46 protein-coding genes (2 of these 46 cut by a window edge) are annotated in these 56,821 nt (G+C 72.3%); 22 read left to right on the plus strand and 24 right to left on the minus strand.

The features are described 5' to 3' along the window. Positions 1-319, minus strand: partial view of a serine hydroxymethyltransferase gene (gene glyA / locus AC0VX4_RS08845; RefSeq protein WP_010079361.1) — the beginning only. It extends 962 nt beyond the left edge of the window; the window shows 319 of its 1,281 coding nt (coding positions 1-319); it begins with the start codon at positions 317-319; its stop codon lies beyond the left edge, outside the window. A gap of 227 nt (positions 320-546) precedes the next feature. Here glyA and AC0VX4_RS08850 point away from each other — a divergent pair, with 227 nt between their 5' ends. After that, a complete protein-coding gene (locus tag AC0VX4_RS08850; protein WP_475464268.1) occupies positions 547-2,061 on the plus strand; it encodes a catalase in 1,515 nt (504 codons plus the stop codon). Between the two features lie 105 nt (positions 2,062-2,166). On the opposite strand, the gene AC0VX4_RS08855 is transcribed toward AC0VX4_RS08850, so the two are convergent. Continuing rightward, positions 2,167-3,723: a DNA polymerase III subunit gamma/tau domain-containing protein gene (locus tag AC0VX4_RS08855; RefSeq protein ID WP_475464269.1), complete on the minus strand. Its 1,557-nt coding sequence runs from the start codon at positions 3,721-3,723 to the stop codon at positions 2,167-2,169. Between the two features lie 178 nt (positions 3,724-3,901). Between AC0VX4_RS08855 and AC0VX4_RS08860 the strand changes: the two genes are divergently transcribed. The 3 genes from AC0VX4_RS08860 to AC0VX4_RS08870 are packed head-to-tail and all read left to right on the plus strand — an operon-like array spanning position 3,902 to position 6,413. Then, positions 3,902-4,807 carry a formyltetrahydrofolate deformylase gene (locus tag AC0VX4_RS08860; protein ID WP_145032089.1) on the plus strand — a complete coding sequence of 302 codons (906 nt, stop codon included), beginning with the start codon at positions 3,902-3,904 and terminating at the stop codon, positions 4,805-4,807. A gap of 55 nt (positions 4,808-4,862) precedes the next feature. Continuing rightward, positions 4,863-5,384, plus strand: a complete 522-nt coding sequence (locus AC0VX4_RS08865) for a gamma carbonic anhydrase family protein (RefSeq protein ID WP_475464270.1) — start codon at positions 4,863-4,865, stop codon at positions 5,382-5,384. A 33-nt stretch (positions 5,385-5,417) separates the two neighbouring features. Further along, positions 5,418-6,413: a D-isomer specific 2-hydroxyacid dehydrogenase family protein gene (locus AC0VX4_RS08870; RefSeq protein ID WP_475464271.1), complete on the plus strand. Its 996-nt coding sequence runs from the start codon at positions 5,418-5,420 to the stop codon at positions 6,411-6,413. A 27-nt stretch (positions 6,414-6,440) separates the two neighbouring features. On the opposite strand, the gene AC0VX4_RS08875 is transcribed toward AC0VX4_RS08870, so the two are convergent. From AC0VX4_RS08875 to AC0VX4_RS08895, 5 genes are all read right to left on the minus strand, one after another. Beyond that, positions 6,441-7,733, minus strand: coding sequence for an ABC transporter ATP-binding protein (locus AC0VX4_RS08875; RefSeq protein ID WP_002856613.1), 1,293 nt, complete (start codon positions 7,731-7,733; stop codon positions 6,441-6,443). 35 nt (positions 7,734-7,768) lie between these two features. Next, the gene (locus tag AC0VX4_RS08880) at positions 7,769-8,671 is read right to left on the minus strand and encodes a carbohydrate ABC transporter permease (protein ID WP_126860495.1); all 903 of its coding nucleotides are present in this window, start codon (positions 8,669-8,671) and stop codon (positions 7,769-7,771) included. Beyond that, positions 8,668-9,639 (minus strand): carbohydrate ABC transporter permease, encoded by a 972-nt coding sequence (locus AC0VX4_RS08885; protein ID WP_475464272.1) that lies wholly within the window; start codon positions 9,637-9,639, stop codon positions 8,668-8,670. Before AC0VX4_RS08885 ends, AC0VX4_RS08880 begins: the two co-directional genes overlap by 4 nt. After that, positions 9,636-10,940, minus strand: a complete 1,305-nt coding sequence (locus AC0VX4_RS08890) for an extracellular solute-binding protein (protein WP_475464273.1) — start codon at positions 10,938-10,940, stop codon at positions 9,636-9,638. The genes AC0VX4_RS08885 and AC0VX4_RS08890 overlap by 4 nt, the downstream gene beginning before the upstream one ends. Positions 10,941-11,026: 86 nt before the next feature. Further along, positions 11,027-13,723, minus strand: a complete 2,697-nt coding sequence (locus AC0VX4_RS08895; protein WP_475464274.1) for an ATP-dependent helicase C-terminal domain-containing protein — start codon at positions 13,721-13,723, stop codon at positions 11,027-11,029. A gap of 90 nt (positions 13,724-13,813) precedes the next feature. Between AC0VX4_RS08895 and AC0VX4_RS08900 the strand changes: the two genes are divergently transcribed. Together AC0VX4_RS08900 and AC0VX4_RS08905 are read left to right on the plus strand one after the other, a co-directional pair. Continuing rightward, the gene (locus AC0VX4_RS08900; protein WP_002853708.1) at positions 13,814-14,956 is read left to right on the plus strand and encodes a hypothetical protein; all 1,143 of its coding nucleotides are present in this window, start codon (positions 13,814-13,816) and stop codon (positions 14,954-14,956) included. A gap of 62 nt (positions 14,957-15,018) precedes the next feature. Then, positions 15,019-16,866 carry a glutaminase gene (locus tag AC0VX4_RS08905; RefSeq protein ID WP_464466245.1) on the plus strand — a complete coding sequence of 616 codons (1,848 nt, stop codon included), beginning with the start codon at positions 15,019-15,021 and terminating at the stop codon, positions 16,864-16,866. A gap of 55 nt (positions 16,867-16,921) precedes the next feature. On the opposite strand, the gene AC0VX4_RS08910 is transcribed toward AC0VX4_RS08905, so the two are convergent. Next, on the minus strand, positions 16,922-18,994 hold the full coding sequence (locus AC0VX4_RS08910; protein WP_464466246.1) for a hypothetical protein: 2,073 nt from the start codon (positions 18,992-18,994) through the stop codon (positions 16,922-16,924). Positions 18,995-19,073: 79 nt separating this feature from the next. On the opposite strand from AC0VX4_RS08910, the gene AC0VX4_RS08915 reads away from it, so the two are divergent. From AC0VX4_RS08915 to AC0VX4_RS08925, 3 genes are read left to right on the plus strand one after another with little or no spacing between them, the layout of a single operon-like run. Beyond that, a complete protein-coding gene (locus tag AC0VX4_RS08915; RefSeq protein WP_475464275.1) occupies positions 19,074-20,894 on the plus strand; it encodes a glycosyltransferase family protein in 1,821 nt (606 codons plus the stop codon). A gap of 38 nt (positions 20,895-20,932) precedes the next feature. Then, the gene (locus tag AC0VX4_RS08920) at positions 20,933-21,475 is read left to right on the plus strand and encodes a hypothetical protein (protein ID WP_363738904.1); all 543 of its coding nucleotides are present in this window, start codon (positions 20,933-20,935) and stop codon (positions 21,473-21,475) included. Then, the gene (locus tag AC0VX4_RS08925; RefSeq protein WP_464466248.1) at positions 21,476-24,892 is read left to right on the plus strand and encodes a glycosyltransferase family protein; all 3,417 of its coding nucleotides are present in this window, start codon (positions 21,476-21,478) and stop codon (positions 24,890-24,892) included. A gap of 40 nt (positions 24,893-24,932) precedes the next feature. Here the strand turns inward: AC0VX4_RS08925 and AC0VX4_RS08930 are convergent, their stop codons facing one another. Then, entirely contained in the window at positions 24,933-26,531 is a 1,599-nt protein-coding gene (locus AC0VX4_RS08930; protein WP_475464276.1) for a TIGR01777 family oxidoreductase, read from the minus strand. A gap of 72 nt (positions 26,532-26,603) precedes the next feature. On the opposite strand from AC0VX4_RS08930, the gene AC0VX4_RS08935 reads away from it, so the two are divergent. Beyond that, on the plus strand, positions 26,604-27,197 hold the full coding sequence (locus AC0VX4_RS08935) for a methylated-DNA--[protein]-cysteine S-methyltransferase (protein ID WP_049158687.1): 594 nt from the start codon (positions 26,604-26,606) through the stop codon (positions 27,195-27,197). Between the two features lie 156 nt (positions 27,198-27,353). On the opposite strand, the gene AC0VX4_RS08940 is transcribed toward AC0VX4_RS08935, so the two are convergent. Together AC0VX4_RS08940 and purH are read right to left on the minus strand one after the other, a co-directional pair. Continuing rightward, positions 27,354-29,576: an NADP-dependent isocitrate dehydrogenase gene (locus tag AC0VX4_RS08940; protein ID WP_475464277.1), complete on the minus strand. Its 2,223-nt coding sequence runs from the start codon at positions 29,574-29,576 to the stop codon at positions 27,354-27,356. A 469-nt stretch (positions 29,577-30,045) separates the two neighbouring features. Continuing rightward, entirely contained in the window at positions 30,046-31,737 is a 1,692-nt protein-coding gene (purH, locus tag AC0VX4_RS08945) for a bifunctional phosphoribosylaminoimidazolecarboxamide formyltransferase/IMP cyclohydrolase (RefSeq protein WP_475464278.1), read from the minus strand. Positions 31,738-31,856: 119 nt separating this feature from the next. On the opposite strand from purH, the gene AC0VX4_RS08950 reads away from it, so the two are divergent. Then, positions 31,857-33,278 (plus strand): MFS transporter, encoded by a 1,422-nt coding sequence (locus AC0VX4_RS08950; RefSeq protein ID WP_119217526.1) that lies wholly within the window; start codon positions 31,857-31,859, stop codon positions 33,276-33,278. On the opposite strand, the gene purN is transcribed toward AC0VX4_RS08950, so the two are convergent. Further along, entirely contained in the window at positions 33,265-33,828 is a 564-nt protein-coding gene (purN, locus tag AC0VX4_RS08955) for a phosphoribosylglycinamide formyltransferase (protein WP_475464279.1), read from the minus strand. The genes AC0VX4_RS08950 and purN overlap by 14 nt on opposite strands. A gap of 22 nt (positions 33,829-33,850) precedes the next feature. Here purN and AC0VX4_RS08960 point away from each other — a divergent pair, with 22 nt between their 5' ends. Next, positions 33,851-34,288: a hypothetical protein gene (locus AC0VX4_RS08960; protein WP_036382019.1), complete on the plus strand. Its 438-nt coding sequence runs from the start codon at positions 33,851-33,853 to the stop codon at positions 34,286-34,288. A 10-nt stretch (positions 34,289-34,298) separates the two neighbouring features. On the opposite strand, the gene AC0VX4_RS08965 is transcribed toward AC0VX4_RS08960, so the two are convergent. Further along, positions 34,299-35,663 (minus strand): cell division protein PerM, encoded by a 1,365-nt coding sequence (locus AC0VX4_RS08965; RefSeq protein WP_475464280.1) that lies wholly within the window; start codon positions 35,661-35,663, stop codon positions 34,299-34,301. Positions 35,664-35,823: 160 nt separating this feature from the next. Here AC0VX4_RS08965 and AC0VX4_RS08970 point away from each other — a divergent pair, with 160 nt between their 5' ends. The 4 genes from AC0VX4_RS08970 to AC0VX4_RS08985 all read left to right on the plus strand — a co-directional run bounded on the left by AC0VX4_RS08970 (position 35,824) and on the right by AC0VX4_RS08985 (position 40,931). Next, the gene (locus AC0VX4_RS08970; RefSeq protein ID WP_475464281.1) at positions 35,824-37,041 is read left to right on the plus strand and encodes a glycosyltransferase family 4 protein; all 1,218 of its coding nucleotides are present in this window, start codon (positions 35,824-35,826) and stop codon (positions 37,039-37,041) included. Positions 37,042-37,116: 75 nt separating this feature from the next. Beyond that, on the plus strand, positions 37,117-38,175 hold the full coding sequence (locus tag AC0VX4_RS08975) for an aldo/keto reductase (RefSeq protein WP_475464282.1): 1,059 nt from the start codon (positions 37,117-37,119) through the stop codon (positions 38,173-38,175). Positions 38,176-38,332: 157 nt separating this feature from the next. After that, entirely contained in the window at positions 38,333-39,673 is a 1,341-nt protein-coding gene (gene gdhA / locus AC0VX4_RS08980; RefSeq protein WP_049158701.1) for an NADP-specific glutamate dehydrogenase, read from the plus strand. A 199-nt stretch (positions 39,674-39,872) separates the two neighbouring features. Then, entirely contained in the window at positions 39,873-40,931 is a 1,059-nt protein-coding gene (locus AC0VX4_RS08985) for a hypothetical protein (RefSeq protein WP_475464283.1), read from the plus strand. A gap of 140 nt (positions 40,932-41,071) precedes the next feature. On the opposite strand, the gene AC0VX4_RS08990 is transcribed toward AC0VX4_RS08985, so the two are convergent. The 3 genes from AC0VX4_RS08990 to AC0VX4_RS09000 are packed head-to-tail and all read right to left on the minus strand — an operon-like array spanning position 41,072 to position 43,209. After that, complete coding sequence (locus AC0VX4_RS08990) at positions 41,072-41,518, minus strand: acyl-CoA thioesterase (RefSeq protein ID WP_002853740.1); 447 nt, start codon at positions 41,516-41,518, stop codon at positions 41,072-41,074. Further along, complete coding sequence (locus AC0VX4_RS08995) at positions 41,515-42,735, minus strand: App1 family protein (RefSeq protein ID WP_206480426.1); 1,221 nt, start codon at positions 42,733-42,735, stop codon at positions 41,515-41,517. The genes AC0VX4_RS08990 and AC0VX4_RS08995 overlap by 4 nt, the downstream gene beginning before the upstream one ends. Positions 42,736-42,762: 27 nt before the next feature. Beyond that, the gene (locus AC0VX4_RS09000) at positions 42,763-43,209 is read right to left on the minus strand and encodes a DUF6508 domain-containing protein (protein WP_144824719.1); all 447 of its coding nucleotides are present in this window, start codon (positions 43,207-43,209) and stop codon (positions 42,763-42,765) included. Between the two features lie 81 nt (positions 43,210-43,290). Between AC0VX4_RS09000 and AC0VX4_RS09005 the strand changes: the two genes are divergently transcribed. Both AC0VX4_RS09005 and AC0VX4_RS09010 read left to right on the plus strand, forming a co-directional pair. Continuing rightward, on the plus strand, positions 43,291-44,196 hold the full coding sequence (locus AC0VX4_RS09005; protein WP_475464284.1) for an inositol monophosphatase family protein: 906 nt from the start codon (positions 43,291-43,293) through the stop codon (positions 44,194-44,196). 67 nt (positions 44,197-44,263) lie between these two features. Next, positions 44,264-44,788 (plus strand): pyridoxamine 5'-phosphate oxidase family protein, encoded by a 525-nt coding sequence (locus AC0VX4_RS09010; RefSeq protein WP_144824721.1) that lies wholly within the window; start codon positions 44,264-44,266, stop codon positions 44,786-44,788. A 23-nt stretch (positions 44,789-44,811) separates the two neighbouring features. Here the strand turns inward: AC0VX4_RS09010 and AC0VX4_RS09015 are convergent, their stop codons facing one another. From AC0VX4_RS09015 to AC0VX4_RS09030, 4 genes are all read right to left on the minus strand, one after another. Further along, positions 44,812-45,861: an intradiol ring-cleavage dioxygenase gene (locus AC0VX4_RS09015; protein ID WP_475464285.1), complete on the minus strand. Its 1,050-nt coding sequence runs from the start codon at positions 45,859-45,861 to the stop codon at positions 44,812-44,814. A gap of 258 nt (positions 45,862-46,119) precedes the next feature. Further along, complete coding sequence (locus tag AC0VX4_RS09020) at positions 46,120-47,838, minus strand: thiamine pyrophosphate-binding protein (RefSeq protein ID WP_144824723.1); 1,719 nt, start codon at positions 47,836-47,838, stop codon at positions 46,120-46,122. Next, positions 47,835-48,851, minus strand: coding sequence for an agmatinase (speB, locus tag AC0VX4_RS09025; RefSeq protein WP_475464286.1), 1,017 nt, complete (start codon positions 48,849-48,851; stop codon positions 47,835-47,837). Before speB ends, AC0VX4_RS09020 begins: the two co-directional genes overlap by 4 nt. A gap of 78 nt (positions 48,852-48,929) precedes the next feature. After that, positions 48,930-49,499: an XRE family transcriptional regulator gene (locus AC0VX4_RS09030; protein WP_363738870.1), complete on the minus strand. Its 570-nt coding sequence runs from the start codon at positions 49,497-49,499 to the stop codon at positions 48,930-48,932. A 186-nt stretch (positions 49,500-49,685) separates the two neighbouring features. Here AC0VX4_RS09030 and AC0VX4_RS09035 point away from each other — a divergent pair, with 186 nt between their 5' ends. Further along, a complete protein-coding gene (locus AC0VX4_RS09035; protein ID WP_475464287.1) occupies positions 49,686-51,182 on the plus strand; it encodes a sodium:solute symporter family protein in 1,497 nt (498 codons plus the stop codon). A gap of 210 nt (positions 51,183-51,392) precedes the next feature. Then, positions 51,393-52,586: an alcohol dehydrogenase catalytic domain-containing protein gene (locus tag AC0VX4_RS09040; RefSeq protein WP_475464288.1), complete on the plus strand. Its 1,194-nt coding sequence runs from the start codon at positions 51,393-51,395 to the stop codon at positions 52,584-52,586. Positions 52,587-52,659: 73 nt separating this feature from the next. Here AC0VX4_RS09040 and AC0VX4_RS09045 read toward each other — a convergent pair whose 3' ends face one another. Together AC0VX4_RS09045 and AC0VX4_RS09050 are read right to left on the minus strand one after the other, a co-directional pair. Then, positions 52,660-52,983 (minus strand): DUF202 domain-containing protein, encoded by a 324-nt coding sequence (locus AC0VX4_RS09045; protein WP_036317009.1) that lies wholly within the window; start codon positions 52,981-52,983, stop codon positions 52,660-52,662. A 4-nt stretch (positions 52,984-52,987) separates the two neighbouring features. Continuing rightward, positions 52,988-53,407 (minus strand): YidH family protein, encoded by a 420-nt coding sequence (locus AC0VX4_RS09050; RefSeq protein WP_036317007.1) that lies wholly within the window; start codon positions 53,405-53,407, stop codon positions 52,988-52,990. Between the two features lie 105 nt (positions 53,408-53,512). On the opposite strand from AC0VX4_RS09050, the gene AC0VX4_RS09055 reads away from it, so the two are divergent. Beyond that, positions 53,513-54,643, plus strand: coding sequence for a VIT1/CCC1 transporter family protein (locus AC0VX4_RS09055; RefSeq protein WP_475464289.1), 1,131 nt, complete (start codon positions 53,513-53,515; stop codon positions 54,641-54,643). Positions 54,644-54,822: 179 nt separating this feature from the next. Here the strand turns inward: AC0VX4_RS09055 and AC0VX4_RS09060 are convergent, their stop codons facing one another. Together AC0VX4_RS09060 and AC0VX4_RS09065 are read right to left on the minus strand one after the other, a co-directional pair. Continuing rightward, the gene (locus AC0VX4_RS09060) at positions 54,823-55,530 is read right to left on the minus strand and encodes an ABC transporter permease (protein ID WP_101962399.1); all 708 of its coding nucleotides are present in this window, start codon (positions 55,528-55,530) and stop codon (positions 54,823-54,825) included. Positions 55,531-55,576: 46 nt separating this feature from the next. Next, entirely contained in the window at positions 55,577-56,506 is a 930-nt protein-coding gene (locus tag AC0VX4_RS09065) for an ABC transporter ATP-binding protein (RefSeq protein ID WP_475464290.1), read from the minus strand. Between the two features lie 213 nt (positions 56,507-56,719). Between AC0VX4_RS09065 and AC0VX4_RS09070 the strand changes: the two genes are divergently transcribed. Then, positions 56,720-56,821: the start of a hypothetical protein gene (locus AC0VX4_RS09070; protein WP_002853770.1), read on the plus strand. The gene runs 147 nt beyond the window's last position; only the first 102 of its 249 coding nucleotides appear in the window; the start codon lies at positions 56,720-56,722; its stop codon lies off the right edge, out of view.

Raw genomic sequence — 56,821 nt, forward strand, 5'->3', positions numbered from 1 at the left:
CGTTGGCCTGGGCGCCGGCGTGCGGCTGGACGTTGGCGTGCTCGGCGCCGAACAGGTCCTTGGCGCGCTGGATGGCCAGGTTCTCGGCCACGTCCACGAACTCGCAGCCGCCGTAGTAGCGGCGGCCCGGGTAACCCTCCGCGTACTTGTTGGTCAGCACCGAGCCCTGCGTCTCGAGGATGGCGCGCGGCACGAAGTTCTCCGAGGCGATCATCTCGAGCGTGCCCCGCTGGCGGCCGAGCTCGTCCGCGAGCGCCGCGGCGATCTCCGGGTCCACCTCGGCGAGGGGCTGGGTGTTGATGTCGGGCGTCTGCGTCACGGGGGTTCCCTTCGAACGGGGGTCTGTGCGGCCGGAAGGCTCCGGTGCCCTCCATCCTAGTGACCGGGCGCCGTCGTCGGGCCTGCGCGACGGCGACCCGCGGCCCCGTCGGCCGACCCCGGCACCCGGTTCTTTTGACTGATTCAGAAATATGCCAAGATCGGGGATGACGCCGCCCACCGCGCCGATCGGTGCGCGGCCGACGTCGATCGACGAAGGAGAGTTCCATGACGGAGTACCAGAAGACGACCCCGCACGCGACCGGTTCCACCCGCCAGAACGGCGCCCCGGCCGTCAGCGACCGCCAGTCCCTGACCGTGGGCAGCGAGGGGCCCATCGTCCTGCACGACACCCACCTGCTGGAGACCCACCAGCACTTCAACCGCATGAACATCCCGGAGCGCCGCCCGCACGCCAAGGGCTCCGGCGCCTTCGGCGAGTTCGAGGTGACCGAGGACGTGTCGAAGTACACCAAGGCCCTCGTGTTCCAGCCCGGCACGAAGACCGAGACCCTCCTGCGCTTCTCCACCGTGGCCGGCGAGCTCGGCTCCCCGGACACCTGGCGCGACGTGCGCGGCTTCGCACTGCGCTTCTACAGCGAGGAGGGCAACTACGACATCGTCGGCAACAACACCCCGATCTTCTTCCTGCGCGACCCGATGAAGTTCACCCACTTCATCCGCTCGCAGAAGCGTCTGCCGGACTCCGGCCTGCGCGATGCCACCATGCAGTGGGACTTCTGGACCAACAACCCCGAGTCGGCGCACCAGGTGACCTACCTGATGGGCCCGCGCGGCCTGCCCCGCACCTGGCGTGAGATGAACGGCTACGGCTCCCACACCTACCTGTGGGTCAACGCCCAGGGCGAGAAGCACTGGGTGAAGTACCACTTCATCTCCCAGCAGGGCGTGCACGGCCTCTCGAACGACGAGGCCACCAAGATCGCCGGCGAGAACGCCGACTTCCACCGCCAGGACCTGTTCGAGTCCATCGCCAAGGGCGACCACCCCAAGTGGGACCTCTACATCCAGGCGATCCCCTACGAGGAGGGCAAGACCTACCGGTTCAACCCCTTCGACCTGACGAAGACGATCTCCCAGAAGGACTACCCGCGCATCAAGGTCGGCACGCTGACCCTGAACCGCAACCCGGAGAACCACTTCGCGCAGATCGAGTCCGCCGCGTTCAGCCCGAGCAACACCGTGCCGGGCATCGGCCTCTCCCCGGACCGCATGCTCCTGGGCCGCGCCTTCGCGTACCACGACGCCCAGCTGTACCGCGTGGGCGCCCACGTGAACCAGCTGCCGGTGAACCGTCCCAAGAACGCGGTGCACAACTACGCCTTCGACGGCCAGATGTGGTACGACCACACCGGCGACCGCTCCACCTACGCGCCGAACTCCAACGGCGACTCCTGGTCGGACGAGACCGGCCCGGTGGACGACGGCTGGGAGGCCGACGGCACCCTGACCCGCGAGGCCCAGGCCCTGCGCGCGGACGACGACGACTTCGGTCAGGCCGGCACCCTCGTCCGCGAGGTCTTCTCGGCCCAGGAGCGCGAGGACCTCGTGGAGACCGTGGCCGGCGCGCTGAAGGGCGTCCGCCAGGACGTCCAGGCCCGCGCCTTCGAGTACTGGAAGAACGTGGACGCCACGATCGGCCAGCGCATCGAGGACGAGGTCAAGCGCCACGAGGGCGACGGCATCCCGGGCGTCGAGGCCGGCGGCGAGGCCCGCATCTGACGGCTCCTTCCCCCGGCGGGCGCCCGCGCGGGCTCCGCTGAACGCGCGGCGGCCGCTCCCTCACACGAGGGGGCGGCCGCCGTCGTCGTGGGGCGAATGCCCAGGTCAGCGCTTGCCCCAGCGGCGCTCCTGCGCCTGGGCCAGCTTGTCCTTGATCACCTTCACGGCCTTGTCCTTGGCGGGCACGGCCACGTTGTCCCGCAGCGGGACGGCGACCTTGTCACGCACGGTCTCGAACGCGGAGGCCGCCACGGCGCCGGCCTGGGCCAGCTTCGACTCGCCCTCGGCGTCCGAGCCTCGGGTCTCGTCGCGGTCCGCCCGCAGGTCCGGGAGGGCGGCGCCCTCGGTGTCGTCCTCGGCGGGCTCCTCATCCGTGGGGGCGGAGGAGGTGGAGGTGTCCGGGGCCACGGTCGTGGGCGTCGACGACGTCGGCGCGGCGGTCCCGGCAGTCCCAGCAGTCCCGGCGGTCCCAGCGGCTGCCGCCGACTGGGCGGCGCGGGCCTCACGGCGGGTCGCCGGGGTGGCGTCCTCCGCACGTCCGGACGGGGCCGCGGTCGGATCCAGCTCCGGGGCGCCGCCCAGGGGCGTGGCCGGCGTGGTGCCGGCGTGGGTCTCCGGGGCCTCGGCCCGTCGGGTGGCCGGGGCGGTCTCGAGGGCCGGGCGCTCGGCCGCGGGCTCGACCGCCGCCGGCTGCGCGGCGTCCGCGCGGTGGTCCTCGGTGCGCGCCGGCTCGCGGCCCGCCTCGGCCACGCGCCCGGGCACGCCGGGCGTGCCGTCGATGCGCAGGGATCCGGCGGCCGAGCGCTCAGCGCCGTCGGCGTCATTCTGCTGGGCCTGGTCCGACTCGGCGGCCACGACGGTGACCGAGCCGTGCGCCGTGGTGGCGACCGTGTGCGTCTCGAGGTGCTCGCCCTGCGGGACGGGGATGGCGTCCGTGGCGAACTCCTTGGTGGGGGTGTGCTCGGCGGCGACTTCGTCGGCGGGGACGGTCCCGTGCACGTGCTCGGGAGCCGGGGTGAGGTGGCTCCTGTGCTGCGGGGCCGCGGCGGCCGGTGCCGCCGGGGCGGTCGTCTCGGTCACCGGGGACGGGGAGGCCGGGGTCGCCGGGACGTCGGCCGCGGGCGTCTGCTCGTCCAGGGTGACGCCGGAGCCGCCGGCCACACCGGCCGCGCCCAGGCCCACGGTGTCCGCCTCGCGCGCCGTGCTCGGCGCCGCCGCGGCGGGGCGCAGCGTTCCCCGGGTGGTCGGAGCCGCGGCATCGCGACGGTGGGTCTCAGCGGTGGCCTCGGTGCTCGGGGCGCCCTGCTGGTCCACGCTCACCCCCGCACCGCCGGCCACGCCGGCGACGGACTCGTCGGTCTCGCGGTCCGCCGCTGCGGTGTCGAACGCAGCCAGACCCCCGGCGGGCTTCACCGCGGCTGCGGGGCGCGCGTCCTCCTCGGCCGCCACCTCGTCCAGGCGGGAGAGGCGGGTCGGGGCCGCGGGGGCGGCCGCCTGCTCACCCGCGGTGTCCGCGGTGACGCCCCGGCGCTCGAGCCGGGTCTCGGCGGCCTCGGCCTCGGCCTCACGACGACGGCGGGAGGCGATCACCGAGAGGATGATCAGGATCAGCAGCACGACGATGATCGCCGCGATGATCCAGTAGAGGGTGAACTGTGCCATGGGGTGCTCCTCGGTCGTCTGGGGCGACCGGCCGGGCCGGGCGCCGCGTCTTGCTTCCCGCGCCGCCGCGCGGCGGGGAACCTGATCTTGAGGATGACACGGGGCCCGGCCCCCCGACCAGGGATCAGCCCCGTCATCCCGCGGTTCCGTGCGGCCGGCACCGCCTACCATCGACGCCATGGACACGGCAGCCCTCTCCCCCAGCCCCTCCCCCGCCTCCGGCGCGGAGCACGCCCACGTGCTCACGCTGGCCTGCACGAACCGCAAGGGCATCGTGCACGCCGTGACGGGCGCCCTGCTGGGCGTGGAGGCGGACATCACCGAGTCGCAGCAGTACGGCTCCCCGGACACCGGCGACTTCTTCATGCGCGTGGAGTTCGTGACCCCGGCCGTGCGGGAGGACATCGAGCAGGCGCTCGCGCCGGTGCGCGAGGAGTTCGGCATGCGCATGGGCCTGTGGGACGCGGCGCACCGCATGCGCACCCTCGTGATGTGCTCCAAGGACGGGCACACCCTCAACGACCTGCTCTTCCAGCAGCGCGCCGGCACCCTGCCCATCGAGATCCCCGTGGTGGTCTCGAACCACCTGGACCTGCAGCCGCTCGCCTCCTTCTACGGCGTGCCCTTCATCCACGTGCCCGTCTCCAAGGACCCCTCGAGCCGGGACTCCAAGGAGGCCGCGGAGGACCGGCTGCGCGACCTGATCGCCCAGTTCGACATCGAGCTGGTGGTGCTGGCCCGCTACATGCAGATCCTCTCGGACGAGCTGTGCCGGGACCTGGCCGGGATGGCCATCAACATCCACCACTCGTTCCTGCCCTCCTTCAAGGGCGCCCGCCCCTACCACCAGGCGCACGAACGCGGCGTGAAGCTCATCGGCGCCACCGCCCACTACGTGACCGCCGACCTGGACGAGGGCCCGATCATCGCGCAGTCCGTGCAGCCGGTGACCCACGCCCAGACCGCCGCCGACTTCGTGGCCCGCGGCCGCGACGTCGAGGGCTCCACGCTCGCGCAGGCCGTGCGCTGGCACGCCCAGCACCGCGTCCTCGCGGACGGCCGGCGGACCGTCGTCTTCAGCTGAGCCCGGGACGACGGCGCCACGCGGCGCCGTCGTCCTCCACACCTAGGCTGGTGGCATGGCCCACATCGTCACCGTCGCGGGTGCCACCCCGCGCATCCACGAGTCCGTCTTCCTCGCCCCGACCGCCGCGATCACCGGCGACGTCGAGATGGCCGAGCGCTCCTCCGCCTTCTACGGCGCCTCCGCCCGCGGCGACTCCGCCCCCATCCGCGTCGGGGCGGGCACCAACCTGCAGGACAACGTGGTGCTGCACGCGGACGAGGGCTTCCCGTGCACCCTCGGCGCCGGCGTCTCCGTGGGCCACTCGGCCGTGGTGCACGGGGCCACCGTGGAGGACGACTGCCTGATCGGCATGTCCGCCACGGTGATGAACGGCGCGGTCATCGGCGCCGGTTCGCTCGTGGCCGCCGGCGCCCTGGTGCTCGAGGGCACGAAGGTCCCGGCCGGCTCGCTCGTGGCGGGCGTCCCGGCGAAGGTCCGCCGCCCCCTCACGGACGAGGAGCGGGAGGGCCTGAAGAAGAACGCGGCCACCTACCTGCGGCTCTCCGCCGCGCACCGGGACGCCGTCGCCGGCTGAACTCGGCCCGGAGGATGTGGGACGGTGGGCACCATGCCCACCACTTCCACTCTCCCCCGCACCCGACCCGACGACGTCCCCGAGCGCCTGCTCATCCTCCCCGCGGCGCAGGACGTCGCCGACACCCCCTACGCCCACGCCCGGCGGCTGGCCGAGCAGGCCGTGGCCGACGTCGGCGGCACCGCCGTGGCCGAGGGCGACCCCTCCGCCACGGCCCTGCTGATGGTCCGCCCGATCCCGGTCGACACGCTCGCCGCGGCCCTGGCCGCCCACCCCCACGTGAGCTGGGTGCAGCTCCCGTTCGCCGGGATCGAGCCGTTCGTCCCCCTCGTGCGCAGCCACCCGGACATCGTGTGGACGTCCGCCAAGGGGACGTACGCGCCGCCGGTGGCCGAACACGCGCTGCTGCTCACCCTGGCCCTGCTGCGGGACCTGCCCGCGCGCGTCCGCGCCACCACGTGGGGCCCCTCCTCCGGCCGCACCCTGAACGGCCTGAACGCCGTGGTCGTGGGCGGCGGCGGGATCGCACAGGAGTACATCCGCCTGCTCAAGACCTGGGACGTGCACGTCACCGCGGTCCGCCGACGCGCGGGCGACGTACCCGGCGCGGACCGCACCGTCACGACCGACCGCCTCGACGAGGTCCTGCCCGGTGCGCAGGTCGTGATGATCGCCGCGGCCGCCACGGACGAGACCCGCGGCCTGTTCGACGCCGACCGCCTCGCCCTCCTGGACGAGGACGCCGTGCTCGTGAACATCGCCCGCGGGACGCTGGTGGACACGGACGCCGTCGTCGAGGCCCTCGCGGCGGGCCGGCTGCACGGCTACGGCACGGACGTCACCGACCCCGAGCCGCTGCCGGAGGGCCACCCGCTCTGGACGGAGGAGCGTGCGCTCATCACGCCGCACACGGCGGACACCCCGGAGATGTGCGTCCCGCTGCTCCACGCGCGGGTCGAGCGGAACCTGCGGGCCCGCGCGGCCGGGACGGAGCTGGAGGGCCTGGTGGACGCCGAGGGCGGGTACTGACCCGCCCCCGGCGTCCGCGGTGCCGGCTCAGCGGCGCGGCGCGTCCGCCTCGCGTTCGGCGGCATCGCGCTCGGTGGCCATCTCGATCTGGCGGCGGCGCTCCTCGGCGGCCCGGCGGGTCAGCTCCGCGCCGACCTCGGGGTCGCGGGTGAGGTTCTCACCGGTGGTCGGGTCGAACAGGTGCACGCGGGTGGTGTCCACCCACAGGCGGGTCGGCGTGCCCGGCCGGGCGCGGGACTCGCCGGAGAGGGTGGCCACGACGACGGGGCGCAGCTCGTCCGCGTCCAGGTCCTTGGCCAGCGAGGAGAGCATCTCGGCCACGGCCGGGTCCGGATCGAACTCGATGTAGCCGTACTGCTCGTGGCCGAGCCACTCCAGGTGCGTGAGCGTCGCGTCGAAGGTGGAGCCCTGGTCGCGGCGGCTGTCCTCCACCAGCTCGGCGTCCTCGAAGAACTCCGGCCGCAGGCCGAGGAACACGATGTCCCGCCCCTCGGCGGCGCGGGCCTTCTCGGGCGGCACCGGGATGTCACCGATCGGCGAGGACAGCACGTGGCCGCCCTCCTTCTGCTTCAGCGAGGCGGGCAGGAAGTTCATCGACGGCGAGCCGATGAAGCCGGCCACGAACAGGTTGAGCGGCTGCTCGTAGAGCTCGCGCGGGCTGGCCACCTGCTGCAGCTCGCCCTTCTTGAGCACGGCCACCCGGTCGCCCAGGGTCATGGCCTCGGTCTGGTCGTGCGTCACGTAGACGGAGGTGGTGGCCAGGCGGCGCTGCAGCTGCGAGATCTCCGCGCGCATCTGCCCACGCAGCTTGGCGTCCAGGTTGGACAGCGGCTCGTCGAAGAGGAACGCGTCCGCCTCGCGCACGATCGCCCGGCCCATGGCCACGCGCTGACGCTGGCCGCCGGAGAGGTTGCCGGGCTTGCGCTCGAGGTGGTCCTCGAGCTCGAGCACGCGGGCGGCGTCGCGCACCTTGCGGTCGATCTCCTCCTCGGAGGGCTTGTTCTCCTTGATCAGCCGCAGCGGGAAGGCGATGTTCTCGTACACCGTCAGGTGCGGGTACAGCGCGTAGTTCTGGAACACCATCGCGAGGTTGCGGTCCTTGGGGGCCGCCTCGTTGACGCGGCGGCCGTCGATCAGCATCTCGCCGTCCGTGATGTCCTCGAGGCCCACGATCATGCGCAGCAGGGTGGACTTGCCGGAGCCGGAGGGGCCCACGAGGATGACGAACTCGCCGTCCTCGATCTCCAGGTTCACGTCCTTGATGGCGTGGAAGCCGTCGTCGTAGGTCTTGTCGATGTGGTTCAGGGTGATGGAGGCCATCGGGGGGTCCTTTCGGGAGGTCTCGTGCGCGGGCCTCAGCCCTTCACCGCGCCGTTGGTCAGGCCGGCCACGATCTGCCGCTGGAACGCCAGCACCAGGATCACGATCGGGATGGTCACGATGATCGCGGCCGCCGAGATGGCCCCGGTCGGCGACTCGAACTGCGAGGCGCCGGTGAAGAAGGCCAGGGCGGCGGGCACGGTGCGCGCGGTCTCGGTGGAGGTCAGGGAGATGCCGAACACGAAGTCGTTCCAGGCGATGAAGAAGGCGATGATCGCCGTCGTGAAGACGCCGGGGGCGGCCAGCGGGACGATCACCTTGCGGAACGCCTCGAGCGGCGTCGCGCCGTCCACCTGCGCGGCCTGGTCGAGCTCCCACGGGATCTGGCGGAAGAACGCGGCCAGGGTCCAGATGGAGATCGGCAGGGTCAGGGACAGGTAGGGGATGATCAGGCCGATCCACGTGTCGTACAGCCCGAGGGTGCGCCACATGTTGAACAGCGGCGTCACCAGGGAGATGACGGGGAACATCGAGACCATCAGGGACACCGTGAGCACGAGCCGCTTGCCCGGGAAGTCCAGGCGGGCGATCGCGTAGGCGCACAGCGTGGCCAGGATGACGGCGATGATCGTGGCGATCACGGTGATGCCGATCGAGTTGCGCAGCGCGGTGAGGAACAGCTCGCGCGAGCCGCCCACGAAGATCTCCTCGTAGTTCACCGTGGACCACTGGGTGGGCAGCAGCTTGCCGTTGGCGAGGTCGGCGGGCGTCTTGAAGCTGGTCGCGAAGATCGAGAACAGCGGGAAGAGGCACCACACGCCGATCACGACGGTGAGGATCCACCACAGCGCGGTGGCCTTCCCGGTGCCGCGACGGTGGGGCGCGCGGGCCTCGGGCCCGCGGCCCTCGGGGGCGGGAGCGGATGCGGCGGTGCTCACTTGGAACCTCCTCGGTCGGCCAGGTCCACCTTGAAGCCCTTGACGGCGATGACCGCCATGAGGGCCACGCACAGGAACAGGATCACGGAGACCGCCGAACCCATGCCGATCTCGAGCCGGCCGATGGACGTGCGGTAGGCAAGCAGCGAGAGGACCTCGGTGCCGTAGGCGCCGTTGGTCATGATGTAGATGGAGTCGAAGATGCGGAACGCGTCCATCGCGCGGAACAGGACGGCCACCATGATCGAGGCCTTCATGTTCGGCAGGATGACCAGCTTCATCCGCTGCCACCACGAGGCGCCGTCGACGGCGGCGGCCTCCGTGAGGTCGCCCGGCACCTGGGCCAGACCGGCCAGCAGGAGCAGGGAGATGAACGGGGTGGTCTTCCAGATCTCGGAGAGCATGATCACGAACAGCGCGGTGCTGCTCTGCGCGAACCAGTTCAGGTCCGCGTCGACGCCCGGCAGCCACTCTAACCAGGCGTTGATGTAGCCCGAGTCGATCGAGAACATGTAGAACCACGCGAACGCGGACACCACGGTGATGATGCCGTACGGCACCAGGATGATCGTGCGGATCAGGCCGCGGGTCTGCTTGATGGCGTGGTGCATGGCCAGGGCCAGCAGGAAGCCGAGGATGAGCTCGACCACCACGGTCACCGCGGTGATCAGCAGGGTCACCCCGAGGTCCTTCCAGAACACGGGGTCCGTGAGGATCACGCCGTAGTTGCCCAGGCCCACGAACTCGCGGTCGCCCGGGGCGGTGAGCCGGTACTTGAACAGCGAGTCGTAGAGGGCCTGCAGGATCGGGTACAGGACCACGAACAGCATCACGAAGAACGCGGGGCCGGCCAGGAGCCAGCCGAGACGCGCCTCGGACTTCGCGCGCTGGGACTTCACCCGGCGGGGGCGGCGCCCCTCGGCGGCGCGCGGGGTGGATGCGGCGGGTGCGGTGTCGACGTGGCTCACAGCAGACGCTCCCCTCTCAGGACTTCCTGGATGAAGTCGTCGGTCTCGGCGGGGGTGGACTCGGAGACGCCCGACGGCGGCGCGTAGCGCTGCTGGATCGCGGTGGAGACCTCGTTGTAGTACGGGGTCTGCGGACGCGGGGCGCCGAGCTCGAGGGACTCCCGGATGGTGTCCGCCATGGGGAACTTCTCGGCGACCTCGGGGGCGTCGTAGGCCGCCGGGTCGGCGGGCGGGTTGCCGTTCTCGACGAAGTACTGGCTCTGGTGCTCGGTGGTGGTGATGCAGGAGATCGCGTCCCACGCGAGGTCCTGGTGCTCGGACTTCGCGCCCACGCCCAGGTTGATGCCGCCCACGGGCGGCGCGGCGTCCTGGTCCTCGACGGTGCGGGGGTAGACGGCCCAGCCGATGTCCTCGGGCAGGTCCGTCGGCAGCGAGCCCTCCTCCACGGAGCCGAGGGTGGCCGGCCAGACGAACGGCCAGTTGACCATGAACGAGCCGTTCTTGCCCTGGAAGAGCAGCATGGAGGCGTTCTCGTCCTGGGTCGGCAGGCCGGCGCTTCCGAGGCCCTCCTTGCCGATCGTGGAGATGATCCGCGCGGCCGTGCGGCCGGCCTCGGAGTCGAGGTTCGTGGTGACCTCGTCCGTGGGCGCCTCGGCGTTGGGGATGATCTGCTCCCCGCCGCCCTCGATGAGCGCGTTGAGCCACACGGTCATGGACTCGGCCCGGGCGCCCTGGACGGCCAGGTCCTTGTCCTGGCTGCGGGCGGCCTCGATCAGCTGGTCCCACGTGACGGGCTGGGACATGTCCAGCCCCGCGGCCTCGGCGACCGACTTGCGGTACCAGAGCAGCTGCGTGTTGGCCCAGAACGGGACCGTGACGAGCTCGTCCTTCCAGCTGGCGGCCGCGAGGGCGCCCTCCAGGGCGTTGTCCTCCGCGTACGCCTGCATCTCCTCCGGCACGGGGGCCAGGAAGCCGGGCTCGGCGAGCTCGGGGACGAACGGCGGGTCGAGGGACATGATGTCCATCGACGTGTCGCCCGCGGCGAGGCGGCGGGTCAGCTGCTCGCGCTGGGAGCCGGCGTCCGTCGGGAGCATGGAGGTCTCGATCCGGTATCGGCCGTTCGCGGCGTCGGTGCACTGGGCGGCGATCTTCGCCTGCCCGCCGTCGTCGGGGTTGGTGTACCAGGTCAGGGTGGGCGTCTGCTCGGCCGGGGCACACCCGGCCAGGATGAGCGCGCCCGCAGCGACGGCGCCGGCCAGCGTGGCCCGGCGTCGTTGACGTGCCCGCGTGTCGTGTCTCACAAGTGGAACCTCATTCGATGCGAGTCGGATGTGACGGCCATCATCACGCATCGGAGCGATTCCTGCACGTTTCGCGGGCCCCTTCCTCAGCGGGCGCGGCGGTTCGTCCGGGCGGTCGGCTCCGCGGCGGCGGGATCCTCGGGCCACGGGTGCTTGGGGTATCGCCCGCGGTTCTCGGCGCGGACCTGCGCGTAGGGGCCGGCCCAGAAGGACGGCAGGTCGGCGGTCACGGCGAGTGGGCGGCCTGCCGGGGAGAGCAGGTGCAGGACCACCGGCTCACGACCGTCCGCCACGGCGGGGGTGACACGCGCCCCGAAGAACTCCTGCAGCTTGGCGGCGACCACGGGCGGGGTGTCCTCGTGGACGGCCGGGTAGTCCACGACGACGCCGCGCCCGCTCGGCACGGGCAGGCGCTCGGGGGCGAGCTCGTCCAGCCGGCCCGCCTCCGGCCAGGGCAGGGCGCCGCGCAGCAGCGCCTCGGCGTCCAGGCGCGTGAGGGGCCGCCCGGCGGCCAGGTCGGCCGCGAGCCCGTCGACCAGCGCGTCCAGGCCGGGCAGCGCCGCGTCCGAGAGGTCCGGCCACGGGGCGCCGAGGACGCGGTGGAGCAGGTGCACCCGGCGGCGCAGGCGTTCGGCCCGGCCGCTCGGGTCGAACCGGACGAGGCCGTCGGCGGCGAGGGCGGCGCGCACGGCCTGCGCGGCGGCGTCGGGGGCGACGGGGGTGGGCGTCTCCGCCAGCACGAGCGCGCCCAGCCGGTCCACGCGGCGGCCGGTGAGCCGGTCCCCGCGCCAGTCGGCGGTGTCCTCGGTGCGCCGCAGGCCCGCTCCGGCCCGTTCGGCGAGGGGCCGGTCGATCGGCGCGGCCGCGCGGATCGCGGCACCCGTGCCGGCCGCGTCCCCGGCCACGCGGGCGACCTCGGCCACGGCCAGCCACTCCTGCCCCGCCAGGCCGCCGCCGGCGGCGTCGCGGGGCAGGGCCGCGCGGGTGCCGGAGGCGAGCAGGTACGCGCCCGCCTCCCCCGCGCGTCGGGCGATCCACGCGGGGAAGGCCAGGGCGGCCACGAGGCCGGCGGGGTGCCGCCGCGCGGTCGCCGTCGCCTCGGGCCCGGGCCCGTCCGGCGCCCGCGTCTCCGGGGCGTGGTGCGCGTGCCGACGGGCGAGTCGTTCCAGTCGGTCCGCCTCCCGACGCCAGCGCCCGGCCTCCGGGTGCCGGCCGTCCCGCACGGCCGCGACCAGCGCCTCGAGGTCGGCCCCGGGGGCGCGCAGGTCCAGGGCGAGGGCCGCCGTCGCCTCGGCCGCGGGGCGGGGCCCCGTCCACGGTGCCGCGCGCAGGAGGGCGTGGCCGAGGGGCGGGTCCAGGGGCAGCTCGGCCAGGACGGCGCCGTGCGGGGTGATGCGCCCGTCCGTGTCCACCGCGCCGAGGGAGGCGAGCGTCCGCTCGGCGGCGGCCATCGCGTCGGCCGGCGGGTCCTCGGGCAGGGTCAGCCCGCGGCCGCCCGGGGCGCCCCACGCCGCGAACGCCAGGGCCACCGGCGCGAGGTCGACGACGGCGAGGGCTGGCGTCGGGGCTGCGGGCGCGGTGCCCAGGGCCGCAGCGGTGTGGCAGCGGACCACGGTGCCGGGGCCGAGGCGGGCGGCGCGGCCCGCACGCTGGCCGGCGGCGGCACGCGAGGCCTGGACGGTGACGAGCCCGGCCATGCCCCGCCCCCGGTCCCGGCGCGGCTCGCGGGCCAGGCCCGAGTCGATGACGAGGCGCACCCCCGGCACGGTCAACGAGGACTCGGCGACCGCCGTCGCGACGACGACGCGCGGCACGGCGGGGTCGGCGCGGCCGGCGAGCGCGGCGTCCTGGTCGGCGGGCTCCTGGCGGCCGTGCAGGACGCGGACCTCGGTGTCCGGGGCGAGCGCGGCGACGCGGCCCGCGACGGCCTCGACCTCGGCCACGCCGGGCAGGAAGACGAGGGCGTCCACGGTCGGGTCGGCGTCGAGCGCCTCGGCGTGGGCGCGCGCGGCCGTGGCCGCGACGTGGTCGAGGAAGGCCCGGTCCACACGGCCCTCGGCGGTGAGGCGGTGGCCACGGAAGGGGACGTGCTCCTCGCGCAGCGGGTGCAGCACGGCCGGGGTGGAGACCACGGGCAGGGGCGCCTCCTCCCCCATGCCGCGGGCCCAGCGGGCGGCCAGAGCCGCCGCGTCCACGGTGGCGGACATGGCCACGAGCGCGAGCTCGGGACGCAGCTGCCGCAGATCCGCGAGCAGGGCGAAGAGCACGTCCGTGTCCAGGTCCCGCTCGTGGACCTCGTCCAGGACCACCCCGCCCACGCCGTCGAGCCCGGGGTCGGCCAGGAGGCGGCGCAGCAGCAGGCCCGGGGTCACGAACTCGACGGCCGAGGCCCCGCCGCCCGCCGCATCACCCCGCACGGCGTACCCGACGGCGGCGTCCGCGAGCCGAGCCCGCGCGTCGGGGTCGGCGCCGGGCTGGGCGTCGGCCGCGGCGGTCAGGACCGCCGTGCGCAGCCGCCGCCAGGCCGCGCGCACAGCGACCCGCCGCGGCTGCGTGACCAGGACCCGCCCACCGCCGTGGTCCGCGAGCCGGACCGCGAGCGCGGGCGGGACCACGGTGGTCTTGCCCGTGCCCGGGGGCGCCTCGACGACGGCCGCCCCGCGCGCGTCCAGCGCCGCCTCGAGGTCGGGCAGGGCGGCGGCGAACGTCAGCCCGGCACCGAGGCGGTCGAGGGCGGCGGCGAGGGAGGTGGGGACGGAGACGGGATCGGCGGGGGTGGGCATCGGGTCCATTGTGCCCGCGCGGTCGAGTCGGCCGGTGGCTGAGCCGTGACCCGGGGTAGGGTCAGATTCCTACGGCGACAGGAGCGAAACATGGGCCGCAGGATCGCATTCACGGACGTGGACGTCTCGAACGACGGTGTCGTCACCTGCGCCGTCCATCGCGACGGAGAGGCTCAGGAGCTCTGGTTCCGTCTGCCCTACGCCTTCACCCCGGCCCCAGATCTCATCGCCGCGGTGTACGCCGGTCTGTGCGGTGAGGTGTTCGACGAGGTCCAGATCGACCTGCCGATCGGTCCGCGGCTGAGCGCCGCCATCGAGGAGATGACGGGCGCCCGCGTGGAGCACGCTCCGGGCACGGACCGCAGCCGCGAGCCTGGCACGGCGCAGGCGTTGAACTTCTCCGGCGGTTTCGACTCGCTGGCGGCCCGGCTCATCATGCCGGAGGCCCATCTCGTCTCCCTGGACTTCGGCGGACGGTTCGCCCGGGAGCGCCCCGTGTACTCACGGTTCCCCACGCACATCGTGGAGACCAACCTGGTGGATCTCGGCCTGAACCTGCACGGCACCGAGGCGTTCATGTCCTCGGCCGGCATCCTGCTGCGGGACGAACTGGACCTGGCCGTGCTGGGCTCCGGCGACATTCAGGCCTCGTCCCTGCCCGCGGCGTTCACCGGGCCGGTCCCACAGCGGACGACTCCGGTGGCCGAGGTCCTGGGGCTCGGGCCGGCCTCCCCCGTGGCCGGCGTCTCGGAGGCGGGCACGATGCTTGTCTGCGCGCGCCGTCGGCCGGAACTGCTCTTGGACGTGCTGGCCTCCGTGGCCCACCGCGGAGAGGTGAAATACCACCGCAAGCGGCTCCTCCTTGAGGCAGTGGCGCAGCGTGCGGGACTCGATCTCGCCCTGCCGGACCTGCCCGTGCTGGGGCAGCCGCGAAGGTGGGGTGCCGTGTTCGCCGACGACCTCGCGGCCCTGTATGTGCTGCGCGTCCTCGGGCCGGAGGCCGCATCCCTCCTCTACAACGAGGAAGGCATCCCCGGTCCCGTGCTGGAACGCATCCCGGCCACGTCTCTGGCCTTCATGGAGCGGTTCAATCCGCAGGCCTACGCGGGACTGCCCCCGGAGCTGCTCGGCGAGTGGTACGCGCGGCTGCTCCGCCTCGGCGTGCCGCCCTACGAGCGTCAGGACTGGTTCGACGCGGCCACGGCCATGAAGGCCGTGCGCAACCAGCTCTGAGGCCGCCGTCGACGCCTCCGCCACGCTGTCCCGGACCTGCCCCACTGACTAGGCTGTGACCCATGACCACACCCGTCCAGGAGCACCTCGATCGCCTCACGTCGGCCCACGCGGGTGAGGGGGAGGTCCCGGACGGGCTGGGCGTCGCGATGCTCATGGTGGACGGGCACCGCTACGTCTCCGGATCCATGACGCCCGTGCCCCTGGCCACGCTCGCCTCTCCCCTGTTCCACGCGCAGGCCCTCGAGGACCTCGGCGCGGTGCGGGTGGGCGAGCGCGTCGGCGCCGCTCCCGTGCGTGACCTGGACCACCGGGTCGAGGTGGACGCCGTCACGGGCCTGCCGCACAACCCGCTGCAGAATGCGGGCGCGGTGGCCACCGCCTCCCTGGTGAAGGGCCGCGGCGGCCGCGACCGCACCGCACGCATGATGCAGCTGCTCTCCGCCCTGTTCGACCGCGAGGTCACCGTCACGGAGACGGCCGCCCGCGCGGAGAACCGCGCCCAGCACCACACCCGGTCCGCTGCGTGGCTGATGAAGTCCCTCGACACCCTGGACGCCGACCCCGAGACGTTGCTCGAGGACATCGCCACGGTACGTGCCGCCGCCGTGAACGTGGAGGACCTCGCCCTGCTCGCCGGCACCCTCGCGCACGGCGGCGTCCACCCCGTCACCGGGGACCGCGTGCTGAGCGAGGAGACGGTCCGCGGTGTGCTGTCCGTGATGGACTCCTGCGGCATGGACACCCGGGATTCCCGGTGGGCGTACGACGTCGGCCAGCCCGGCTGGGCGTCCACGCGCGGCGGCACGGTGCTCGTGGTGGTGCCGGGCCACCTCGGTCTGGCGCTGCAGTCGGACACGACGGATGAGAACGGGCTCGGTACCGCGGCAATGGCCGCCCTGCGGACCATCGTCGAGGACTTCGAGCTGCACCCGTCGGTGGTCACCGGCTCCCCACGCGCGGCCCTGCGCACCCACTATCGGATCGATCAGGCGCCCTCGGGCACGGTGCGCAGCGCCGTCGTCCTGGAGGCGCTCGGGCGGTTCGCGGACACCGTGCACGTGATGGAGCTGGGCGGTCACCTCGGCTTCAGCCAGGTGGACGCGATCGCCCGCGTCAGCCGCGGTCTGCCGGAGGTCCTCGAGACGCTCGTGGTGGACATGCGCTCGGTCAGCTCCGTCTCTCGACCGGCCCGGCTGCTGGTGGCCCAGTGGTTCGCCCGCGCGCTGGGCGACGGGCTCGACGTCGTCGTCGTGGACCGGGACGCCGCGGAGATGAAGGAGCTGATGGCGGCCGTCGAGGAGTCCGTGGAGGTCGACCTGCCCGAGCCGCTGCAGGATGAGGCCGAGGGGGTGGATCCCGCCGCCGAGGGCGCCCAGTTCGTGTTCTTCGACTCCCGCTCGCGTGCCGCCCAGTGGGCCGAGCAGCGGCTGCTCTCCCGGCACGCCCCCCACCTGCTGCCGCGGGACGCCCAGGAGGCGGCCGTGGCACCCCTGCTGCAGCACCTCTCCGCGGACGACGCGCGTCTGCTCGAGTCCATGATGGACGAACGGGTCTACTCGGACGGCCAGATCATCCGCCGCGCCGGCCAGCCGTTCGGCGGCATCTACGTGATCGTCTCCGGCACCGTGGAGCTCTCGGGGCAGGGCACAGGCAACCGCCGCGTGCGCCGCACCCTGCTCACCCCGGGGATGACGTTCGGCGAGATGGCCCTGGGCCAGCCCGGCCGCCAGCCCTCCACCGTCCGCGCGCGCGGGCCGGTGACGGCGCGAGTCCTCACCGCCCAGGTGATGGTCGCGCTCCAGGAGGGCTTCCCGCAGCTGGCCCTGGCCTTGTGGGAGGCGCTGGCCCGTGACGCGTTCACCGCGCTGGGCCAGCTCATCCGGGAGACCGGCGCGCTGCAGGATTAAGGCGCCGGCCCGGCCCGCCGGGCTGCAGACCAAAGCGGGCACACCGGCCCGCTGGTCAGTCCACCTCCACCGACTGAAGAACGAACAGTTGCTGCTGCCGCCGCCGATACCTCGCGAAAGCCTGTACGTGATAGGGACCTCCCCCCTCCGGGGCGTCGAACCGTGCACTCCGCTCGCCGGAATACAACTTGCGCTCCACCACCGTTCGCCCTCTGCGCAGGTAGAACGCGAACTCGAGGTCATGACCGCCGCCGTGGTCCACGAGCGCTTCCGTCACAACTTCGCCGCCCTCCCTCGAGACAGCAACGCGGTACAGCAAGACATCCAGGTCTCGCCGGAAGCCTGATGGAGCCCGCGCTCCCGTCCATGTCAAGGCGTTTAGACCATCCTGACTTTCGTTGCCGTCTAGGGTCCTGAACAGGCGCACGCCAGCCGCCTTCCCCACGACGGCATCGCGCACGGAGACCAACTTGCCGAGCTGGGTCTGCGCGAAGTTGAGGTTCTGCTCGGGCAAAGACATCAACCAGGACCCCACCCGCGGGCTGAGCCAGTCCTTGGCACCAGGCAGCTGGAGCAGTTCGTCGAATGTCGCACGCAGCTGGAAGGCCACATATGCCTTGGTCGAAGCAATCATCGAAGTGGCGGGCCGCGCAGCGGCCTCAGACTCGCGCATACTGCGTGCCGCGCGCTCCTCGTTCTGCCAGTACTCGGTAGCCTCATCAGCAGATTGCGTGACCTGCCACGTATGCACCGGACGCCCGCTCGTACGACGAGAACGAACCCGGTCCGTCCACTGGTCCGCATCGAAGGGGAGGTCATTCAGCTCCGGCGCCATGAGCTCAATCAAGTCATGGAACACCGCACCCTCACGACGCAAGTCGGGGTCTATGCGCTCACCGGCCCATGTGAAAGCAGGCTGGTTGAGGGGGAAGAACGGAATCGCACCCTCCTGGGCGAAACGTAACGCAGTGCCGAAGTGCGCTCGGTTGCGATACAGCGTGTAGTGCCGATCACCAGCGTCCACGAGGGTTGTACGACCCGTGCTTCGCAGGGCCTCGCTAAAATGATCGAACATGCCTTCGGCGTGCTCTCCGGAGACTAAGTCCGTGCGGTAAATATGGTCGAAGGCCAAACGGAGATCCGACTCAAAGCCCTCCGGCGTGCCCTGGAAACCAGGAAGGTCCCGGTAGCGTCGCCAATAGTTCGTCCCACGGAAGGTCTCTCCGCTTGCCCCCCGCAACTCACCCACCATCACACTGCGAATGCGACGCCGCCTATTAAGTCGGAACGAGTAATTCAACTCTCCGCAATCATCTTGCCACCATTCAATCGGCTCGAATGGCGTGGCCATGAATGTATCGAATTCGGGCTCCTCAGCCCACCGCATTCGGTAGCGCCGTCGAATGGTGTCCGCGAGAAGGAGATCCTTCTCGAGACCTGCTCTCGCAGATTTCACTCCCCACGTGCGAGGGTTGACGCTGCGCACTTCAAATTTGTTTTGCACCCCAGCGCCCACGAGCATCGCCATCATGAGCCGGGAGTCCTTTCCACCGGAAAGGTTAATTCGCAGTGACGGGAATCCGGCACTACCGAGAACCTTCACCTGTGCAATGGCGGCGGCGGACCCACGCTCTAGTAGGGATTTATAATTTAGGGCATTCAGATCATCCAGGCCCGCACGAGGTACGACTCGGGCCTCCCCTCGAGAGATCACCATCATCTCAAACGGCCGCATGGTGAGGGTGGCCCGGTCTGCCGTACGGTCTGACATGATATTCGATGTCAGCCAATCAGTGGACAAGACAGTACCGGCGATATGCTCCCAATCCGGATCCATATCAACGCCCAGAGCCCGACGTTCATGCGCCACGGCCCGCGCGCTAGTTCCGAGCACGAGGCGAGGCCCGTCTTCCCGCTCCACCGCACAGTGGAACAGCGTCTGGAAAGCATAGGCGTCAGTGAGAACGACATACTCGTCCGGATGCGTCCGCCCCTGAAACACAGCCAACCACTCACCGTTGGCTTCGAGAGCTTCATTCACAGTGAGATCTGGTCGAGCCACCGGGGAGATTTCACTTAAGAGGCGGCGACTGGAGAGAAGGACACCGCTAAATGCAATGCAGGTCATGTCCTGCAGGCTGGGGGCATGTTGCCCCGACGCCGCAACTCGGCGCACCCCCTGCAACGTGAGGGCCATACTGGGACGCGTGCTGGTCGAAATGAGACCTCTCCGTTCGGTCGTGGTGAGCGACAAGGTGTCAGTCAAAATCCGCGGTCTGGGACGACTGAGGGCTCGGGATCTAAGGATGCCCTCCAATATCGCGATACAGTACCCCAACTCTGATAGGCAACTGGGCTTAATCATAGCGGTGGAGACGTCCCACACAGGTTCACACTCTGCAGTCGGGCGGGTCGATTCACGCGCCTCAAGAGAGGTCGAAGCCACTGATACTGTCCCCTATGGCACGTGCGATGATGCAGCGGAAGTAGGCACTCGCGCAGACGACACCCCCACGAGGAACGAGGTTGCCAGCATGGACCCTGAGCCTTCCCGCATCGCCCAGGCCCGGGAGGCGGCGGGTCGCTGGGTCGCCGCGACGGACCGTGGCGATGACGCATCAGCAGATCAATCATTGGAGGAACTGCGGCGCGCCGTGGCCGACGCCGGGGAGGCCAGACGAGATCTCTGCGATCAGATCCTCCTCTTACCCGGGGCAGAAGGTCTCCCCTGGGCCGAGATCATTCCGCCGTCTAAGGGTCTCGCCCTGCTCTACAACTTCTCTCCGTTCCAAGACACCGGCTCCACAGTGGCCTCGAAGCGCATTCGACAGTTCGGCGAGTCGGTGGACGTGATCGCGTGTTCATTCCTGCACCACAAGAAGCCGGACCCCACGATCGAACGGATCGCAGCCCCGTACGTACGCACACGGCACTTCCTACCCTTCACTCCTTCCTGGGCCACGTGGGTCGCGCACTCGGCTTTTGCGGAGCACGCTGCGAACCTAGCCTCCCGATACATGGCGGAGCGTGGCCGGCCGTACGAGTTTCTGTACAGTCGCGGGATGTGGTCCCCCTCGCTCATCGGCGGGGCACTGGTCAAGCTGCGGCACCCCGAGGTTCGGTGGATCGCTGAGTTCTCCGACCCGCTGTCCCAAGACGTCACGGGCGTCCACCGTGGCGGGCCGACGGTCGACAACGCATGCCGCAAAGAACTCGTCTCGGCGTTCGAGAATAGTTTTGGTCCCATGTCCGAAGCGGAGAAGTCTATCTTCGCGATCGCGGAGAACATGGTCTTTGCGCTCGCCGACGAGATCATTTTCACGAACGCACTGCAGATGAAGACCATGGTGGATAAGCTCCACCGACGCGATCTAAAGGACCGAGTGCTGGCCAACGCCAAGGTCAGCCACCACCCATCGTTGCCACGCGAGTTCTACGAAATGGCCCCCCATGATCCGCAGGTGTCCCCAGACCGGCTCAATGTCGCCTACTTCGGCGAGTTCTACTCGTCGCGTGGTCTCATCGAGGTGACCTCGGCCATGCGAGCGCTACCCGAGCGGCTCCGGGAGCGTGTCCATCTCCACGTGTTCACCAACTACGTCCCGGTGGGCAAGGGAGGGCGACGCCCCCGGAACTTCTCGGCGAAGCAATATGAAGATCTCGTTGCGCGCGCTGTCAACGGGGTTGGGGCCGAAGGAATCGAGCATCTGGTGACGTTTCACCCGTCCCTGCCGTTCTTGGAGTTCCTGGCAGCCACGGACTCCTTCGACCTCCTAGTCGTGCGCGACGCAGCGTCTGGTGAGCACCACGTGGTGAATCCGTATCTGCCGTCCAAGTGGAGCGACTACGCGGGCTCGCGGGCTGCCACATGGGCAATCGTCGAAGAGGGCAGCACCATAGCCTCGATGGCACCTCGCTACGCGTCCCCGGTGAACGACCTCGGTGCGGCGCGCGAGGTGCTCTGGAGTGCCCTCGAGGACAAGTTCGGCCCCCTGTCCACCGACGCTGAGAGCGGAGCCCGTTCGTGAACACACCTCTTCCGGATCCTCCGAGCAACCTTGACACGGTGCTCGCAGCCCTCGGGCGTGCTTCCACCCCTGCCGTCAAAGACTCCCCGTTCGGAATCACCCGGGGCGCCCTCATGGGCCTGTCAGACGCTCACGGGAACGCGCGAGCCGTGGTGGTGGGCTCGCCGCACCTGGTGCGCCGCGTCCAGGAGGCCACGCCCGCCGTCGCCGGGGTACCGGGGCTCCTCGTCGAGCAGGTGGAGCTTCCTCTGGTGGAGACTCTCGTCATCGACTGGGATGCCTTTCAGCGGGGTCCTTGGCTCGCCGCCAACACCCATGCCGCTGTCAGCCTGAAAGAAGAGATCTTCGAGGCCGGCCGCCGGATGCGAGCGCGGGGCCGCCTCGTACTCGGGCTTCCGCTTCGTCCGCTGGCCGCCACCGGCGACGCCCGCCTGCTATCGACGTGCACCGTGGACATGACCGCTGTCCCGGAAGCCGACCTGGAGGAGGGCGCCCCTCAATCTCCGGTCTGGATCACCCTCGCCGGCGTTGTCCAGGACCGTGCTCGCATGCAGACCGCACCATCCGCTGGAGGAATGTGAATGGCCGTCATCCTCGTCGCACCCGACCTCCTCACGGGCGGTTCACCCGCCGCCGCGCACTGGGTGCTGGCCACCTGCCGGTCACTGCGGGCACTCGGCCATGACGTGTTATTTCACCCCCGCGAGCGAGAGCTGGGCCATCTGGGGCGCCTGCTCACACAAGCCGGTGTGCAGGTGCTCCCCTACGACGCCACGAACCCCGAGCACCAGGACGAGCGCGGTCATCTCCCTCGGTACCGGGCTCGACGCGTCCTCGCCGAGGCTCGGCAGAGGAAGGTCGACATCGTTCTCGCTCAGGGCGGGGAGCTCACCCTCGCCCTCGCAGGTGGGCGCGCCCTTGCGGACCGCCTCTGGGGGCTTCCCATCGACACGCCCTATCGCATTGAGGAGCTGTCCCCACTTATCGCGCGGCGACTCTCGAGCCTCGTCCGTGGCACTCGCCGACTGCTGGTGTTGTCCGAGGACCAGCGTGCGCTGATCGAAGCAGAGCACGTGGAGGCGCTGGCGCGCCTCACGTTGATGCCGACCCCCCACGCTTCTGGACCCACTGCCGAGCGTCCCACTCCGACCGGGGACACCATCGACATCGAGGTGTGCCTGGACTTCTTCACTGAGGAATCCGCCCCCGACCTGGCGGCCCATGCCCACGTCATGCAGGAAAGGCGCCATGTCCCTCGCACCGTCCTCACCGGTGCCGTCGACGCGCCGATGTCCAGCGACGCCCGTTGGCGTGAGGTGCCCGGGCTCGTGATGGCCCTGGGTGGAGCGCCCTCCACGGCACCAGCGGGTCTTGTCCCAGCCCCGGCTGACCCGGTCGCTCACTCGCAGGCTGTGGACTACCTCCTGTCGCGCGGAGCCCTTCCCATCCTGATCGATCCCACGCCCTCGTCCCATGTCGATCCCCGTGTGATCGTCCTCCCCTCAGCTGCCGGGCTGGCAGATCTCCCCCAGATGCTCCGGTCCGCCAGGCCGATGCACGTGGCGCCCTCCGCGCATCCCGTCGGGATGCCGGAGTCCACGTCACAGTGGTTCCGTGCTCTGCCCACACATGTTCCTCTCCGCCACGAGGAAGGCCGGCCGCTGCGGGTCGTCATCGCGGGGGCAGACCTGAAGTTTGCAGGCGACCTTGTCCTTGCCCTTGAGGGACACCCGGACGTCGACTTGCGTATCGACCTCTTCAAGGCGAACGCGACCCCCCAGCCTGAGATCAGCCAGGACTACGTGGCCTGGGCGGACGTGGTCATCGCTGAATTCGCGAGCAAGAATGCCCTCTGGTATGCCGAGCACGTCCGGCCTCACCAGAGGCTTATCGTGCACCTGCATGGCTACGAGCTGCTCTCCGATTGGATCGATGATCTGCGGATCGACCACTGTGCAGCCATCGTCGTTGCGTCGGACTTCTATCGCCGCCGGGCTCTCGATATGAAGGGCTGGCCTTCGCAACTCGTACGAGTGGTCCCGAACTCCGTTGATGCCGTGGACCTGCAGCGCGAGAAGTTCGACGATGCTCGTTTCCACCTCGGGATGGCGGGTTATGTGCCAATCCTGAAACGACCGGATCGGGCTCTGCACCTTCTGAGCCTGCTCCGGCAGAAGGATGAGCGGTACGTCCTCCACCTGCGTGGACACCACCCTTGGAACTACCAGTACGAATGGAAGAAATCCGCCCACCAGGACTCTTACCGCCGGTTCTTCCGCGAAGCCGGCGAAGACCCCGTCGTGATGGATGGTCTCTGCTTCGAGCCGTTCGGGCCGGACATGGGCAATTGGCTGCGCCGCGTGGGATGGATCCTGTCCCCTTCCACACGAGAGACGTTCCACCTGGCCGGTGTGGAGGGGGCGGCGTCCGGTGCGGTGCCGCTCGTCTGGGAGCGAGAGGGATCCCGCGAGATCTTCAGTGATCGCTGGAACTTTTCGGACACCGAAGCGGTGGCCGACTTCGTGCTCGAGACGAACCGGTCCTTCGACGCGTATGCCGAAGAGTCTCGCCGCGCGCAGGAATTCTCTCACCGCTACACCACCGAGACGGTGACCGAGGCGTGGTTCCGGCTCATTTCGGAGCTGCGGGGCTCCCCCGACGCCGTGCGCCCCTTCGAGGTGGACGTCGCCCCGCAGGAGGACCTCCCCCCCGAGGCCGCAGCGATCGCCTCCGATGTGGAGGGAGCCCTGCTTGAGGGCTCCTACGGGCGGGCCCTCGAGGTTCTCGACGAGCGGATCGCCATCACCGCGAAGTCCACGGGCGCGATCAAAGACATCGAACTCTGGGTCCGCGGAGTGGCCGCCCTGGATGCGCGACGGTTCTCGCTCTACCTCCCGCGCACCGAATCCGGTTTCGATGCGGCAGGCCCTGGGCTGCGCGTGCGGTGCACGGGCGTCGCCGACAATCGAGGCGTCGATGACTCGACCGCCACGGTCGTTTCCGTCGACCCCTACCCGTTCACTGAGCCAAAGGAGGCTGCCCGGCTATCCGATGGCCAGCCCCAGGCGCGGATCGCCGAGTCCGCGGCTCCCGCGCACCTGGTGCGTGCCGACCGCTGGCTGGAGCTCCATTCAGCACGGGTCTTGGACGAAGCGCTTGAACGGGGCGCACGACGCCTGGAGGTGAGCGGGTCTTGGTGGCTGGCGCTCCTCACGGCGCTCGCTGCGGACCGGCTCCGGCTCCCTGCTGAATGGACTGTGACCGACCCGGAGGACGTGGCCCGCGCCCAGCGCGCATTGGCGGACCCGTACACGGCGGATCATGTGGACTATCTGGCCCTGAGAGCGTTCGAAGGAATGAACCGGATCTACGACCAGACGGGACACGTGAATGGTCCCCTGGCCGCCCACGTCCGTCTCGCGCAGCCCGATGCTGGGCCCGAGAGCTCAGACCGTGCGCTTCCCGCACGCCCCGCCCCCTACCCGGACTACGAGGGAATTCCCTCCGCGATGGAGCGCACACTCTCCGCGATAACGGTCCTCGTCGCGGGCGATGATGAACTCGTCGAGTCTTGGAGGCGCACCGGCGTACGAGTGGAGGCGCTCCAACCCACGCGGCTTCCCGCGGTTGTGGGAGCTGAGGTCGACCTCGTCGTCGTCGATCCGCAGCTTGTGGATGACCCAACGTGGCAACCCCAACTGACCACGGCGGCTCCAGGCGGCCAGACCGGGATGTCGCGCCTATTCGACCGGGTGCGGACAGCTGGCGGACGCAGTCTGGTACTCGGCCACGCTGGCCGAGCGTGGCCTCCGGGCCTTACCGCCACTCTGCGCAAGGCCGACCGATTGACAGTAAGCGCGCCAGATCAGGCAGCTTCCGTCCTCACTCTCAACCCGGTGTCCGTGGAACGTGTCCTCCCCACAAGGGAAGAGGGGCCGTGGGAAAGCGCTCCGGCTGTCTTCCTGCGCTGGACGGGGATTCCCGTGCGTGCGGACTGACAACCCGCGGAGGCAGCGTCCCCGTGGGACGCCGCCCCCGTCACCGCCCGAGCACGTGGCGCAACGCGCCCTCCAGCTCGGGGTCGCGCATGTCGTAGCCGGAGGCGGCCAGCCGGTCCGCCACGACCTTCTGGTCTGCCGCCACGGTCTCGGCCCGGCCCTCCTCTCCCAGCAGCAGACGCGGGCCCGCGTCGGGGACCGGGACGACCGCGGGCCGGCGCAGCACCCGCCCGAGCACGGTGGCGAACTCCTTTGCCGTGACCGGCTCCGGCGCCACGGCGTTCAGCGGGCCGGTGACGCCGTCGTCGAGCACCGCGTGGGCGAAGGCCCCCGCGATGTCGTCCACGCCGATCCAGCTCAGCCACGGGCTGCCGTCGTGGCTCTCGCCACCCGAGGTCGCGACCGGGCCGCCGAGACCCGCGAGGAACAGCGGCAGCACCTGCTGCAGCATGCCCCCGGCCGGGCTCAGGACCACGCCGGTCCGCAGCATCGCCACCCGGACGCCGGACGTCTCGGCGCGCCGGGCCTCGGCCTCCCAGTCCGCGACGACCTCGGCGAGGAAGTCGTCCCCGGGCTCCAGGTCCTCCACGAGGCCGCTGCCGAACGGGCCCGTGCCCGCGTCCGCCCCGTAGTACCCGATCGCCGAGCCGTTCACGAGCGCCCGCGCCCGCGCGTCGTCCCCCTCCCGCGCGGCGATCCGGGCGAGCGCGTCCACCAGGGTGCGCGTGCCGCGCACACGCGAGTCGTGCACGGCCTCCTTGTGCGCGTCCGTGAACCGGCCGGCGATGGGCTCGCCCGCCAGGTTCACCACGACGTCGGCCTCGGCCAGGGCGTCCTCGTCCACGATCTCGCGGGCCGGGTCCCACAGCGCCGCATCCAGCGCACCGCCCTTCTTCGAGCTCCGCACCAGCCGGATGACGCGGTGGCCGCCGGTGGTGAGCAGGGCACGGAGCTGCCGGCCGATCAGTCCGCCGGACCCCGTCACCGCGACCGTGCGGGCCGGTCCACCGACGAGGGGGCCGGGGTGGGCGGCGTGGAAGTCCAAGTCATCGGCCATCACGCGGGCGCGGTAGGCGAACTGGCGGCCCAGCTCCGCCTCGAAGGCCTCATGGGTGCGGCGCGAGGCCGCGGTGCCCAGACCGGGCACCCGGGACACGAGGGACTCCCCCGGCAGCGCGTACTCGATGTGGTCCGTGACCACCGTGCCGCGCCGCCCGTCCGCCGTGTCCGCCTCACCGGGCGCGGCGTCGTCAAGCAGGTGAGTGTGCCTCCAGGAGGCCAGAGGTCCGGAGACCATCTCGTCCCGGAACATGCGGCCCTCCTCGTAGGCCGTGTGGCGGGCCCGCCACGGCACCGCGGGCGCGGCTCCGCCAGGGAGGCGGGAGGCGACGGCGTCCGGCAGCAGGCCGGTGAGCATCCCGTGGGCCGCGCCGGCGAACAGGCCGGCGGCCCCGGGGGCCTGGATGTGCAGCCGCGATTCGGAGCCCACGCGGAGGCCGTCAGAGGGCCCCTGGACCACCTCGCCGGCGAACGGCGGGGTGAGACGCTCCAGCGCGCCGGGGTTCTCCAGCCATTGGAAGACGACCTCACGCGGGTGGCGCAGGAGGGTGCGGTGCTCGAAGACGCGGATCTCGGTCATGCACGCCAGCCTGGCACAGATGGAGGAGACGCGAACACCTGTCCGGGCCGGGCCGTGCAGGACAATGAGGGGATGGACCTGCTTCCCGAGCTGCGCTGGACCGCCGCCGCCCTGCCCGCCACCGAGCTGACCCTCGTGGCCGTCTTCTCCCCCGAGGACCAGACGGTGCGCGCCTCCGGCGTGGCCGTGCCGGAGGACTCGGAGCCCCCCGCCGCCGCGATCGGGCGCCTCCTCGAGACGCTCATGGACCGGCTCGAGGCCCTGGACCCGACGACCGCGGACCGCGAGATGAACCCGCGCCCGGTGGAGCCCCACCCGGGCGTGTCGCAGCCGGTCGTCGACGCCCTGGCGGCCTACGCGGCAGGGGACGTCGCCGCGCTGGACGCCCTCGACGTCACCCAGCCGGGCACCGCGTTCCGGCAGCGGGCGTGGCGGGAGCTGCGCGGCATCGCCCCCGGCTCCCCTGCCACCTACGGCGGCCTGGCCGAGCGGTGCGGGACCCCGCGGGCCGTGCGCGCCGCCGGCGGGGCGTGCGCCGCCAACCTGGTGGCCGTCGTCGTGCCCTGCCACCGGGTGGTGCGCGCCGACGGCGCCGCCGGCCACTACCTCTACGGCACCGCCGCGAAGCAGGCCCTGCTGGCCCACGAGGCGGCCCACGCGGGCTGACCGCCGCCCACGCCCCCGGCAACGCCGGTTGAGTTATCACGGGTCCGTGGGCCGAACACCCGTGATGACTCAACCCGCGTTGCGGGCACGAGAAGGGGCCGGGCCGCGCGCTCCACGCACGCGACCCGGCCCCCAGGCGCTCAGACGCTCAGACGCTCAGACGGAGAGCTTGTCCACGATCGCGTTGAGCGTCGCGGACGGGCGCATCACCGAGGTGACCTTCTCCAGCTCCGGCGCGTAGTAGCCGCCCAGGTCCACCGGGGTTCCCTGCACGCCGTTGAGCTCGGCCAGGATGGTCTCCTCCTGGGCCTCCAGCTCCTCGGCGATCGGCTTCGCCGCGGCCGCCAGCTCGGCGTCCTCGGTCTGCTTCGCCAGCTCGCGGGCCCAGTACAGCGCCAGGTAGAAGTGGCTGCCGCGGTTGTCCAGCTCGCCGACCTTGCGCTTCGGGGACTTGCCCTCGATCAGCAGGGTGCCCGTCGCGGCGTCCAGGGTGTCCGCCAGGACCTGCGCGCGGTGGTTCTCGTTCGCGACCGCCTCGTGCTCGAAGGACACGGCCAGCGCGAGGAACTCACCGAGGGAGTCCCAGCGCAGGTGGTTCTCCTCCACCAGCTGCTGCACGTGTTTCGGGGCGGAGCCGCCCGCACCGGTCTCGAACAGGCCGCCGCCGTTGAGCAGCGGGACGATCGAGAGCATCTTCGCGGAGGTGCCCAGCTCGAGGATCGGGAACAGGTCCGTGTTGTAGTCACGCAGCACGTTGCCGGTCACGGAGATGGTGTCCTCGCCGCGGCGGATGCGCTCCACCGAGAGCTTGGCGGCCTCCACCGGGGAGAGGATGCGGATGTCCAGGCCCTCGGTGTCGTGCTCCTTGAGGTACTCCTCGACCTTCTTGATGAGCTCGCGGTCGTGGGCGCGGGTCTCATCGAGCCAGAACACGGCCGGGGTCTGGGACGCGCGGGCGCGGGTCACGGCCAGCTTCACCCAGTCGCGCACCGGGACGTCCTTGGTCTGGCAGGCGCGCCAGATGTCGCCGGCCTCGACGTCGTGGGAGAGCAGGGTCTCCCCGGCGGAGTTCTTCACGGCCACGGTGCCCGCGGCATCCATGATGAACGTCTTGTCGTGCGAGCCGTACTCCTCGGCCTTCTGCGCCATGAGGCCCACGTTCGGGACGGTGCCCATGGTGGTGGGGTCGTAGGCGCCGTTGGCCCTGCAGTCGTCGATCACGGCCTGGTAGACGCCGGCGTAGGAGGAGTCCGGGATGACGGCCAGGGTGTCCTGGGTCTGGTCGTCCTTGTTCCACATGCGGCCGGAGGTGCGGATCATGGCGGGCATGGAGGCGTCCACGATCACGTCGGAGGGCACGTGGAGGTTGGTGATGCCCTTGGCGGAGTTCACCATGGCCACGTCCGGGCCGTTCTCGTAGGCGGCGGCGATGGCCGCGCGCACACCCTCGGCGGTCTCGGCGTCGAGCTTGTCCAGGCCGCCCTCGATCGCGGCGAGGCCGTTGTTCGCGGACAGGCCGGCGGCGGCCAGCTGCTCGCCGTACTTCTCGAACAGCTCGGAGAAGTAGGCCTTCACGACGTGGCCGAAGATCACCGGGTCGGAGACCTTCATCATGGTGGCCTTCAGGTGCGCGGAGAAGAGGATGCCCTCCTCCTTCGCGCGCTTGACCTGCTCGGCGAGGAACGCGTCCAGGGCCTTGGCGGACATGAACGTGCCGTCCACGACCTCGCCCTGGAGGACCTTCAGGCCCTCCTTGAGCACGGTGGTCTCCCCGTCCTCGCCGGTGAACTCGATCGTCAGCACGTCGGCGGCCGGCAGGGTCACGGACTGCTCGTTGGCGCGGAAGTCGTCCGCGCCCATGGTGGCGACGGCGGTCTTGGAGTCCGGGGTCCACTCGCCCATCGAGTGGGGGAAGCGCTTGGCGTACGCCTTCACGGCCTTCGGGGCGCGGCGGTCCGAGTTGCCCTCACGCAGCACCGGGTTCACGGCGGAGCCCTTGACCGAGTCGTAGCGCGCCTTCGCGTCCTTCTCCTCGTCGGTCTTCGGCTCGTCCGGGTACTCCGGCAGCGCGTAGCCGTGCGCCTGCAGCTCCTTGATCGCCGCGCGCAGCTGCGGCACGGAGGCGGAGATGTTCGGCAGCTTGATGACGTTCGCCTCGGGGGACTTCACGAGCTCGCCGAGCTCGGCGAGGGCGTCCGCGGTGCGCTGGTCCTCGGGCAGGACGTCCTTGAACGCGGCGAGGATGCGGCCGGCCAGCGAGATGTCACGGGTCTCCAGCTCCACGCCGGCGGTGCCCGCGTAGGCGCGCACGATCGGCAGCAGCGACGCGGTGGCCAGCATGGGCGCCTCGTCCGTGAGCGTGTAGATGATCTTCGACATGCGGATGATCTCTCCTTCTGGCCGCACTCGAGACGCGGCCCTCGTCGGCAGGGAACGGGTGACTCCCCGCCAATCTACCCGGCGCCTCGGACGCGCCACACCGTGTGTGGCTCGGCGTCAGCGCCCCGGCCGTCGCCGGTGCCCTCGCCGGGCCCGGCGGGGTCGCCCGGGTACCAGGGGGGCGTCGGGTCGGCGGGGGCGCCCCCCGACGACGGCGGCACGGCCGGTCCGGCGGGCCCGCGACCCGCAGCTCGGCGACGAGGTCCTGGACCTGACCGTCCTGGAGCCTGCGCACCAGGTCGGACTGCTGGCCCGTCTCCATCGCCGCGACGACGTGGACCGCCGTCGACTTGTCCGGGAGCCGGAACAGCGCGCAGCAGCTCGACCTCGCGGCGGGTCATCGCCTCGTCACCTCGTGGGGGTCGCGGGGGCCCGGTCCGGGCCCCCGTCCGGCGGCGGCGCGCCGCGCTCAGCCGTGGAAGAAGTGGCGCGCCCCGGTCAGGTACAGGGTCACGCCGGCGGCCTCGGCCGCGGCCACGACCTCCTCGTCCCGGACGGAGCCGCCCGGCTGGACGACGGCCTTCACGCCGGCGTCGATGAGGATCTGCAGCCCGTCCGCGAACGGGAAGAACGCGTCCGAGGCGGCCACGGCCCCGCGGGCCCGCTCGGGGGCGCCCTCCCCGGAGACGTTCTCCGCGCCGCCGGCGCTGGTCACGTCCTGCCCGCCGGTCTGCGCGGCGCCCAGGGTGTTGGCGCGCTCGACGGCCAGGCGGCAGGAGTCGAGGCGGTTGACCTGGCCCATGCCCACGCCGACCGTGGCGCCGTCGTGGGCCAGCAGCACGGCGTTGGACTTGGCCGCGCGCACGGCGCGCCACGCGAAGGCCAGGTCGGCCAGGACGGCCTCGTCGGCGGCCGGGCCGGCGGCGAGGGTCCAGGTGGCCGGGTCGTCGCCGTCCGCGTCCACCGCGTCCGCGATCTGCAGCAGCATGCCGCCGGAGACCTGCTTGGCCTCCACCGCGTCCCGCAGGAAGCCCTCGGGCAGGCTCAGCAGGCGCAGGTTCTTCTTGGCGGAGAGGATCTCCAGGGCCTCGGGCTCGAACGCCGGGGCCACGACGACCTCCGTGAACACGTCCTTCACCTGGGCGGCCATGGCGGCGGTGACGGGGCGGTTGGCCGCGATCACGCCGCCGAACGCGGAGACCGGGTCGCACGCGTGGGCCTTGGCGTGCGCCTGCGCGATGTCCGTGCCCGCGTCCGTGACGGCCACGCCGCACGGGTTGGCGTGCTTGACGATCGCCACGGCCGGGACCGGGTGGTCGAAGGCGGCGCGCACCGCGGCGTCGGCGTCCACGTAGTTGTTGTAGCTCATCGGCTTGCCGTGCAGCAGCTCGGCCTGCGCGATGCCGGGGGCCGCCGAGGAGTCCAGGTACAGCGCCGCGGGCTGGTGCGGGTTCTCGCCGTAGCGCAGGATCTGCGCGCGCTCGAGGGAGAAGCCGGCGTAGGGCGGGAATACGGGGATCTCGTCGGCGTGCGTGTCCTCGCCGAAGTGGGCGGCGGTCCAGGCGGCCACGGCGTTGTCGTACGCCGCGGTGTGGGCGAAGGCCAGGGCGGCCAGGCGCCGGCGGGCGCGCAGGTCGAAGCCGCCGGACTGGGCGGCCTGGACGACCTCGCCGTAGCGGGCCGGGTCCACGACGATCGCCACGGACGCGTGGTTCTTCGCGGCCGCGCGCACCATGGACGGCCCGCCGATGTCGATCTGCTCGACGACGGCGTCCTCCGCGGCGCCCGAGTTCACGGTGTCCACGAACGGGTAGAGGTTCACGACGACGAGGTCGAACGGCTCCACCTCGAGCTCGCGCAGCTGGGTCACGTGGTCCTCGCGACGACGGTCGGCCAGAATGCCCGCGTGCACGCGCGGGTGCAGCGTCTTCACGCGGCCGTCCAGGCACTCCTGGAACCCGGTGACCTCGGCGACCTCGGTGACGGGCACACCGGCGGCGGCGATGCGCTGGGCGGTGGAGCCGGTCGAGACGATCTGCACGCCCGCGGCGTGGAGCCCGGTGGCGAGCTCCTCGAGGCCGGTCTTGTCGTACACGGAGATCAGGGCCCGCTTCAGGGGCACCGTGTCCAGGACGGTGGGGATGGGCTGGGCAGAGGTCACGAGGGGGCGCTCCTTCGAGGGGGTCCGGGTGTGTCCCCCAGCATAGGCCGGGCCGCATAATGGCCCAGGCGTCCGCGTGACGGACCGCCCCCACTCCACCCGACGAACGGGAGCCGACCATGTCCTCCGCCACCCCACCCCGCCCCAGCGCCGACGGCGCGCACCCCGGGCCCGCGCCCGACGTCGTCGCCCCCGACGCCACCCTGCCCACCGGTGAGGCGGTCGTCCAGGAGCTGCCGTGGCGCTGGTCCGTCCAGGGCCGCATCTTCCTGATCGGCGGCCTGGGCTTCATGTTCGACGCGTGGGACGTCACGCTCAACGGCGTGATGATCCCGCTGCTGCGCGAGGAGTGGGCCCTGGACAAGGCCGACGCCGCGTGGATCGGCACCGCCAACCTCATCGGCATGGCCGTGGGCGCGTTCCTGTGGGGCACCATCGCGGACCGCATCGGCCGCAAGGCGGCGTTCGCGTGGACGCTGGCGATCTTCTCCGTGTTCACGATCGCGGGCGCGCTGACCGACTCCCTGCTGTGGTTCGCGCTGTTCCGGTTCGTGGCCGGCATGGGCCTGGGCGGCACGATCCCCGTGGACTACGCGCTCGTGGGCGAGTTCACCCCGCGCCGGCTGCGCGGTCGCGTCCTGGCCGCGATGGACGGCTGGTGGCCCGTCGGCGCCGCGCTGTGCGGTCTCGTCTCCGCCTGGCTCGTGGGCACGTGGGGCGACTGGCGCCTGCCCCTGCTGGCCATGGTCCTGCCGGCCCTGCTCGTGTTCGTCGTGCGCCTGGGCATCCCCGAGTCCCCGCTGTTCCTGATGAGCCGGGGCCGCGAGGCACAGGCCCGCGCCGTCATCGACCGCCTGGTGGCGGCCACCGGCGCGCCCCGCCGGCCCTACACGATGCCCCCGGCCGAGCCGGCCCGCTCCGGCGGCGTCGGCGCGCAGCTCGCCGCGGTCTGGCGGTTCTCCCCGCGCATCACCGCGGTCGCCTGGGCCCTGTTCGTGGCCATCATGCTCGTCTACTACATCGCGCTGCAGTGGCTGCCGACGTTCCTCATCGACGCCGGCTACGCGGAGGGCCGCGCCTTCATCATGACCTCCGGCATGGCCGCGGCCGGCCTGCTCGGCGTGGTCGTGGCCACCGCGCTGATCGAGGTCACCGGCCGCCGCTGGCTGCTGGCCGTCAGCGCCGTCGTCGCGAGCGCCCTGACCGTCTGGCTGGCGAGCGTGCTGGACGTGCCCGCCGCGGTGCTGCCGCTCGTGCTGGCGTTCGGCTTCGTGGTGCAGGTCGCGATCCCGGTGCTCTACACGTACGTCTCCGAGCTGTACCCGACGACGCTGCGCGCCTCCGGCTTCGGCTGGGCGTCGGCGGCCTCGCGGGTGGGCGCGGGCCTGGGTCCGCTGCTCTTCGTGGGCACGCTGGTCCCCGCCCTCGGGCTGCCGGGGGCGTTCGCCGTCACCGGCGGGCTCGTGGTCCTGGCCTGCGCGGCGATGCTGGCGCTGGCCCCGGAGACCCGCGGCCGCGCCCTCGAGGTCAGCGCCGACTGAGCTCGCCGAGCACGCGCAGCAGCAGGGCCCGCTCCTGGACCTTGATGCGCTCGTGCAGCTCGGCCTCGGTGTCCGTGTCCAGCACGGGCACCGCGGCCTGCGCGAGGATCGGGCCGGTGTCCACGCCCGCGTCCACCACGTGCACGGTGCAGCCGGTGACCTTCACCCCGTGCGCCAGCGCGTCCCGGACGCCGTGGGCCCCCGGGAAGGAGGGCAGCAGGGCCGGGTGGGTGTTGAGGATGCGGCCGTCGAACCGCTCGAGCAGCGGGGCGCCCAGGATCCGCATGAACCCGGAGCACACCACCCAGTCCGGCGCGTAGGCGGCGACGGCGTCCGCGAGCGCCTCGTCCCACACGCGCCGGTCCGCGTGGTCCTTCGGGGACACCACGAACGTCTCGATCCCGTGGGCGCGGGCGCGCTCCAGACCGCCGGCGTCGGCGACGTCGGCGCCCACCGCGGCGATCTCCACGTCCAGGGCGCCGGAGGCGGCGGCGTCGAGGACGGCCTGCAGGTTGGTGCCGGAACCGGAGACGAGGGCAACGATGCGCATGCGCCCATCGTAGGGTGAGGGGGTGTCCGCCCCCGTTCCCTCCTCCCCGCCCCGCCCGCCACAGGGCGCCCCGGACCCCGGCCGCGTCCGCACCGGCCGTGCCCTGCTGTGGCAGTCCGTGGCGCTGCTGGGGATGGTGCTCTCCTTCTCCCTCGTGCTGCCGTGGAAGCTGATCGCCCTCGCGCTGGGGCTGGTCGCCCTCGTGCTCGGCGTGCGCGTGTGGGTCACGAGCCGCGGCGCCGAGCGCTCGGGACTGCCCCGCGCGGTGGCGTCCGCCGGCATGGCGATGGCGCTGATGGGCATGACGACGGCGGCGCTGCCGCTGCTCGCGTGGGACGCGACGGTCCAGCTCGAGCAGTGCAGCGCCTCCGCGCTCACCGTGCGGGCACAGCAGGCGTGCGCGGACGAGTTCACCCGTCAGGTGGAGGAGCGCACGGGGGTGCCCCAGCTGCGGCCCTGAGCCGCGGGCGTCAGTCCCGCGCCCGGCGGGGGGACGGCCGGTCGCGCGGGCCCGAGGCGCGGTCGCCGGACCGCGGCACCGACGTCGTCCCGTCCCGGTGCCCGGTCACGGCCAGGGCCGTGAGGTAGCCGGCCGCGCAGCCCAGCGCGACCCACCCGGCGACGGCGGCGCACACCGCCCAGACGTGGGAGCCGATGTCCGTCAGCGTGCCGAGCCCGAGCGTCCCGGAGGTGAGGGCCAGCGGCGCGAGCAGCAGCAGCCCCGTGAGCAGTCCGGTGAGCACGGCCAGGGCCAGCGTGGACAGCGTCAGGGACACCGCGCGGCTGCCGTGGCGGGTGTGCAGCCAGTCGTCGAGGTGGTTCTCCCCCTCCCGCAGCAGCCACACGCCGGCCACGACGCCGGCGCTGATCGGCACGGCCAGCAGGAGCAGCTGCCACGGCGACCACGTCCCGGGCAGCGCACCCAGCGCCGGGAGGGCGGGCGCGGTGGCCGGCGTCGCGCCGAACACGGAGTAGAGGCTGTCCGCGCCCACGGAGAACCCCGGGCCCGCCGTCCACGCGATCGACCACGCGGTGAACGTGGGCAGCCAGCCGATCTGCAGCAGCGCCACCAGCAGGCCGCCCAGCGGGCCGCCCCCGATCGCCTGGGCCACGGTGACGACGGCGGCCCACTCGACGGCCAGCCGCCCCGCCACGAGCAGCGCGTTCAGGCCCGTCAGGGCGAGCACGGCGACGGCCGCGGCGCGCACCACGGACCACGCGTACGAGCCGGCCCAGCGTTCGTACTGCGAGCGCCGCGAGATCCGCTCCGTGAGGTCCAGGCCGATCAGGTGCGCCCAGGTGCCGGCCTCGCGCCGCGCCCCCGCGAGGGCGGCGACGCCGAAGAGCAGGGCGGGCAGCAGCGCCGCCGGGGCGGGGTGGGCCGTCAGCTCGTCCGTGCCGGGCAGGAACGCCACGGCCAGCCCCACCAGGGCGTAGGCCCCCACCGCGCCCACGAAGGCCTGCCACGCCTGGTCCCGGTAGGACGCGCGGGCCAGGCGCCGGCCGGCCCGCCAGGACAGCGCGAGCGGGACCAGGGTCAGGCCCCACGGCACGAGCCACGCCGTGCCGGTGATGAGGTGATCCGGCGCGGTGGGCATGGCCGTGGCCACGGTGACGGGCACCGCGTGCAGGGCCAGCCACAGGACGCCGCCCACCTGGACGGCGCCCTCGATGGTCGGCCGCTCGAACCCGCCCGTGGCCCACACCGCGAGGGTGGGGACCATGACCGCCAGCAGGCTGATCATCGCCGTGACGAGCGCCTCGACCACCCCCTGCAGCCACAGCGGCAGGGGGACGGGGCGCAGCAGACGGGGCGCAGCGGGGCGGGAACTCACCCGTCCATGGTGCCACCCGACTCCGGGCGGCGCCTGGACGGGGGCGGGCCGCGCGGGCCGGTGCGACGACCGTCACGCGCCCCGAGAGTTCACCGCGGGGTCACCGGGCCGTCGTCGGCGGGTGTCCCGGCCGTGGTCCGGGGTCCTTAGCGTCGGCCACGTGCGTGTCGTCGTGGTCGCCGAATCGTTCCTGCCCCATATGAACGGGGTCACCCACTCCATCCTCCAGGTGCTGCGCCACCTGCGGGAGCGGGGCGACGAGGCGATGGTGGTCGCCCCGGCTGCCTCGTGGTCCGCCGGGTGGACCCAACGCGCGGGCGCCGGTGAGGCCCCCCGCGAGGTCGAGGGCTTCCCCGTGCGCACCCTGCCCTCCGTGCCCCTGAGCGGGTACGCCTCCGTGCGGGTGGCCGCCGGCACGGTGGGCCGGCTGCGCGGCATGCTCGCCGACTTCGCCCCGGACGTGGTGCACATCGCCTCCCCCTTCGTGCTGGGCTGGCGCGCGGTGCAGGCGGCCGAGGAGCTCGGCATCCCCTCCGTGGCCGTCTACCAGACCGAGGTCCCCGGCTACGCGGCCCGGTACGGCGCCCCGTGGCTGGAGGACGTCCTGTGGAGCCACGTGGCGCGCCTGCACAACATGGCCACGCTGACGCTCGCGCCGTCGTCGTTCACCGTCCGGCAGCTGCACCGCCAGGGGGTGCGACGCGTGCACCTGTGGGGCCGCGGCGTCGACTCCCGCCGATTCCATCCCGCCAAGCGGGACGAGGCGCTGCGCGCCGAGCTCGCCCCGAACGGCGAGAAGCTCGTGGGCTTCGTGGGGCGGCTGGCGCACGAGAAGCAGGTCGGGGACCTGCGGGTGCTCTCGGACCTGCCGGGCACCCGCCTCGTGGTCATCGGCTCCGGGCCGCTGCGCGAACAGCTCGAGCGGGAGCTGCCCGGCGCGCACTTCGCCGGCTTCCAGGGGGGCGAGGACCTCGCGCGCCACGTGGCCAGCCTGGACCTGTTCGTGCACCCCGGCGAGTCCGACACCTTCGGCCAGACGCTGCAGGAGGCGATGGCCTCGGGCGTGCCCGTCGTCGCCGTCGGCCGCGGCGGCCCCCTCGACATCGTGGACGCCTCCCGCACCGGCTGGCTCTACCCGCCCGGCGAGCTGGACGAGCTGCGCCGCCACGTCGCGGACCTCGTGTACGACGACGTCAAGCGGGCCGCGTTCGCCGACGCGGCGTGGGCGTCGGTGCAGGGCCGGACCTGGCCGGTGCTGTGCGAGCAGCTCATGGGCTACTACGAGAAGGCGATCGCGGTGCAGGAGCGCCGCCGCGTGGAGCTGGCCCGCCGGCTGCTGACGGCGCCGTCGCTGCTGGCCGCGCGCGTGTTCGGCTGACCCCCCGGGCCGGGCGCCGTGCGGGCGCCGTGCGGTCCGGGTCTCGCGTCCGGAGCCGTGGCTAGGGTGGCGGGCATGGACGCCACCCCGCAGCCCCGCCCCGCCGAGCCCGGCCCCCTGCCCGATCCCGCCGCGCCTCGCCGCCTCGCCGGCAAGGACGTGCACCCCGTCGGCCTCGGGTGCATGAACATCGTGCACGGCTACTCCGGGTTCCTCGACGACGACGCCGCCGTCGATCTGCTCACCCGCGTGCTGGACGACGGCACCGACCACCTGGACACCGCCACCCTCTACGGCGGCGGCCGCAGCGAGGAGCTCGTGGGGCGCGCGCTCGCACGGGCGGGGTCGGACGTCCGCGAGCGCGTCCTGCTCGCCTCCAAGGGCGGGCTCGTGCGGGACGGGCAGCGGCGGATCGACGGCCGCCCGGAGACGCTGCGCGCGCACGTGGACGCCTCCCTGCGCCGGCTCGGCCAGGACCGGATCGACCTGTACTACCTGCACCGGCTGGACCCGGAAGTCCCCGTCGAGGAGTCCGTGGGGGCGCTCGCGGAGGCCGTCACGGACGGCAAGATCGGGGCGATCGGCCTGTCCGAGGTCTCGGCCGCCACCCTGACCCGGGCCGTGGCCGTCCACCCGATCGCGGCCGTGCAGTCCGAGTACTCCCTCGCCACGCGCAACCCCGAAGGGGGCGTGCTCGAGGCATGCCGCCGCCACGGGACCGCCTTCGTGGCCTTCTCCCCCGTCAGTCGCGGCCTGCTCACGGACGCGCCGCCGCGGCTGGACCGGCTGGACGCGGGAGACCTGCGGCACCGGCTGCCCCGCTTCGCCGAGGGCCACTACGAGGCCAACCTGACGCTGCGCGAGGCGCTCTCGGCCGAGGCCGTCCGGCTCGGGACGAGCACGGCGGGGCTCGCCGTCGCCTGGGTCCTGGCCCAGGGCGAGGACGTCCTGGCGATCCCGGGCACCACCTCATGGGAGCATTGGCTCGAGGACCGGGGCGCGCACGAGGTGCGGCTGACCCCGGCCGACGTCGCCCGCCTGGACGCCCTCGTCAATGACGCGACCGTGGCGGGCCCGCGCTACAGCGAGAGCCAGCAGGCCAGCATCGACACCGAGGCGGCGCCGCCGCGCTGAGCCGAACGCGGGGCCCGGGGTGGCCCGCGTCTCATGTCGGTAACAGAGCGCGCTCCCTGTCAGGATGGGCGTCAGGCACCGCGGCCTCCTCCGACCGCGGCGCGCCACGGCGGGGGCACCGCGGGGCGTCTTTATCCCGACGTCCGAGGAGGACACCATGAATGAGTCTCTGGAGAGCCTGCGCGACGAAGTGTTCGCGCGCAACCCCGGCGAGGCCGAGTTCCACCAGGCGGTGTCCGAGGTGTTCGAGGCACTGGGACCGGTGGTGCAGCGCCACCCCCAGTACGTCGAGGCCGGGGTCATGCACCGCCTCTGCGAGCCGGAGCGCCAGATCATCTTCCGCGTGCCGTGGATCGACGACGCCGGCGTCGTGCAGGTCAACCGCGGGTTCCGCGTGGAGTTCAACTCGGCGCTCGGCCCGTACAAGGGCGGCCTGCGCTTCCACCCCTCCGTGTACCTCGGGATCGTCAAGTTCCTGGGCTTCGAGCAGATCTTCAAGAACTCGCTCACCGGCATGCCGATCGGCGGCGGCAAGGGCGGCTCGGACTTCGACCCCGCCGGCAAGTCCGACCGCGAGATCATGCGGTTCTGCCAGTCCTTCATGACGGAGCTGCATCGCCACATCGGTGAGCACACGGACGTGCCGGCCGGCGACATCGGCGTGGGCGCCCGCGAGATCGGCTACATGTTCGGCCAGTACAAGCGACTGACCAACCGCTTCGAGGCCGGCGCCCTCACCGGCAAGGGCCTGACGTGGGGCGGCTCGCTGGTCCGCACCGAGGCCACCGGCTACGGCGCCGTGATGTTCGTGGACTCCATGCTGCGCACGCGCGGCGAGTCCATGGACGGCCAGCAGGTGCTGATCTCCGGCTCCGGCAACGTGGCCATCTACGCCGCGGAGAAGGCCGCCGCGCTCGGGGCCACCGTGCTCACCGCGTCCGACTCCTCGGGCTACATCGTGGACCCGGACGGCCTCGACCTGGACCTGCTCAAGCAGATCAAGGAGGTCGAGCGCGGCCGTATCTCCGAGTACGCCGAGCGCCGCGGCGGGCGGTCCCGCTACGTCAGCGGCGGCAGCGTCTGGGACGTCGAGGGCACCGTGGCCCTGCCGTGTGCCACCCAGAACGAGCTCGACGAGTCCGCCGCCCGGACCCTGCTGAAGAACGGGGTGAAGGCCGTGGCCGAGGGCGCGAACATGCCCTGCACCGAGGCGGCCTCCCACCTGTTCGTGGACTCCGGGACGCTGTTCGGCCCGGGCAAGGCCGCCAATGCGGGCGGCGTGGCGACGTCCGCGCTGGAGATGCAGCAGAACGCCTCGCGGGACTCGTGGAACTTCGACTACACCCACGACCGGCTCGAGCAGATCATGCGCGACATCCACGACCGCTGCGTGGAGACCGCCGAGGAGTACGGCACCCCCGGCAACTACGTGGCGGGGGCGAACATCGCCGGGTTCATCAAGGTCGCCGACGCGATGATCGCCCAGGGCGTGGTCTGAGGTCCGGCCCGGTCCGGCCCCTTCCGTGATCCGCCGCCGCCCTGCGACATCACCGCCGTTCTGACGCGCGGTGATGTCGCAGGGCGGCGGTCGTTCGAGGGCACCCGACTCCTGCACAGGCCCCCCGACGTCGGGTGCCCTCCACCGTCCGGCGCGGCCGACCCCGCGCGCCCCGGGCGGGCCCACGACACTGGGCCGCATGACCCTGCTCTCCGACCACGCGCGGACACTGCTCCCGGGACGCGGTCCCCTGCTCAGCGCGGCGGACCCCCACGACGGGGCGGCGCGGCGCCGTCTCGAACGCGCCTGGACCCGCGGGGTCCTCGTGCGGCTCTGCCCGCGCGTCTACATCACGGCCGGCGACTGGGCCGCGCTGCGTCCGTGGGACAGGGCGGTCGTGTCCGCCGTCGCCCTCTCGATCGCCCGCCCCGAGACGGTGTTCACGGGCCTGACCGCGGCCCGGTTGCACGGTCTGGGGCCGGCCGTCGAACCGCCCGCGCTCGAGCTGCGCGCCCCCTCACCCGGGCATCACGGCGCCGGTCCGCTGACCCGCCGTCCCTTCGCCCCCTCCCTGGTGGCCCATGACCGCCGGCTTCCCGTCCCGCCACGCCGCCGACCCCGGTGGGGGCTGCCGGAGGCGGCCCACGGCGCGCCTCAGCTGGTCGAGGCCGTCCTGTCGGACGGGCAGAGCCTGGGGACCGTCCTGGCGGATCCGCTGCCCACGGTGCTGCTGGTCCTCGGCGCGGCCACCCCGTTCCGCGACGCCGTGGCCCCGCTGGACGCGCTCGTCCGAGCCCGACCCGAGGAGGCCGCACGCTGGGCGAGGCAGGCGGAGAGCCGACTCGGATCCGCGGCCGCCCTCCGCCGATTCGAGCGGGCCTGGCACTTCGCGGACGCGCGGGCGGAATCCGCCGGCGAGTCCTACAGCCGGGCCATCCTCCACGAGCTCGGCTTCGTCCCGCCCACGGCGCTGCAGCATCGCCACCGGGATGCGAACGGACGCGAGGTGGCCCGCACGGACTTCTGGTGGGAGCAGGTGCGGGTGTACGGGGAGTTCGACGGGCTGGGCAAGTACGACCTGTCGTTCTTCGACGGTGACGACACGGCCCGCCGCGCCAGCATCCGCCGCGAGAAGGAACGGGAGGTGGCCCTGCAGCTGGTCACCCGGGCGGGCGCGCATTGGACGTGGGGAGACCTCCTGCGGCCGGACCGGCTGGCGCGGATCCTCACCGCCGCGGGCGTCCCCCGCTCGGTCTGATCCACGGCCGTCCCACGGGCCCGGTCCCGACTCGGCGAGCCCGAGCGGCGGACCTCCGCTCTGCGACATCGCAGCCGTGCTGCACGGCGGTGATGTCGCTGGGCGGCTGCCAGGCGGTCAGCAGCCCACCTCGGCCCACCTCAGCCGGCCAGGGCCGCCCGCTGCTCGGGGCTGATGCGCACGGGGCGGCCCGTCTGCCCGTCGACGAACACCATGACGGACGTCGCGGTGGCGCAGAGGGTGTCGTCGACGCCGTCGTGCAGGGCGTAGCCCACGTGCACCGAGGCGGCCTTCACGGCGTCCACGCTCACCACCACGCGCAGTGGCACGGGGCGGTAGGGCATCTGGGCCCGGTACTTCACGGTGTGCTCGGAGATGAACGTCCGCACACCGGGGGCCACCCCCTCGAGCAGGTCGATCGGCGGGGCCTGCCCGCCACCGGCGCCGGTGTTCGCGGGCACGCCGAAGGCCGCCACGCGGGCCTCCTCCAGCAGCTGCACCACGGCGATGTTGTTCACGTGGCCGTAGGCGTCCATGTCCGCCCAGCGCAGCGGGATGCGGACCTCGACGGAGCGCGAGGCGGTCATCGGGCGGCCTCCTCGTCCGCGGACCGACCGTCGCGCTGCGCCGCGGCGTCGAGGGTCGCCGGCGCCTCGTCGTCGCCGAGGATGTCCTCGCGCCAGGCCTCGGGCTGCACGTCCACGAACTCGACGGGCAGGATGCCCAGGTCTTCGAGCTGATTGGACAGCGTGGCCCCGTCCGGGCCGTAGCACCACGGGATGCCCGGGGTGGAATGGCGGGTGTCCTCCGCCCGGCCGCCCGCGAGCAGCGCCTGCGAGGGGGTCAGCTGCCGGATGACGATCGCCTTGACCCGGTCGGGGTGGCGCTGCGCGAACTCGGCGTAGATCTCGGGGTCGTGCTGGCCGTCGTCGCCCACCAGGATCCACTGGATGTCCGGGAACTGCTCGGCGAGGCGCTCGAGCTGGACCCGCTTGTGCTCCTGACCGGAGCGGAACCAGCGGTCCTTCGTGGGCCCCCAGCTGGTCAGCAGCAGCGCGCCGAGCGGGTAGAGGTTGCGGCCCAGGAAGCGGGTGAGGGTCTGCGCCACGTTCCACGCGCCCGTGGACAGGTACAGCACGGGGGCCTTCGGCTCGAGCTCGGCGATCCGGCGCAGCAGCACGGCGATCCCCGGGGTGGGCGTGCGGGCGTGCTCGTCGATCACGAACGAGTTCCAGGCCGCCAGCAGGGGGCGGGGCAGCGAGGTGACCACCACGGTGTCGTCGATGTCCGAGACCAGGCCGATCCGCGCGCCCGGCTCGCAGATGTACAGGTCCATGACGGCGCGCTCCTCCTGGCCGCCGACGTGGAGGGTGGCGGTCTGCCAGCCGGGCTCCAGCTCGACGTCCAGCACGACGTCGACGACGCCCATCCGGTCCGTGCGCACCGTGGTGCGCAGGTCCCCCACCTGCACCTCCACCTCGGCGTAGGCCATGGGCGGGGCCACGAAGTTGCGCCAGCCGCGCACGCCGTCCGCCACCACCTTCGACAGCCGACGGCCGTTCATGAACTCCTCGTCGGAGGCGATCACCACACGGGAGAGGATCCGCACCCAGCTGGTGCTGCCGTAGCCCGTGAACGCCATGACCGTCGGCACGTTGCCGGCACGCAGCGCGCGGGCACGGTGCCAGCGGTTCCACCCCTCCTGCAGGTGCGTGGCGACGTTCTCCACGGGAGTGGGGTCACCGGGAGGGGCCAGGCGGCCGCGCCGGGGCGCGGGCGTGGGGGCGTCGGAGGCTGCGGGCATGCGCCCAGTATTCCGCACCGCGCGCTCTCAGTGGATCTCGGGGACCAGCGCGGTCAGGCGGTCCAGCATGCGGCCGACCTTGCCGTTCTCGATCGCGGAGGCCACGTGCCCGTCCGCGAACCGCTCGCCGCGTACCAGGTAGGTGAACAGCGTGCCGAGGTCGGCCAGGGACGCCTCGGCGATGCCCGCCTCGCTCACCCGGTCCACGTTCCGCAGGTAGTCGACGTCGATGCCCGCCAGCTCCTGCGCGGCCACGAGGCCGGGGAACACGCGGTCGTCGTAGCCCGGGTAGACGCCGCCGAGGGTGCCGGGCGCGGGGGCGCCGTAGGAGGCGATCGGCCGGGCCTCGGTGCCGTAGCCGGCGGCGAGCAGCTCGCGCAGCGCACGCACGGCGGCCACGCGCTGGGGCGTGGGGGTCTGCGGGCCGGTGAGGGTGGCGTCGTCGCCGGGGGTCGGGAGGGGGTGCTCGGTCATGGCGGCTCCTCTGCTCGGGGGGTCGGCTCCATTGTCTCGCGTCCGTGCTGGCGTGTCCGGGCCCCCGCCTAGGCTCGGGGCATGAGCCCCGCCCTGCCCCGCCCCGCCGAGCTGCGCGCGATCGCCCTCGACGCCGCCCGCGCGGTCGCCGGCGACCTCGCCGCCGCCTTCCGCTCCCCCGCCGCCACCGGGCCCGAGGCCAAGACCACGCACCACGACCTCGTCACCGTGCACGACCGACACACCGAGGCCCGGCTCGTCGGCGCGCTCACGACGGCGGTCCCCGGCTCCGGCGTGCTCGGCGAGGAGCTCGGGGCGCAGGCCGGCACCGGTGAGGCCGCCCGGCTGACCTGGATCGTCGACCCCATCGACGGCACCTCCAACTTCGCGCACGGCTTCGCGATGTTCTCGGTGTCCCTGGCCGCCGAGGTCGACGGCGAGGTGGTGGCCGGCGTCGTGCTGGACCCCGTGAGCCGGCTGGCGTTCTCCGCCGACGGGGACGGCGCCTACCTCACCCGCGGCGACGGGCCGGAGCGCCCGCTGGCCGAGGGCGCCCGGTCGGCGCCGGCCGGCGGCGAGCGCGCCCAGAACCTCGTGACCTCCTACCCGGCGGGCGAGGCGATCGCGCGCGAGGGCGAGGAGGCACTGCGCCGCTTCGGGCGGCTCGTGACCGCCCACGCGACCGTGCGCCGCACCGTCTCCGGCGCTCTCGAGCTCGCCCACACGGCGGCGGGCTGGGCCGACGCCGCGCTGTACGTGGACACCAAGCCCTGGGACGTCGCGGCGGGGCAGCTGATCCTGCGCCGCGCCGGGGGCAGGTGGCTCACGCCGGACCCGGCGGCGCCGTCGTCGGGCCGGCTCGTCGACGACGGCCCGCGCGCCCACACGTGCCCGTTCGCGCTCGCCGTCGCCCCGGGCCGCGAGGCACCGACGACGGCGGCGGTGCTGGGCGACATCGTCGCCTCGCGGGCGACCGACCGCGCCTAGAGTGGGTGTGAGCCCGATCTCAGCGCCGCTCCCGACGGCGCCCGTCCCGGCACGCCAGGAGGCCCCGATGACCCCGCAGCACCACGACACCGCCGACGCCCCGTCGATGCAGCGCCCCGACCCCGTCGCGGAGCCCGGGGACCACCTGATGTTCGAGCACCCGGACGGTGAGGCCGTCCTGGTGCTGGACGAGGACCAGGTCTGGCGCCTGCTGCGCCGCGTGCGCCACGCGCGCCTCGGGCTGGCCGTGGACGGGCGGCCGGACATCGTGCCGGTGAACGTGCGGGCCCACGACGGCGCCGTCTACTTCCGCACCGCGCCCGGCTCGAAGCTCGCCGAGCTCACGGTGAACCCGCGCGTCGTGGTGCAGGCCGATGGGATCCTGGCCGACCAGGCCTGGTCCGTGCTCGTGCACGGCACCGCGCGCCGCCTGGACACGGAGGCGGAGATCGCGGAGGCCGAGTCCCTCGGCATCGAGCCGTGGGTGCCGACGCTCAAGGACTTCTACGTCCGCGTGGACGTCCAGCGCGTGTCCGGCCGCCACTTCGTGTTCGGCCCGCACCCCGAGCGCAACGCGTCCCAGACCGACTGACCCGGTGACCGGGCCGGGGAGGCTCAGGGACGCGCCGGGGGCTGCCCGCCCTCGCCGCCCGCCGGGGGCTGCCCGCCGCCGGGCCCGCCCATCCCGCCCTGCTCCTGCTCGGTGGTGGTGTCGATCGGGACGTCGATGGTGATGGCGAAGCCCTTCTCCACGGAGCCCGTGATCTGCGGCAGCTGTGTCTCGTAGCCGTCCGAGAAGACGTTGTCCGTCTCGAGGCTGACCTGGGCGAAGTTCGCCGTCGACCCGTCGTAGGCCGAGGTGGCGTAGACCTGCGAGGACTGCTCCTCGGGCATCGCGATCTGGGAGGTGAGGACGTTGTTCGTCGCGTCCGTGATGGACGCCTTGTCCGGGAACACCTCGAAGTGCAGGTGGGGCCACCGGCCGGCGTAGCAGCCGGGCCACACCGTGGTGAAGGTGACCGTGCCGTCGTCGCCCACCACCTGGACGCCGCGCAGGTAGGTCTCCTCCGTGATGCCGTCCGAGTACATCGAGTAGCGGCCCTGCGCGTCGGCGTGCCAGAGGTACACGGCGGCGCCGGTCATGGCGGCGTCGCCGTTGGCCATGTCGATGACGTTCATCGTCACCGTCAGCGGGACGCCCTCGGCGACGGTGCCCGTGTCGATGCTCGTGGTCAGGTCGGAGCGTTCGATGCCGGACGCGTCGAGCACGTCCGGGCCGTTGGAGCCGTCGCCCGGGTACGGGCCTGCGGTCTCGGTGACCATCTCGGTCAGGGTGGCGGACGGCGAGGCGCTCGCCGCTGACGAGGAGGCCGCGGGTGACGAGGAGCCGGCGCTCGCCGACGTCGAGCCGGAGGAGGACGAGGCGCCCTCCTGGACACCGCACGCGGCGAGGACGAGGGCTCCCGCCCCCGCGCCGAAGATGCCCAGCGCGTTGCGGCGGGAGACGAGCGTGCCGACGTCGAAGGCGGCGCCCTGGTCCTCGACGTCCTCGGCCGGGCGATGGAAGGCCCGGCCCTCGAAGGTGGGCGTGACGGCGGGGGCCTCGTCTCCCTCGGTGACCTGGGGGAAGGGACGGCGGGAGCGGGTCGGGAGCCCGGGGGCCATGGAGTTCCTCTCGTGGGGCGCCCGCCGGGTGGCGGACCGCGTCGAGAGGCCAGCATGGCAACGGATGCCGGACGTTTTCGTGAGATCGGCGGGATGGTTCCAGGACATCTCCTGGGCGGTTTCTGACACGGGCGGGACCGCCGGCGCCTCGGTCGACGCCTCAACTACCTGCCGGTCCAGCTCCGTTGCTGAAACATGCACCTGGAAAGGTGGCGCACACTCTCAGGGTCGAGTCAGCGATTCCGGCGCCGGGCCGCCTCAGACCTCCGGGGCCTCCCCCAGGTGGCTCGGCGCCCACATCGCCAGGCGGGTCTGCACCACGACGACGTTCGGACCGTCCGCCTGGAACGCGCGCTCGAGCGCGCCGCGCACGTCCTCCACTCCCACCGTCTCGGCGGGCACGCCGAAGGAGGCGGCGAGGGCCTGGAAGTCCGGCCGGTCGAGCTCGGTGGCCGTGGCCTTGCCGAACGCGCCCTCCATGTACTCGCGCAGGATGCCGTACCCGCCGTCGTCGATGATCAGCCACGTCACCGCCGCACCGTGCTGCCTGGCGGCCGCGAGCTCGGCGAGGGAGTACATCGCCGAGCCGTCGCCGGCGACGGCGAGCACGCGCCCGTCGATCCCGGTGCGGCCCTGGTGGGCCAGGCCCACCGCGCCGCCGAACGCGGCCGGGAACCCGTAGCCGAGCCCCCCGGCGCCCTGCGCCGAGTGGAACTCGCCGTCCTGCGCGTCCCAGCAGTTCCACGCCCAGTAGGCGGCGATGGTCATGTCCCAGTACGTCTGCATGGTCGACGGGACGGCGGCGCGGATGTCCGCCAGGAGCCGGCGCTCCACGCCGAGGTCCTGGGCGTCGAGCCGGGCGGTGATGCGCGCGTTGACGTCGGCGACCACCTCGGCCGGGGTGCGGCCGTGCCAGACGGCGGCGTCCCGCGCCACCGAGCCCGACTCGCGCAGCGCCGCGGCGAGGGCCTCGAGCGCCTGGCCGGCGTCGGCACGCACACCCAGCGTGGGGTGGTTGGTCTCCAGCACACGCGGCTCCGCGTCCACCTGGATGAGGCGGCCGCGCGGCTCGAGCGTGAAGTAGTTCGAGGTGACCTCGCCGAGCGAGGAGCCCACCACGAGCAGCACCTCCGCGTCCTCGAGCAGGTCCGTGACGAGGCGGTCCTCCACCCAGCCGCCGAGGCTGAGCGGGTGCTCCCACGGGAAGGCGGTGTTGCCGCCCGGCGAGCAGACCACGGGCGCCTGGAGCAGCTCCGCGACCTCCCGCAGGCTCGCCATCGCGGCCCTGCCGGAGCGACGCACACCGCCGCCGGCCACGATCGCCACCCGCCCCGCCCCGCGCAGCCAGCGCACGGACTCGGCCACGAGCTCGGCGCGCGGCGGGTGGTCGTAGGGCACGGCCAGGGCGTCCTCGACCGGGGGCACCATGACCTCGCCGAGCAGCACGTCCTGCGGGATCTCGACCCACACCGGCCCCTGCGGCACGGTGATGGCCTCGGCCCATGCGTCCTGGATGGCGGAGGGGATGCCCGAGGCGTGGTGGACCGTGAACTGGGCCTTGGTGACGTTGCGGGCCGAGGCCTTCTGGTCGTCCAGCTGGTGCAGCATGCCCTTGCGCCGGGCACCGAGCCCGGACAGCGGGATCTGCGAGGCGATCACGAGCATCGGCACGCCCGTGGCGTACGCCTCCTGCAGGCCGGCCAGCGAGGTGAGCGCGCCCGGGCCGGTGGACAGGAACAGGACGCCGACCTCGCCGGTGGCCCGGGCGTATCCGTCCGCGGCGAAGGCGGCGTTGTTCTCCACGCGGTTCGAGACGAACTCCAGCGGGGAGCGGGACAGGGCGTCGAAGAGGCCGAGGGCGTGCTGGCCCGGGATGCCGAAGACCGTCCGTGCGCCCAGGGCGTGGAGCGTCTCGACGGCGAGGTCGCCGCCGTTGCGCCGCGGAGTCGCCGCCGTCGTCGTCTGCTCGTCGGTCATCGGGCCGGCTCCTCACCGGCGGCCGCGCGGGTGGCGCGGCGGTCGGCCATCAGGGAGATGAGGTCGTAGGCCACGTGGGAGGCGGCGACGCCGGTCAGCTCGGCGTGGTCGTAGGCCGGGGCCACCTCCACCAGGTCCGCGCCCACGATGTCGAGCCCGCGCAGGCCGCGGAGGATCTCGAGCAGCTCGCGGCTCGTGATGCCGCCGGCCTCAGGGGTGCCGGTGCCCGGCGCGTGCGCGGGGTCGAGGACGTCGATGTCCACCGAGATGTAGAGCGGCCGGCCCCCGATGCGCTGGCGCAGCTGGTCCACGATCTCGTCCACGCCCTGACGGAACACATCCGAGGAGGTGACGATGCCGAAGCCCATGCGATGGTCGTCGTCGAGGTCCTTCTTGCCGTAGAGCGGACCGCGCGTGCCCACATGCGAGATGGCCTCGGTGTCCAGGATCCCCTCCTCCACGGCGCGGCGGAACGGCGTGCCGTGGGTGTACTCGGCGCCGAAGTAGGTGTCCCACGTGTCCAGGTGGGCGTCGAAGTGCAGCAGGGCCACGGGCTCACCCGCCCGGGCGGAGGCGGCGCGCAGCAGCGGCAGCGCGATGGTGTGGTCGCCGCCGATGGTCATGAGCGAGGAGCCGTCCTCGGTGAGGTCCATCGCGTCCTGCTGGATCGCCTCGATGGCCTCACCGATGTGGAACGGGTTCACCGCCATGTCCCCGGCGTCCACCACCTGGGCCTGCGCGAAGGGCGAGGTGTCCGTGGCGGGGTTGTACGGGCGCAGCAGCCGCGAGGACTGCCGCACGTGGCCGGACCCGAAGCGTGCACCGGGGCGGTAGGAGACGCCGGCGTCGAACGGCACGCCGACCACCTTGATCTCCGGGACGACGCCGGCCGCGGCCGCCTCGTCCAGGCGCGGCAGCAGCGCGTAGGTGGGAGCGCCGCCGTAGCGGGGCACGAGGGCGGAGTTCACGGGGCCGAGGCGGCCGTTGTCCTCGACGCGGGGGATCTCGAGCATCTGGGATGTCCTCTCTGAGCGGTGCGATTCGGTCTGTCGGTCTGGTCTGGTCTGTCCGAAGCGGGCGTGCCGCCGGGGTCACGCGTGGCCCACGAGGGTCCACAGCACGACGGCGGGGCGGTCGTCCGGATTGGCCCACGAGTGAGGCTCGCGGCCGGGGAGGGTGACGGTGTCCCCCTCCTCCAACAGGTGCACGGCCTCGGTGGTCCGCAGCTCGAGGCGGCCGGTGACCACGTGCACCGCCTCCACGCGGCAGTCCACGGTGTACAGCTCCGCCTCCCCGCGGCCGTGCGGGGCGATGTCCGCGCGCAGGATCTGCAGGTCACGACGACCGCGCGGGGTGATGAGGCGCTCGCGGATGCCCTCGCCGCCGAGGCTGATCGCGGGGGCGTCGGCGAGGTGCACGACCGTCACCTCGGGCGCGTCCAGGACGTCGCCCGGGCTCGCGCCGAGCACCTGGCACAGGGTCACGAGCGTGCTCACGGACGGGCTTGTCAGGTCCCGCTCGAGGCGGGAGAGGAAGCCCTTGCTGACGCCGGCAGCCTCTGCCAGCTGGGCCACGGTGAGCCGCCGCGCCTCGCGCAGCGCGCGCAACCGGCGGCCGATCAGCGCCTGGCCCGGCGCGGTCTCGAGCGGGAGGGCCTTCATCGCGTTCCTCCCGACGTCGGCCAGGCGACGTCGCCGAGGTCACCCTGGACGCCATGTTGTCTGATAAGCAACATGTGTTTACCGTAGACCCAGATCGTGTGATCGGCAACACGCCGATCGCTCCTGTCCCGCCCGCGGCGCCCCCTCATCCCGGCGCCCTGGATCCTCTCGCCCCAAGGACCGCCCGTGACCCTCAACCTGACCATCGTCGCCGTCTACCTGGTCGGCATGCTCGCCTTCGGCTGGTGGGGCAAGACCCGCGCCGCCAGCTCGGAGGACTACCTCGTGGCGGGCCGCCGTCTCGGGCCGATGCTGTTCACCGGCACCATGGCCGCCGTCGTGCTCGGCGGCGCCGCCACCGTGGGCGGCGTCGGCCTGGGGTACGAGTTCGGACTCTCCGGCGCGTGGCTCGTGGCCGCCATCGGCGTCGGCGTGCTCATCCTGTCGGTGGCGTTCGCCCCGATCCTGGCCCGTCTGAAGATCTACACCGTCTCGCAGATGCTGCGCCTGCGGTACGGCCGCGGCGGGGCCTCCCACGCCTCCTCCTTCGTGATGCTCGCCTACACGCTCATGCTCGCCGCCACCTCCACGGGCGCCTACGCGTCGATCTTCGTGGTGCTCTTCGGCTGGGACCGCTGGCTGTCCGTCCTGGTGGGCGGCGGCATCGTGCTGGCCTACTCCGTGCTCGGCGGCATGTGGTCCATCACCCTGGCCGACATGGCCCAGTTCCTCATCATGACCATCGGCCTGTTCGCCCTCATGCTCCCCCTCTCCCTGGCCAACGCCGGCGGCTGGAGCGCCATGCAGGAGCGCCTGGGCGCCGAGTTCTTCAGCTGGGACGGGATCGGCGTGCAGTCGATCGTCACCTACTTCGTGGTCTACACCCTCGGCCTGCTGATCGGCCAGGACGTCTGGCAGCGCGTCTTCACGGCCCGCTCCCCGCGCGTGGCCCAGATCGGCGGCGCCACCGCGGGGCTGTACTGCATCGCCTACGGCGTCGCCGGCGCCGTGATCGGGATGGCCGCCCGCACGGTGACCGCGGACATCGCCACCACGGACGACGTGTTCGCGTGGGTCGCCCAGAACCTGCTGCCCGTCGGCATCGGTGGCGTGGCCCTGGCGGCCGCCGTCGCGGCCATGATGTCCACCGCCTCGGGGGCGATCATCGCGGCCTCGACCGTGATGCGCACGGACATCCTCCCCATCCTCCGCGGCGAGGCCACCGCCTCCGAGGACGGCGCCACCGCCGAGGACGAGGCTCCGGAGACCGCGGCGGAGCTCGCCTCGAACCGCGGCTGGGTGCTGCTGCTCGGCGCCGTCGTGCTGGGGCTGGCGATCGTCGTCCCGGACGTGGTGGCGGCCCTGACCATCGCGTACGACATCCTCGTGGGCGGCCTGTTCGTCGCGATCGTCGGCGGCCTCGTGTGGCAGCGCGGCACCGGCACGGCGGCCCTGTGGTCCATGGTGGTCGGGACGGTGGGCACCCTCGGCACCATGGGCTGGCTCGAGCTGAACGCGGCCGAGCCCTTCGAGGGCGTCTTCGCGAACGAGCCGATCTACGTCGGCCTGGCGGCCTCCGCCGTCGTGTACGTCCTCCTCAGCCTGATGACCCGGCCCACGGACCCCGCGGTCCTCGAGGCCTGGCGGGTGCGCTCCCGCCACGGCGTCGACGCAGCGGTCTGAGAATGCCGCTGGCCGATGAGCCCGGGGCCTGCGTTCCTCCGACGCCCGCACGATGGGCGAGGCCAGGCGGTGCGGTGGCGGGCGACCCTTCCCCCGGGCTCCCCCCGACCCTAGTGTGTGCATAACAGCCCGGGACCGGGACTCCCACTCGGGTTCGCCCCGTCTCTCGCCCCGCCGGGGCCTCGCTGGAGACAGAAAGGCAACAGTTTCATGACCACCAAGAACCGCGCCGTGGCATTCCACGGCATCAAGGACGTGCGCGTCGACGAGCTGGACTTCCCCAAGCTGGAGATGCCCAACGGCTCCGCCGCCCCGCACGGCGTCATCCTCAAGATCGTCGCCACCAACATCTGCGGCAGCGACCTGCACATCTACCGCGGCTCCTTCCCCGTGCCCGAGGGCATGGTGCTGGGTCACGAGATGACCGGCCAGGTGCTGGAGGTCGGCAGCGACGTCCAGTTCCTGAAGGAGGGCGACCTCGTCTCCGTGCCGTTCAACGTGGCCTGCGGCCGCTGCCGCAACTGTCGCGCCGGCCACACTGAGATCTGTGAGACCGCCAACCCGGAGCAGGCGTGCGCCGCCTACGGCTTCAATCTGGGCGACTTCCAGGGCGGACAGGCCGAGTACCTGTTCGTGCCGTACGCCGACTTCCAGCTGCTGCGCTTCCCGGACCAGGAGCAGGCGATGGAGAAGATCCTGGACCTGGCCGTGCTCTCGGACATCCTCCCCACGGCGTTCCACGGTCTCATGGCGGCCGGCGCCAAGCCCGGCTCCACCGTCTACATCGCCGGCGCCGGCCCCGTGGGCCGGTGCGCCGCGGCCGCCGCTCGACTGCTGGGCGCCTCGTGCATCATCGTGGGCGACCAGGACGCCTCGCGTCTGGAGCTGGTGCGCAAGCACGGCTGCGAGACCATCGACCTCTCCGTCACGGAGAACCTGCAGGACGCCGTGAACGACATCCTCGGCGAGCCGATGGTGGACTGCGCGGTGGACTACGTCGGCTCCGAGGCCCACGGCCTGGGCTCCGAGTCCGATGAGATGCAGCCGATCGCCGCCGTGAACCAGGTCCTGGACATCACCCGTCCGGGCGGTGCCACGGGCATCATCGGCATCTACGGGCCGGACCCGATCGCGGAGACGAAGGCCGAGCAGGAGGGCACCTTCCCGGTGGACTTCGGCAAGGCCTGGATCAAGTCGCCCCACATCATCGGCGGCCAGGCGCCCATCATGCGCTACAACCGCCAGCTGATGATGTCGATCCTGTGGGACCGGATGCCGTACCTGACGGAGATGGTCAACCCGCGCGTGATCACCCTGGACGAGGCACCCCAGGCCTATGCGGAGTTCGACCAGGGGTCCCTGGAGAAGTTCGTCATCGACCCCCACGGCATGATCGCCCGCTGAGCGGTCCGCCCCCGGAGGCACGACGGCGCCCCTCACCTGCCCGCGCAGGTGAGGGCGCCGTCGTGCCTGCGGATCATGCCGCGTGCAGCAGCGTGGCGGTGATCCCGAGGGCCGCCAGGCCTACCACCAGCGCGACCATGCAGGCCACCGACGCCAGGGCCGGCCGGGCCTGCTCCCGCGCGATCCCGTCCGCCTGCGCCACGTAACGCCGGCGCTGCGTGGCCAGCACCGCCGCCCCGCCGACGGCCGCCACCACCGCAGGCCCGAACGCCCACGCGCCGACGGCCGGCCACCACCTCAGGAACGTGAGGCTGAGGACGCCCAGCGCCAGAACCGTGCGGCCCCAGCTCATCACGGTGCGCTCGGGCTGCAGCCCCGGGTCGTGATGCAGACGCATCGCCTCAGCCCCGCGGCAGGACGACGGCGAGCATCAGCACCACGACGGCCAGCACGACGCCCCCCGCCAGGACCGGGACGATCAGCGGCAGCGGCAGCGGACGGCCGCGGCGCATCGCCCGCTCTACCCGGAGCCAGCGCACACCCGCGCCCAGGGCGAGCAGCGCCGCCAGGACGAGCAGCACCGTGCTCAGCACCACCCGGACCGGCGGCGCGAAGAGGGCGCCGGTGAACGCCTCCACCGCGACCCCGCCGGCCAGCAGCGCCAGCGCCGTCCGGACCCAGGCCAGGAACGTGCGCTCATTGGCGAGCGTGAACCGGGGGTCCGGCTCCACCCCGCCCGCCAGGAGGCGGTGCTGCCAGGCCGGCCGGCCGCCGTCGTGGGCGGCGGCCTCGGGGCCGTCGGGGGTCTCTGCTGCGTCCATGCGGCCATGGTAGCGACGGCGTAGACTGGCGGGTCGGGCGCGCGCCCGGCCGCCGTGGTCCGCGGCGGCGGCGCCCGTCCCCGCCCGACCATCCGATGGAGCCCCATGAGCCCCGCCCACACCGCCACTCCTGCAGCACGCCCCGAGCCGACCCGCGAGCAGGTCCGACGCTGGCGCCGCTACCTCGCCGACGAGATCGCCGAGGGCCAGATCTACCGCGACATCGCCGCCCGCAAGGACGGTGTGGAGCGCGACATCCTGCTCGGCCTCGCCGAGGCCGAGCGCCGCCATGAGCAGCACTGGCGGATTCTCCTGGGCAAGCACGCCGAGAACCCCCCACGCCCCTCCTTCCGTCGCGTCCTGCTGCGCTGGCTCGCACGGATCTTCGGCTCCGTGTTCGTGCTGGCCCTGGCCCAGCGCGCCGAGTCGGACACTCCCTACGCGGAGGACCAGGACGCCCCCGAGGGCATGGTGGCGGACGAGGCCATCCACGAGGAGGTCGTGCGGGGCCTCGCCGCCCGGGGTCGCGAACAGCTGGCCGGCAACTTCCGCGCCGCCGTCTTCGGCATGAACGACGGGCTGGTCTCCAACCTGGCGCTCGTGATGGGCATCGGCGCGACGGGCGTGGCGCCGTCCGTGGTGCTGTTCACCGGCGTGGCCGGACTGCTCGCGGGCGCGCTGTCCATGGCGGCCGGCGAGTACGTCTCGGTGCGCTCCCAGCGGGAGCTGCTCGAGGCCTCCTCCCCCACCCAGATCACCCTCGAGGCGGCCCAGCACCTGGACCTGGACCACAACGAGCTCACGCTCGTCTACCTGGCCCGCGGCATGACGCCCGAGGACGCCGAGCACCGGGCACTCGAGCGCCTCGGCTATCTCTCGTGCGACTGCAACCCGCAGTTCTCCGCCCGCCCCGACGGCTCCCAGGGGCCCGTGGACCACTCGGACTCCTTCGCGGAGATCGGCTCGGCGTGGAGCGCCTCCCTGTCCAGCTTCGCGTTCTTCGCCTCCGGCGCGCTCATCCCGATCCTGCCGTACATCTTCGGCATGTCCGGGCTGTGGGCCCTGGGCCTGGCGGCGGCGATGGTGGGCGCGGCCCTGCTCTTCACCGGCGGTGTGGTCGGGCTGCTGTCCGGCTCCTCACCGCTGGCCCGGGCCCTGCGCCAGCTCGCGATCGGCTACGGCGCCGCCGCCGTGACGTACGTGCTCGGCCTGCTCTTCGGCGCGAACGTGGGCTGACGCGGGGAGGGCGGTCTGGCGCCCCGGCCAGGAGAAGAGGGTCCGGTCCTCTCCGTCCTCTCGGCGGCTCAGTTCCTCCAGAGCCCCGATGAGTGCACCGACAGCGGTGGGCCGGCCCGCTGTCGCAGTGTCGCTCTGCTCTGTGTCATGAGGAGCGGAAGGTGGTGACCATGCGGGCCTCAGGTGCGCGGTTCCCACCGGAAGGTGCTCTTTGCCATGGCGAACGCCGCCACGACGAAGGCGAGGCTCGGCAGCAGCAGGCTGACGGCCTCGTGGAGGGCCATGCCGCTCCATCCCTCGATGATCAGCTCGGTCACCGCACCGCCGGGGAGCAGGCGTTTGACTCCGGCAAGCTCCTCCGTGCCGGTCAGACCGACCCACATGGAGGCGCCGAGGGCGACGACGAACAGGGGCAGCGTGGTCACCTGCGCGTGGTCCGGGGAGTTGGTGAGACCCGCCGTCGCGATGGCCGCGCCCACGAACATCAACTCCAGGACGACGACGGCGGCCACGACGGCCACGACCCCCACCGGAGGGGTGCCGACGACCGACAGGATCGCGACGATGACCCCGGCCTGCACCAGGTTCACCAGCGCAATCGGCAGCACGAGACCGCTCAAGATGGAGGCGTCCTTCGCCGACGTGGAGCGCAGCCGCTTGAGGAACAGGTTCTGGCGGCGGGAGGCCAGGGTGGTCGTCGCCGTGATGTAGATGCCCATGGCGGTCACGGTGACCAGGATCAGAGCGGCCGTCACCGGGGTGCCCCCGAAGTTCTCGCGGTTGAAGATCAGGACCGCGCTGAAGGCGAGGGGGATGAACAACGACGAGGCTGCGACGAGGCGGTTGCGGACGAGCTGTGTCATCTCGCTGCGGGCGATGGCGAACATTGCGGGCTCCTCTTGTGGTGGTCGAGTCGGTCGTGAGGACGTGTGATCAGGCGTTAAGGGCGCGGAAGAGGGATTCGAGCCCCTCGGCTCCGACGTTCAGGCCCTCGAGCTCCACATCGCGGGAGCGGGACCACACCAGGAGGCGGTACAGGTCCTCCTGGAGGTTCGTGGTGGGGATGGTGACCGCGCCGCCGGGTGCGATCGTCGCGTCCTCGAACGGGACGGTGGGCTCACCACTCAGCCGGAAGCTGATGGTCGAGGGGAAGGCCGAGGTGAGCTCGGCGACTGTCCCCTGCCGATGGATGCGGCCGCTGTGCATGAGCGCGATGCGGTCGGCCCGCTCCTGGGCCTCCTCGAGGTAGTGCGTGGTGAGCAGGATCGTCGCGCCCTCGTCACGCAGCCGGTCCACGACGTGCCAGAGTGCGTCGCGTGCCTCGATGTCCAACCCCGTGGTGGGCTCGTCAAGGAAGATCAGCTCCGGTGAGCCGAAGATCGCCGTGGCGAAGTCGAGGCGGCGCTTCTCGCCGCCAGAGAGCTGCCCGGTCCGGGTGTCCCGACGCCGGCGGAGGTCCACGAGGTCCAGGACACGGTCGACGTCGTCGTCCCGCCGCGTCAGACGACCGATCAGCGCGAGGGTCTCGCGCACGGTCAGGTCCGGGGCGAACCCGCTCTCCTGGAGCATGATCCCCACCCGACGACGCAGGGTACGGTCGCTCGGGTCCTGCTGGAGGACCCGCACGGAGCCGGCGGTTGGGACCCGGTGACCCTCCATGACCTCGATGGTGGTGGTCTTCCCGGCACCGTTGGTGCCGAGCAGGCCGAAGAACTCCCCACGTCGGATCTCGAGATCGATCCCGTCGACGGCGGTGAAATCTCCGTAGTCGACGCGAAGGTCCTTCATCTCGACGACCGTCTCTGAACGGACGCCGTCGGCAGTGGGGGCGGCGGGTGTGGTTCGAAGCGTGGTGTTCTGCATGACCCCCACACAACCAACGGGCACTCCCTGCCCGGCAGTGAGGTCACGTCACCGCCCGGCATGACAGAGTTGGTGCGCAGGCATGACGCTGCGTCACTGGCAGAAGAGCAGGCAGGTCGGAAGAGTGGACGTCGTTCCGATCGAGTCGGCCACCCCGCCGATCGGAGCCGACGAAGACAAGAAGACCATCGACAACGGACACGGGAGGCTCCCATGAAGACCATCCGGACCATCGCATTCATCCTGTTCCTCTGTGCCACCGCGTTCGGCGTCATGTTGACGCTGCACTACCTGCCCATCCCCGAGATCCTGCCC

The organism is Micrococcus sp. 63XJN7_8_ISO-PGPR-S23-253 (genome assembly GCF_056173425.1).

What these genes read in the sequence shown, in the direction of transcription:
- AC0VX4_RS08990 (WP_002853740.1), bottom strand. Translation starts at nt 41,518, where the DNA reads ATGACCGCCTCGCGCTCCGTCGAGGTCCGCATCCCGCTGCGCTGGGCG.
- AC0VX4_RS08935 (WP_049158687.1), top strand. Translation starts at nt 26,604, where the DNA reads ATGGACCTGCTTCCCGAGCTGCGCTGGACCGCCGCCGCCCTGCCCGCC.
- AC0VX4_RS08925 (WP_464466248.1), top strand. Translation starts at nt 21,476, where the DNA reads ATGGCCGTCATCCTCGTCGCACCCGACCTCCTCACGGGCGGTTCACCC.
- AC0VX4_RS08875 (WP_002856613.1), bottom strand. Translation starts at nt 7,733, where the DNA reads ATGGCCTCCATCACCCTGAACCACATCGACAAGACCTACGACGACGGC.
- AC0VX4_RS09050 (WP_036317007.1), bottom strand. Translation starts at nt 53,407, where the DNA reads ATGGACGCAGCAGAGACCCCCGACGGCCCCGAGGCCGCCGCCCACGAC.
- AC0VX4_RS09040 (WP_475464288.1), top strand. Translation starts at nt 51,393, where the DNA reads ATGACCACCAAGAACCGCGCCGTGGCATTCCACGGCATCAAGGACGTG.
- AC0VX4_RS09055 (WP_475464289.1), top strand. Translation starts at nt 53,513, where the DNA reads ATGAGCCCCGCCCACACCGCCACTCCTGCAGCACGCCCCGAGCCGACC.
- AC0VX4_RS08930 (WP_475464276.1), bottom strand. Translation starts at nt 26,531, where the DNA reads ATGACCGAGATCCGCGTCTTCGAGCACCGCACCCTCCTGCGCCACCCG.
- AC0VX4_RS09060 (WP_101962399.1), bottom strand. Translation starts at nt 55,530, where the DNA reads ATGTTCGCCATCGCCCGCAGCGAGATGACACAGCTCGTCCGCAACCGC.
- gdhA (WP_049158701.1), top strand. Translation starts at nt 38,333, where the DNA reads ATGAATGAGTCTCTGGAGAGCCTGCGCGACGAAGTGTTCGCGCGCAAC.
- AC0VX4_RS08940 (WP_475464277.1), bottom strand. Translation starts at nt 29,576, where the DNA reads ATGTCGAAGATCATCTACACGCTCACGGACGAGGCGCCCATGCTGGCC.
- AC0VX4_RS08905 (WP_464466245.1), top strand. Translation starts at nt 15,019, where the DNA reads ATGACCACACCCGTCCAGGAGCACCTCGATCGCCTCACGTCGGCCCAC.
- AC0VX4_RS08995 (WP_206480426.1), bottom strand. Translation starts at nt 42,735, where the DNA reads ATGCCCGCAGCCTCCGACGCCCCCACGCCCGCGCCCCGGCGCGGCCGC.
- AC0VX4_RS09015 (WP_475464285.1), bottom strand. Translation starts at nt 45,861, where the DNA reads ATGGCCCCCGGGCTCCCGACCCGCTCCCGCCGTCCCTTCCCCCAGGTC.
- AC0VX4_RS08900 (WP_002853708.1), top strand. Translation starts at nt 13,814, where the DNA reads ATGGGCCGCAGGATCGCATTCACGGACGTGGACGTCTCGAACGACGGT.
- AC0VX4_RS09020 (WP_144824723.1), bottom strand. Translation starts at nt 47,838, where the DNA reads ATGACCGACGAGCAGACGACGACGGCGGCGACTCCGCGGCGCAACGGC.
- purN (WP_475464279.1), bottom strand. Translation starts at nt 33,828, where the DNA reads ATGCGCATCGTTGCCCTCGTCTCCGGTTCCGGCACCAACCTGCAGGCC.
- AC0VX4_RS08895 (WP_475464274.1), bottom strand. Translation starts at nt 13,723, where the DNA reads ATGCCCACCCCCGCCGATCCCGTCTCCGTCCCCACCTCCCTCGCCGCC.
- AC0VX4_RS08860 (WP_145032089.1), top strand. Translation starts at nt 3,902, where the DNA reads ATGGACACGGCAGCCCTCTCCCCCAGCCCCTCCCCCGCCTCCGGCGCG.
- AC0VX4_RS09065 (WP_475464290.1), bottom strand. Translation starts at nt 56,506, where the DNA reads ATGCAGAACACCACGCTTCGAACCACACCCGCCGCCCCCACTGCCGAC.
- AC0VX4_RS08985 (WP_475464283.1), top strand. Translation starts at nt 39,873, where the DNA reads ATGACCCTGCTCTCCGACCACGCGCGGACACTGCTCCCGGGACGCGGT.
- speB (WP_475464286.1), bottom strand. Translation starts at nt 48,851, where the DNA reads ATGCTCGAGATCCCCCGCGTCGAGGACAACGGCCGCCTCGGCCCCGTG.
- AC0VX4_RS08870 (WP_475464271.1), top strand. Translation starts at nt 5,418, where the DNA reads ATGCCCACCACTTCCACTCTCCCCCGCACCCGACCCGACGACGTCCCC.
- AC0VX4_RS08865 (WP_475464270.1), top strand. Translation starts at nt 4,863, where the DNA reads ATGGCCCACATCGTCACCGTCGCGGGTGCCACCCCGCGCATCCACGAG.
- AC0VX4_RS08850 (WP_475464268.1), top strand. Translation starts at nt 547, where the DNA reads ATGACGGAGTACCAGAAGACGACCCCGCACGCGACCGGTTCCACCCGC.
- AC0VX4_RS08855 (WP_475464269.1), bottom strand. Translation starts at nt 3,723, where the DNA reads ATGGCACAGTTCACCCTCTACTGGATCATCGCGGCGATCATCGTCGTG.
- AC0VX4_RS08910 (WP_464466246.1), bottom strand. Translation starts at nt 18,994, where the DNA reads ATGACCTGCATTGCATTTAGCGGTGTCCTTCTCTCCAGTCGCCGCCTC.
- AC0VX4_RS09000 (WP_144824719.1), bottom strand. Translation starts at nt 43,209, where the DNA reads ATGACCGAGCACCCCCTCCCGACCCCCGGCGACGACGCCACCCTCACC.
- AC0VX4_RS09030 (WP_363738870.1), bottom strand. Translation starts at nt 49,499, where the DNA reads ATGAAGGCCCTCCCGCTCGAGACCGCGCCGGGCCAGGCGCTGATCGGC.
- AC0VX4_RS09045 (WP_036317009.1), bottom strand. Translation starts at nt 52,983, where the DNA reads ATGCGTCTGCATCACGACCCGGGGCTGCAGCCCGAGCGCACCGTGATG.
- AC0VX4_RS08975 (WP_475464282.1), top strand. Translation starts at nt 37,117, where the DNA reads ATGGACGCCACCCCGCAGCCCCGCCCCGCCGAGCCCGGCCCCCTGCCC.
- AC0VX4_RS09005 (WP_475464284.1), top strand. Translation starts at nt 43,291, where the DNA reads ATGAGCCCCGCCCTGCCCCGCCCCGCCGAGCTGCGCGCGATCGCCCTC.
- AC0VX4_RS08950 (WP_119217526.1), top strand. Translation starts at nt 31,857, where the DNA reads ATGTCCTCCGCCACCCCACCCCGCCCCAGCGCCGACGGCGCGCACCCC.
- AC0VX4_RS09010 (WP_144824721.1), top strand. Translation starts at nt 44,264, where the DNA reads ATGACCCCGCAGCACCACGACACCGCCGACGCCCCGTCGATGCAGCGC.